A 52613-nucleotide genomic window follows, 5' to 3' on the forward strand; every position below is an offset into this window, starting at 1 on the left:
CGCAACCATCGGGCCGGTACCGAAGCCGAAGCTTTCCGCACCCAGAATCGCCGCTTTGATGATGTCGAGGCCGGTTTTCAGACCGCCGTCCACCTGCAAACGGATCTTGTGGCGCAGGCCGTTAGCCACCAGCGCCTGCTGGGTTTCCACCAGGCCAAGCTCCCACGGACAGCCCGCGTATTTCACGGAGGAGAGCGGGCTTGCGCCGGTGCCGCCGTCGTAGCCGGCAATGGTGATCAGATCCGCATAGGCTTTCGCCACGCCGGTGGCGATGGTGCCGACGCCCGGCTCGGAGACCAGCTTCACGGAGATCATCGCTTTCGGGTTGACCTGCTTCAGGTCGAAAATCAGCTGCGCTAAGTCCTCGATAGAGTAGATATCGTGGTGCGGCGGCGGGGAAATCAGCGTCACGCCCGGCACCGAGTAGCGCAGTTTGGCGATGTACGGCGTGACTTTATCACCCGGCAGCTGACCGCCTTCGCCCGGTTTTGCACCCTGAGCGACCTTAATCTGGATCACGTCGGCGTTAACCAGGTACGCAGGGGTCACGCCAAAGCGGCCGGACGCCACCTGCTTGATGCGCGACACTTTGTTGGTGCCGTAACGGGCCGGATCTTCACCGCCCTCGCCGGAGTTGGAGTTGCCGCCGATGCTGTTCATGGCTTCCGCCAGCGCTTCGTGGGCTTCCGGACTCAGCGCGCCGATGGACATCGCCGCGGTATCGAAGCGTTTAAACAGTTCGGACGCCGGTTCTACGTCGTCGATGCTGACAGCCTCGTCACCCGGATTCAGGGCAATGAGATCGCGCAGCGTCGCTGCCGGACGGTTGTTCACCAGCTCGGCATACTGCTGATAATCGCTGTACTCGCCGCTCTGTACCGCCTGTTGCAGCGTGCGCACCACGTCCGGGTTATACGCGTGGTACTCGCCTCCGTGGACATATTTCAGCAGGCCGCCCTGTTCCAGCGGCTTACGTGCCAGCCAGGCGCGCTTCGACAGGTTCACCAGATCCTGCTGGAAGTCAGCAAAACCGGCGCCGCCGATACGGCTGATGACGCCCTGGAAGCAAAGGTTCGCGACATCGTCGTGCAGGCCGACCGCTTCAAACAGCTTCGAGCAGCGGTAAGAGGCGATGGTCGAGATGCCCATTTTGGACATGATCTTGTAAAGGCCTTTATTGATGCCGTTACGGTAGTTCAGCATCACCGCACGGTAGTCTTTGTCGATGGCGCGGGTGTCTACCAGGCGGGCCAGCGTTTCGTAGGCCAGGTACGGGTAGATCGCCGTCGCACCAAAGCCTAAGAGCACGGCAAAGTGGTGTGGATCGCGGGCGCTCGCGGTTTCAACAATGATGTTGGCATCGCAGCGCAGGCTCTTGTCGACCAGACGCGTCTGAATAGCCCCTACCGCCATTGGCGCAGGCACCGGCAGACGGTTTTTCGCGATGTTGCGGTCAGACAGCACCAGCAGAACGGTGCCGTTACGCACCATCTGCTCGGCTTTGTCGCACAGCGCATTCACCGTCTCTTCGAGGCTCGTTTCGGTCACGTCGAAGGTGATATCGAGCGTGTCGGCGCGGTAGTGCTCCTCGGTCATGGTGGTGAGCTGTTTGAAATCGGAGTACAGCAGGATCGGCGATTTAAAGGTCAGACGGTGCGCCTGGCCTTCGGCTTCACAGAAGACGTTCATCTCGCGACCGATGCTGGTGGCCAGCGACATCACGTGCGCTTCGCGCAGCGGATCGATTGGCGGGTTGGTCACCTGCGCAAACTGCTGACGGAAATAGTCGTAAATAATGCGCGGCTGGCTGGAGAGCACGGCGAACGGGGTGTCGTCACCCATTGAGCCGACCGCTTCCTGGCCGTTTTCGCCGAGTACGCGAATAACCGAGTCCAGCTCTTCCGCGCTGTAGTTAAACTGTTTCTGGAAGCTCGCGAGGGTATCGTCGTCCATCTCGCGGCTGCCCACTTCGTCGTCAGACAGATCTTCAAACGGCACCAGGCGACGGACGTTTTTCGCCATCCACTCTTTATACGGATGGCGGCTTTTCAGATCGTTATCGGTTTCCGCAGAGTGCAGAATTCGGCCGCCGCGGGTATCAATAACCATCAGCTCGCCCGGACCGACGCGGCCTTTCTCGACCACTTCGTCAGGCTGGTAATCCCAGATCCCCACTTCAGAGGCGCAGGTGATGAGCTTGTCTTTGGTAATGACGTAGCGTGCCGGACGCAGACCGTTACGGTCCAGGTTACACGCAGCGAAGCGACCGTCGGACATCACGATGCCCGCCGGGCCGTCCCACGGCTCCATGTGCATGGAGTTGAAATCGAAGAACGCGCGCAGCTCCGGATCCATATCCGGGTTGTTCTGCCAGGCCGGCGGCACGAGCAGACGCATGGCGCGCACGATGTCCATCCCGCCCGCCAGCAGCAGTTCCAGCATGTTGTCCATGGAGCTGGAGTCAGAGCCGGTTTCGTTCACGAACGGCGCGGCATCGTGCAGGTCAGGGATCAGCGGGGTCTGGAACTTATAGGTACGGGCGCGCGCCCACTGGCGGTTGCCAGTTATGGTGTTGATCTCGCCGTTGTGCGCCAGGTAGCGGAACGGCTGTGCCAGCGGCCAGCGCGGCACGGTGTTGGTGGAGAAGCGCTGGTGGAACAGGCAAATGGCCGATTCCAGACGCAGGTCCGCCAGGTCCAGGTAGAAGCGCGGCAGGTCAGCCGGCATACACAGACCTTTATAGATGTTCACCAGGTTCGAGAGGCTACAGACGTAGAACTCTTTATCGTCCTGGAGACGTTTTTCGATGCGGCGGCGGGCGATAAACAGACGGCGTTCCATATCACGTGGACGCCAGCCCGCAGGCGCGTTAACGAAAATCTGTTCAATACGAGGCAGCGAGGAGAGGGCGATTTCACCGAGCACCCCTTCGTTGGTTGGCACATCGCGCCAGCCGACAATCGACAGGGTTTCGCGCTGAAGTTCTTCTTCAACGATGCGGCGTGAGGCGGCCGCTTTTTCAGGATCCTGATTCAGGAACAGCATGCCGACGGCGTAGTTTTTGGCTAAACGCCAGCCGCGCTCTTCCGCCACGATGCGGAAGAAACGATCCGGTTTTTGCAGCAGCAGGCCGCAACCGTCGCCGGTTTTACCATCGGCAAGGATGGCGCCACGGTGCTGCATACGGGCCAGTGCGTGAATAGCGGTACGCACTACCTTGTGGCTAGGTTCGCCTTCTATGTGGGCGATCAGGCCGAAACCACAGTTATCCTTCTCAAGGGATTTATCGTACAACATATCAGTGAACCTCCCCAGGCTCGTCGGGCTTCCCACTGAACTTTACCGTGGCGCACAGGCGCAGAAAGAGCATGGCGACGGGGTTTGCGTTTCATACGCGAACCTCGCATTCGCCCTCTTTTTCATCCTTTCGCGCAGGTAAACAAGTTTGAGGACTTGCTTCAGAGGGAATCTCAATTACTGCATAAATATGATGAGCAGGCCGCTCATCCAGAAAGCTTCCAGCGGATTTCCAACTTATCGGGAATTGGTACACAGGTCAAATGGCAATCTTATTTATACAAAAATGTGCTAAAGAGTGATTATATTTTTGTTTTTATTGGTTATTTAACTAATTTTACAACCGCTTAAAGCGTCAGTAAGGTGCAGGGGAGTGTGATCTGACTCACTATATGAAAGCGGTATTATTGATGCAGCATGCTGAAATGCGGATTTATGGCAGAATAATAATCTGGTGCAGTGTTCGAACCCGCATAAAATCACTGTTTTTCAGTCCTGGCGCTATAAATGAAAAAAACCATCAGAACATAAGGAAAAGTAATTACGTGGTGGATGAATGAAATCTCGGTAATCGTGATTATTTATTCAAATAGATAAAGGCCGTCCAGGGCGATTGATCCAGGTCATCGCCGACAGAGGCTAAAAATGGCAGGCTTGTCCCCTTTCTTCGGGACGGTCTATCAGATTATGCAGTTACAGAAATTAGTCAATATGTTTGGTGGGGATCTTTTGCAGCGTTACGGGCAAAAGGTGCATAAGCTGACGTTGCACGGCGGCTTTAGCTGTCCGAACCGCGACGGCACCATCGGGCGTGGTGGCTGCACGTTCTGCAACGTGGCGTCGTTTGCTGACGAAGCCCAGCAGCATAAATCTATCGCAGAACAGCTCGCGCATCAGGCCAGCCTCGTGAACCGTGCCAGGCAATATCTGGCCTATTTTCAGGCCTACACCAGCACGTGGGCGGAGGTGCAGGTATTACGCTCTATGTATCAGCAGGCGGTCGCTCAGGCGAATATTGTCGGGCTGTGCGTGGGTACGCGCCCGGACTGCGTACCGGAGGCGGTGCTGGATTTACTTAGCGAGTACAGAGAGAAGGGCTACGAGATCTGGCTGGAGCTGGGCTTGCAGACCGCGCACGATAAAACCCTGCACCGTATCAATCGCGGGCATGATTTCGCCTGCTACCAGCGCACCACGCGTCTCGCCCGCGAGCGTGGCCTGAAAGTCTGTTCGCATCTGATTGTCGGCTTGCCCGGAGAGGGGCAGCAGCATGGCCTGGAGACGCTGGAAAAAGTTGTTGAGACCGGCGTGGACGGGATCAAGCTGCATCCGCTGCACATCGTAAAGGGCAGCATAATGGCGAAAGCCTGGGAAGCGGGGCGGTTAAGCGGTATCGAACTCGACGACTATACGGTGACGGCGGGGGAGATGATACGCCACACGCCGCCGGACATTGTTTATCACCGTATCTCGGCAAGCGCCCGCCGCCCAACGCTTCTGGCACCGCTGTGGTGCGAGAACCGCTGGACGGGGATGGTAGAAATTGACCGTTATCTGCGTGAACACGGTGTGCAGGGGTCGGCGCTGGGCCGTCCGTGGGTTCCCCCGCTACCGGCGACGGCCGCCTAGCAGGCTTCCCAGCATGCCGCGCACTATCTGATTGGTAATCTGACGCGTCGCGCTTTTTGCCATGGTCTGCACTACGCCATCGCGCTTGCCGCCGCGTGGCCCGGTGCTGCCGAACAGAATATCTTTCAGCCCGCCGAGAATACCGTCATCCACGGCAACAGATTGCCCTTTGGCGGCAGGCGCTTCCTGCGATTCGGCAGTCGCCTGCACCCCTTTTTGCAGCATCTCGAACGCGGATTCGCGATCCACCTCGTCTTCATACTTCCCGTAGAGGGGAGAGTGGTTAATCAGGCTGTTGCGTTCATCGTCCGTCACCGGCCCCATGCGCGAGCAGGGCGCGATCACCATGGCGCGCTCGACAACTGTCGGGCTGCCTTTTGCGTCCAGGAACGAAATCAGCGCTTCGCCGGTGCCTAACGCCTGAATGGCCGCTTCGGTATCAAAGGCCGGATTGGCACGCATGGTTTGCGCGGCGGCTTTGACGGCTTTCTGATCTTTCGGCGTAAAGGCGCGCAGGGCGTGCTGTACGCGGTTGCCCAGCTGCCCCAGCACGTTGTCAGGAATATCCGACGGGTTTTGCGACACAAACCAGACCCCAACGCCTTTGGAGCGGATCAGGCGGATAACCTGTTCAATTTTATCCAGCAACACCTGCGGCGCGTCGTTGAACAGCAGGTGCGCTTCGTCAAAGAAGAAGACCAGTTTGGGTTTTTCCAGATCGCCTGCTTCTGGCAGCTGTTCGTACAGCTCAGAGAGCATCCACAGCAGGCTGGCGGCGTAGAGCTTCGGCATCTGGTAGAGCTTTTCTGAACTCAAAATGTTGATAATGCCTTTGCCGTTGCTGTCGGTGCGCATCCAGTCCTTGATATCCAGCATCGGCTCGCCGAAGAAGTGCTCGGCACCCTGCTGCTCCAGCGTCAGTAGCCCGCGCTGAATGGCACCGACTGAGGCGCTGCTGATATTGCCATACTGGTTCTGGAAGGATTTGGCGTTATCGCCGATGTACTGGGTGATGGCGCGCAGATCTTTGAAATCAAGCAGCAGCAGCCCCTGATCGTCGGCGATACGGAAGATAATGTTCAGCACCCCGGACTGTACGTCGTTAAGATTAAGCAGACGGGCCAGCAGCAAAGGACCGAGATCGGAGACGGTGGCGCGCACCGGGTGCCCTTTTTCGCCGAAGATATCCCATAACACGACAGGATTGCCGTGCGGCGTCCAGTCCGTGATGCCGATATTTTTCAGGCGCTCGAGCAGTTTTTCTGACGCCGTACCTTCCTGAGCCACCCCGGTTAAATCGCCCTTCACGTCAGCCATAAAGACCGGCACGCCAATGTCTGACAATGACTCCGCCAGCTTTTGCAGGGTGACGGTTTTCCCCGTCCCGGTCGCGCCTGTGATCAGGCCATGACGGTTCGTCATCGCGGGCAGTAAAAACAGCTCTTTTTCCAGCGTCCTGGCGATTAACAATGGTGTACTCATGATGCACGTCCTCTCGTAGTCCTGGGTGGAGTATAGGCAACCTGACGGCAAAATGTCTGCGTAAATTCCTCACTTTGCGGCGCATTATCCAGTGCGAACTATGCTTTTGCATACGGTAAACAAATTTTTGGGAAACTATGTCCAGATTCTTTTTTAACGACCGCAAACAGCTTGTCAACGACGCCATTGAAGGCATACTCCTCTCCGCGCCGCACGGTAATCTCGTCAAACTCGATATCGATCCGGCCATCCGGGTGGTGGCGCGCGGCGACTGGGATAAAAGCCGCGTGGCGGTGATCTCCGGTGGCGGCTCCGGCCACGAACCGGCGCATGCCGGCTTTGTCGGTAAAGGCATGCTCACCGCCGCGGTGTGTGGCGATCTGTTTGCCTCCCCAAGCGTGGATGCGGTTCTCAACGCCATTGTGGCGGTGACGGGCGATCGTGGCTGCCTGCTGATCGTAAAAAACTATACCGGTGACCGGCTTAACTTTGGCCTGGCCGCGGAGAAAGCCAAACGCTACGGCCTGAAGGTGGAAATGGTTATCGTGGCGGATGACATCGCCCTGCCGGATAACAAGCAGCCGCGCGGTATCGCAGGAACCGCGCTGGTGCACAAGATTGCGGGATATGCGGCAGAGCAGGGGAAATCGCTCACCGAGGTGCGGGATATTGCGCAACAGGCCTGCGATAACCTCTGGAGCCTGGGCGTTGCGATGCAAACCTGCAACCTGCCGGGGAGCGATGACGAAGAAGGACGGATCAAACAGGGCCACGTGGAGCTGGGGCTGGGTATTCACGGCGAGCCGGGAGCATCGGTGGTGGATACGCAAAACAGCAGGGCGATTATCGATACGCTGGTGACGCCGCTGAAAGCCCAGGCGGGTGAAGGACGCTTTGCGGTGCTGATCAACAACCTCGGCGGCGTGTCCGCGCTGGAGATGGCTCTGCTCACCAAAGAGCTGGCACATTCAGCGCTGAAAGCGGAGATCGCTTACCTGATTGGCCCCGCGCCGCTGGTGAGCGCGCTGGATATGAAAGGCTTTTCGCTGACGCTGTTAAAGCTCAACGATTACGTTGAGAAGGCGATTCACGCCGAGGTTGAGACGCTGGGCTGGCAGAAGCCCGTCGCGTTTGCGCCCCTGCGTACCGTCTCACATAGCGCCCTTCACGACCGCGTGGAATATTCCCCGTCGGACAATCCGCAGGTGGGCGGGTTCGTCTCCTCGGTGACGAATACATTGATTCAGCTTGAAAATCGCCTGAACGCGCTGGATGCCAAAGTGGGCGACGGCGATACCGGCTCAACCTTTGCGCAAGGGGCGCGGGATATTGCGCAGCGTCTGGAGGAGAACAACCTGCCCCTTAACGACGTGCCGACTTTACTCCTGCTGGTGGGCGAGCGGCTGGCAACGGTGATGGGGGGATCGAGCGGCGTATTGATGTCGATCTTCTTTACGGCGGCCGGACAAAAGCTGCATGACGGCCAATCCCTGCCGGATGCGCTGTTGAGCGGGCTGGCGCAGATGAAGCAGTACGGCGGGGCCGATCTCGGGGATCGCACGCTGATCGACGCCCTGCAACCGGCGCTGGAAGCGTTACAGAAAGGCACTATTCAGGCGGCGGCACGGGCTGCGCAGCAGGGCGCCGAAGCCACGGCGAAAATGGCGAAAGCGGGAGCGGGACGCTCGTCGTATGTTAACAAGGAAAACCTGGATGGGGTGATGGATCCCGGGGCGGTCGCGGTGGCGGAAGTGTTTAATATATTGGCGCAGTAGCAAAAGTAGGCCGGGTCAGGCGAAGCCGCCACCCGGCAAACTCATATCAGAAATCCGCTTTCAACACCACGCGGTAACGGGCTTTACCGTCGCGTACGTGCTGGATCGCTTCGTTGATTTTCGACATCGGATAAAGCTCGGTGGTCGGCGCCACTTTGGTGCGGCCGGCAAACTTCATCAGCTTGCGCAACTCATATGGCGTGCCGGTAGCCGAGCCGGATATGCTGCGATCGCCGCCGATCAGGGTAAACGCCGGAACCGGCAGCGGCTTCATCACCGCGCCCACGGTGTGGAAGTTACCGCCGTAGGCCAGGGCTTCAAAGTACGGCTGCCAGTTGAGATCAACGTTGACGGTGTTAATGATCAGGTCAAACTGCCCAGCCAGCGCGTTCAGCGCTTCAGGATCGCGGCTGTTCACCACCTTGTCTGCACCCATCGCCAGCACTTCCTGCTCTTTTGCCGGGTTGGAGCTGAACGCCGTCACTTCACAGCCCATCGCGTGCAGCAGTTTGATGGCAATATGCCCCAGACCGCCAATACCGATTACGCCCACGCGGCTGGTGGCGGTGACGTGGTGCATCAGCAGCGGTTTGAAGACGGTGATACCGCCGCACAGCAGCGGACCTGCGGATTCAATATCAATGCTGTCCGGCAGCGGGATAACCCATTGCCAGTCCGCGCGAAGCTTATCGGCAAAGCCGCCTTTGTTGAGGATGGTAGGAACAGCGCCTTCGGTGCAGTTAACCTGATTACCGCTGATACAGGCGTCGCAATGGCCGCAGCTGCGTGCCGTCCAGCCAATGCCCACGCGCTGGCCCACTTTCAGCCCTTTGTCCTGCGCGGCGCTGCCGAGCGCCGCAACGCGACCAATCACTTCGTGTCCGGCAACCAGCGGATAGCTGGAAAAGCCCCATTCGTTGTCGATCATCGAGAGATCCGAGTGGCAGATCCCGCAGTAATCAACCTGTACCTCGACGTCTTCCGCTTTTAGTTCGCCCGCATCGTACTCATACAGCTCTAGTTCTGCACCCGCCTGCGGTGCGGCGTAGCTTTTTATCTTCGACATCGCGTTTCCCCTGTTTTGGTGTGAACTGAGAGTGTAGAGCATTCAGTTTACAGTCGCTTAACAGAAGACGGCAGGAACGAAACTTATAGACTTTTCAGCATTCTGACTTCGCAGTCCACGTGGCCCGTGCAGCCCAGTGGCGCGTCGATATGCTCAAAGCCCAGATGTTCATACAGGCCAATGGCCTCTTTAAGGAACGCGGTGGTTTCGAGGTAGCAACGTTTAAAGCCCTGTGAGCGTGCATGTTCCAGGGCGATCAGCGCCAGCTTTTTCGCCAGGCCTTGGCCGCGTATCGCGGGCAGAAAATACATTTTCTGTAGTTCACAGATATCCGGCTCGCTGCAAAGCAGGGGGGCAATGCCGCCACCGCCCACGACCTGTCCGTCCTGCTCGACGACCCAGTACGCATGACCCGGCTGGCTGTACAGCTGAAAAAGTTCGTCCAGATTCGGGTCGGCCACGGTGTAGCCTTTGTCGGCGGTCAGACCGTATTCGGCAGAGACCGTGCGGATAACGGCGGCGATAGCCGGGTTGTCGCTGGTGGATATCCGGCGGAGTGTAGGGAGGGACTGCGTGGAACTCATTTTGTTACTCAATCGAAAAACAATTTATCATAGTGATATTTGATACCACCCTCTTTTCTCTCATGCAAGACCGATATTTACCATGCGAAAATTTTTCATCTTTAACCCGTTTTTTCGTTGCATTGCTCAAGTTTTATTTTTTAAATTTCTCTTAAATTACCTTCTGGTTTAAAGGGGAGTTATATTATTTATAAGATTGATGAATTATGAATATAGATGCGCTTTTATCAATGTCTCTGCCGTGTGAGATTTTTTTAACGTTCCATCGTTTCGAAAATTATTATACTGATGATATGCAGTGTGGCGATTTGAACGATTGGGACTTTCAGCAACTGGGTCTGGAGGACATTTCTGCTCGTGTCGACCCATTCAGGTGTTTGAAATTTGATATGATGGCTAGTTTTAACACCCATGCTTTCGGATTCGGACTTCAGCAAAAGCAGGGAAGGCCGATTAGCCGGCAGCACTGCGCAGATATTATGTTCGATGAGATGAAAGAGCTATCTACGCAATTTGCTAGCGGGTTGTATGCTCCTCTTATTGGTGAGCTAATCGACCATTTTCATTACGGCAACGGGCACCCATGGACTGGTGTCCGTTTGAACCACGCGTATGAAGAGATCATCAAGGGTGTTGGAACAAATGATGTGCTGAGGAAAATTTGGGAGGCGATAGATAATCATTTATATTTGAAGCGGCAAGCAAGTCTGGATTATCGTTTTTTTAAGGATTTGAAAGGAAAAATAAATCATTTGAGATTACCAAAATTCAATCGTTTTATTGATAGGTTTAATGGTTTGGGGATAAGCATACATGATGTTTATGCGCAACAAATCAAATTAGTACGTTTCCAGCGCTATGCCATGTCATGGGAGGGATTGCTTTCTTTTAAAGGGCAGGATCATTTTGGCCTCGGCAGAGAAGATATTGCTAACGAACTTTATAAAAATTTGCGCTTTTTCCGCATCTGGTTTTTCCTGCAACGACATCGTGATTATGCATTCAAGCCATTTATGACTAACTTTAGTGCGCATATTCCTGTTAAGGGTGGAGTATGAATTCGAAATCTAAAGTCGTTATCGGGAGTCTGGTGTTACTGATATTCAGCTACCTGCTGTGGACACAACGACCTGTCACTGTTATCCGGGCAGGGAGTCAGGTTGAATACGACCCTACGTTTGTGTTAGAGCAGTTCGCGAGCAAAGATAGAAGGTTCGAGTCATACGATATTGTAGTGAATCACTTTCCATTAACCGAGTGGGGGCGAATTCACTGGTACCTGGAACATAAAGAAGAGCTGAAGAAAATATACAATATTCCTTCGAGCGATTCTTATACTATTACTTTTTGGGATATTGGCAGCGGATTTGCTGATATTCAAACATCCAGCGATGGCGATCTGTATTGTTTTCCTCCGAAAAATGATACGGAGAAGCACTGTATCGAAAAAAATATTCTTCTTGATGTTGAATTCGACACGGCAACCTACGAAAGGTTTTCTTTCAGCGGGAGTGAGTATTACTGGATAACCATGCCTGACGGGAAGCTGGTACGAATAAAAAATGCCTTATAAAAGAAAACGCCGAAGAGAGCCTCCGGCGTTTTCATGATATTACAGAGCGGCGATAACGGCCTGCTGCTCGATCAGTTTGGTCTTCGCATCGGCGAAGGCAACCAGACGCTCACGCTCTTTGGCGATGACCGCTTCCGGCGCGCGGGCCACAAAGCCCTCGTTCGCCAGTTTGCCTTCGATTTTTGCAATTTCCACGTCGACTTTCGCCACTTCTTTCGCCAGACGAGCCAGCTCAGCGTCTTTGTCGATCAGGCCCGCCATCGGGATCAGCAGCTCCGCACCGTCGATGATTTTTGTCACGGAAACCGGACCTTTGTCATCGGCAGGCAGCACGGTGATGCTTTCCAGACGCGCCATGGTTTTCAGGAAGGTGTTGTTCTCGGTGACGCGACGAACGGCAGCGTCGCTGCAACCGCGCAGCAGCAGCTCCAGTGGTTTACCCGGCGCGATGTTCATTTCTGCACGGATGTTACGTACCGCAACGATCGCCTGCTTCAGCCACTCGGTATCCGCAGACGCGGCTTCATCCACTTTCGCGGCGTCGAAGGCCGGGAACGGCTGGAGCATGATGGTATCGGCGTTAATACCGGCAATGACCTTCACGCGCTGCCAGATGGTTTCGGTGATGAACGGAATAATCGGGTGCGCCAGGCGCAGCAGGCCTTCCAGAACGGTAATTAGCGTATTACGCGTGCCGCGCAGCTCCGCTTCGGAACCGCCGTTCATGACCGGCTTCGCCAGCTCCAGATACCAGTCGCAGAACTGGTTCCAGGTGAATTCGTACAGAATGCCCGCTGCGATATCGAAGCGGTAGCTGTCCAGCGCGTCGCGGAACGCTTTCACCGTCTGGTTAAATTCCGCCAGGATCCAGCGGTCTGCCAGAGACAGGGTCATTTCGCCGCCGTTAAAGCCGCAATCCTGATCTTCGGTGTTCATCAGCACGAAGCGGCTGGCGTTCCACAGCTTGTTACAGAAGTTACGGTAACCTTCCAGACGCTTCATGTCCCAGTTGATGTCGCGACCGGTAGAGGCCAGCGCCGCCAGGGTGAAACGCAGGGCGTCGGTACCGTGAGACTCAATCCCGTTCGGGAACTGCTTCTCGGTACGCTTGCGGATTTTCTCAGCCAGCTGCGGCTGCATCATATTACCGGTACGTTTTTCCAGCAGCTCTTCCAGAGAGATCCCGTCAACCATGTCCAGCGGGTCGATAACGTTACCCTTGGATTTGGACATCTTCTGGCCTTCATCGTCGCGGATCAGGCCGGTCATGTAGACGGTATGGAACGGAACCTGCGGCTTGCCGTCTTCGTCTTTGATGAAGTGCATGGTCATCATGATCATGCGGGCAATCCAGAAGAAGATGATGTCGAAGCCGGAGACCATCACGCTGGTTGGGTGGAACTGACGCAGCGCGTCGGTGTTTTCCGGCCAGCCGAGGGTGGAGAAGGTCCACAGCGCGGAGGAGAACCAGGTATCCAGCACGTCTTCGTCCTGGCGCAGCGCCACGTCAGCGCCCAGGTTGTTTTCCTGACGCACTTCCTCTTCGGTGCGGCCAACGTAGACGTTGCCTTCGTTGTCGTACCACGCCGGGATGCGGTGTCCCCACCACAGCTGACGGGAGATACACCAGTCCTGAATGTCGCGCATCCAGGAGAAGTACATGTTTTCGTACTGCTTCGGCACGAACTGAATGCTGCCGTTCTCAACCGCTTCCACAGCCGGTTTCGCCAGCACGTCGGCACGGACGTACCACTGGTCGGTCAGCATTGGCTCAATAACCACGCCGCCACGGTCGCCGTACGGCACGGTCAGATCGTGAGGCTTAATCTCTTCCAGCAGGCCGAGCGCATCAACGGCGGCTACGATGGCTTTACGCGCGGCAAAGCGTTCCAGCTTCTGGAACTCAGCCGGGATCTCGCTGGAGTAAACGTCGGATTCGTTGCCTTTGGTGTCGTACACTTCTGCGCTTTCGCGGATATCGCCGTCGAAGGTCAGAATGTTGATCATCGGCAGGGCGTGACGACGGCCCACTTCATAGTCGTTGAAGTCGTGCGCCGGGGTGATTTTCACGCAGCCGGTGCCTTTTTCCATGTCGGCGTGTTCGTCGCCCACAATCGGAATGCGGCGGTTCACCAGCGGCAGCACCACGAATTTGCCGATCAGATCTTTATAGCGCGGATCTTCCGGGTTCACGGCCACGCCGGTATCGCCCAGCAGGGTTTCCGGACGCGTCGTGGCGACCACCAGGTAATCTTTACCGTCTGCGGTTTTTGCGCCGTCGGCCAGCGGATAGCGGATGTGCCACATGGAGCCTTTAGACTCGCGGTTTTCCACTTCGAGGTCAGAAATCGCGGTGCGCAGTTTCGGGTCCCAGTTCACCAGGCGCTTGCCGCGGTAAATCAGGTCTTCTTTGTACAGACGGACAAAAACTTCTTTCACGGCGTTGGACAGGCCTTCGTCCATGGTGAAGCGCTCGCGCTCCCAGTCCACGGAGTTGCCGAGACGGCGCATCTGACGGGTAATGGTGCCGCCGGATTCCGCCTTCCACTGCCAGATTTTGTCGATGAACGCGTCGCGACCGTAGTCGTGGCGGGTTTTACCTTCTTCAGCGGCAATTTTACGCTCAACCACCATCTGGGTCGCGATACCCGCGTGGTCAGTCCCCGCCTGCCACAGGGTGTTTTTGCCCTGCATGCGCTGGTAGCGGATCATGGTATCCATGATGGTCTGCTGGAAAGCATGCCCCATATGCAAACTGCCGGTGACGTTCGGCGGCGGGATCATGATGCAGAAGGACTCTTTGCTTTCGTCGCCGTTAGGCTTGAAATAGCCCTGCTGTTCCCAGTGCTCGTAAAGCGGCTGTTCGATATCGCGTGGGTTATATGTCTTTTCCATTATTTCCAGGTTGCCGTATTCAGGTTAAAACCGGCCAGGCGGTACGCTTTGTAGCGTTCGCGCGCCAGTTGTTTCAAAGATTCTTCGTAAGGGACAAAGTCTACCACTTCTGTGAAAGCGGTGGCAAAATCTGCAAAGTCTGTCCGCAGGCTAATGAGAATGTCGCGCGCGCTGCTGTTGCGTTTTTGCGGCCAGGCTATTTCGACCGGTGCCCCGCCGCGTGGACCTTCGCCCGACAGGTTATGCGGAACAAAACGTTCCGGCGGGCGCGCCCACAGCGCTTCATCCAGGCGAATAGCCTGCTGCTCATCTTCACAGGCAATCAGTACGCGTTTACCTGCGCGCCAACGTTCTGCGGCAATTTCACACACCAGCTGTTCAACGGCGCTGAGGCCATCCTGATGGGTGTCGTTGTCCAGAAGGTAGAACGTTGCATTCTTCATATATGGGGCTTCTTGTCGTGGATTTAAATGCAAAGCCGGGTGGCGCTTCGCTTACCCGGCCTACGGTTGAGTGGCGTGTAGGCCGGGTAAGGCGAAGCCGCCACCCGGCACATTACATCACTCGTCGCCGTTAAAACCCGCACGATTAAGCAGGAACTGCGACAGCAGGGCAACCGGACGTCCGGTTGCGCCTTTGGCTTTACCGGAGCGCCATGCGGTCCCCGCGATGTCCAGGTGCGCCCAGTTATATTTACGGGTGAAGCGCGCCAGGAAGCAGCCTGCGGTAATTGCGCCGCCAGGACGACCACCAATGTTAGCCATGTCCGCGAAGTTTGACTCCAGCTGTTCCTGGAACTCGTCCCCCAGCGGCAGACGCCATGCGCGGTCGCCAGCCTGCTCGGATGCGCCAATCAGCTCATGCGCCAGCGGATTGTGGTTCGACATCAGGCCGGTGATGTGGTGGCCCAGGGCAATCACGCAGGCACCGGTCAGGGTGGCCACGTCAATGACCGCTTCTGGTTCGAAACGCTCAACGTAGGTCAGCACGTCGCACAGCACCAGACGGCCTTCCGCGTCGGTGTTCAGCACTTCCACGGTCTGGCCGGACATGGTGGTCAGGACATCGCCCGGGCGATACGCGCGACCGCCAGGCATGTTTTCGCAGCCTGCCAGCACGCCGATCACGTTGATGGGCAGCTGAAGCTCCGCAACCATGCGCATCACACCGTAAACCGCCGCCGCGCCGCACATGTCGTACTTCATCTCGTCCATGCCTTCTGAAGGCTTGATGGAGATACCGCCGGAGTCAAAGGTCAGCCCTTTACCGACGAGCACGATCGGACGCGCGTCTTCAGACGGATTGCCTTTGTATTCGATGACCGACATCAGGGATTCGTTCTGAGAGCCGTTACCGACCGCCAGATAAGAGTGCATCCCCAGCTCTTTCATCTGCTGTTCGCCGATGACGCGGGTGATAACGTTCTTGCTGTAGGAGTCAGCCAGCTGGCGCGCCTGAGAGGCCAGATACGCGGCGTTACAGATGTTTGGCGGCATATTGCCAAGATCTTTAGCGGCTTTAATGCCCGCAGCAATGGCCAGGCCGTGCTGAATAGCGCGCTCGCCGCTGGTCAGCTCGCGACGGGTTGGCACGTTAAAGACCATTTTACGCAGCGGTCGACGCGGCTCGCTTTTGGTGGTCTTCAGCTGATCGAAGCTGTAGAGGCTCTCTTTTGCGGTTTCGACGGCCTGGCGTACTTTCCAGTACGTGTTGCGGCCCTTAACGTGCAGCTCGGTCAGGAAGCAGACCGCTTCCATTGAACCAGTATCATTCAGTGTATTAATGGTTTTCTGAATAACCTGTTTGTACTGGCGCTCATCAAGCTCACGTTCTTTACCGCAGCCAATCAGCAGAATACGCTCGGACAGGACGTTCGGAACATGGTGCAGCAACAGGGTCTGCCCTGGTTTGCCTTCCAGTTCGCCACGGCGCAGCAGGGCGCTGATATAGCCGTCGCTGATTTTATCGAGTTGCTCGGCGATCGGGGAGAGTCGGCGTGGTTCAAAGACGCCCACAACGATGCAGGCACTCCGCTGTTTCTCCGGGCTACCGCTTTTTACACTGAACTCCATGCACTACGCTCCTGAATCTTAAAGACAACGGCGGCGGCTACGGATAGAATTGAAACCTTTCGTAACTCATGTCCGCCGTTGTGGTGACTTCGTGTTAATCTTACGTTACTACGGTTTCGACACGTCAATAAATGTCATGAAGCGCGAATCCGCCGGGTTTTTTAATCTTAGCGATGATTTCGACGACTCAAGAGAATAAATGACGTTTAAGCCATGAAACAAGCTAAATTCCTGCATAAGACGAGTTTTAACGGGCGTATTTAAAGTGATAATCATAAGATATCTGGTTCGGGAGACGCTGAAGAGCCAACTGGCGATCCTCTTTATCCTCCTTCTGATCTTTTTCTGTCAGAAGCTGGTCAGGATCCTCGGCGCGGCGGTTGATGGCGAAATCCCAACGAATCTGGTGCTTTCCCTGCTCGGGCTTGGCGTGCCGGAAATGGCGCAGCTTATTCTGCCGTTAAGCCTTTTCCTCGGTTTGCTGATGACGCTGGGTAGGCTCTATACCGAAAGTGAAATCACTGTGATGCATGCCTGCGGCCTCAGTAAGGCCGTACTGGTAAAAGCAGCTATGGTGCTGGCGCTGTTCACGGGCATTGTTGCCGCGGTCAACGTCATGTGGGCGGGGCCGACATCCTCTCGCCATCAGGATGAGGTGCTGGCGGAAGCAAAAGCTAACCCGGGGCTGGCGGCGCTGGCGCAGGGGCAGTTCCAGCAGGCGACCGACGGTAATTCCGTTCTGTTTATCGAAAGCGTTGATGGCAACCGCTTCAACGACGTGTTTCTTGCTCAGTTGCGCCCGAAAGGTAACGCTCGCCCTTCGGTGGTGGTGGCGAATTCCGGCCAGCTGGCGCAGCGTAAAGATGGCTCTCAGGTCGTCACGCTGAACAAAGGAACGCGTTTCGAAGGCACGGCAATGCTGCGCGACTTCCGCATTACGGACTTCCAGAACTACCAGGCCATTATTGGTCACCAGGCCGTCGCGCTCGATCCTACGGATACCGAGCAGATGGACATGCGCACCTTAATCAATACCGATACCGATCGTGCCCGTGCTGAGCTGCACTGGCGTATCACGTTGGTATTCACCGTATTTATGATGGCGCTGATGGTGGTGCCGCTGAGCGTGGTGAATCCGCGTCAGGGCCGCGTGCTGTCGATGCTGCCGGCGATGCTGCTGTATCTGGTGTTCTTCCTGCTGCAAACCTCGATCAAGTCTAACGGCGGGAAAGGCAAAATTGACCCGATGATCTGGACCTGGGTCGTGAATGGTTTGTATCTGCTGCTGGCAGTCGGACTCAACTTGTGGGACACGGTGCCTGTGCGTCGTCTACGTGCCCGGTTTACGCGTAAAGGAGCCATCTAATGCAGGCGTTTGGCGTACTTGACCGCTATATCGGTAAAACAATTTTTACCACCATCATGATGACCCTGTTCATGCTGGTGTCGCTCTCGGGCATTATCAAATTTGTCGACCAGCTGAAAAAAGCCGGGCAGGGGAGTTACGACGCGTTAGGCGCCGGAATGTATACCCTGCTCAGCGTGCCAAAAGATGTGCAGATCTTCTTCCCGATGGCGGCCCTGCTGGGTGCGCTGCTGGGCCTGGGGATGCTGGCTCAGCGTAGCGAACTGGTGGTGATGCAGGCATCGGGCTTTACCCGTATGCAGGTTGCGCTGTCGGTGATGAAAACCGCGATCCCGCTGGTGCTGCTGACAATGGCGATCGGCGAATGGGTTGCGCCGCAGGGCGAACAGATGGCGCGTAACTACCGTGCTCAGGCGATGTACGGCGGTTCACTGCTCTCCACGCAGCAGGGGTTATGGGCGAAAGACGGTCAGAACTTCGTCTATATCGAACGCGTGAAGGGTGATGACGAGCTGGGCGGCGTGAGTATTTATGCCTTTAACGACCAGCGTCGCTTGCAGTCCGTGCGTTATGCCGCCTCTGCCAAATTTGATGCCAACAATAAGCTGTGGCGGTTATCACAGGTTGATGAATCTGACCTGACGAACCCGAAACAGATCACCGGCTCGCAGACCGTCAGCGGTACCTGGAAAACCGACCTGACGCCAGACAAGCTCGGCGTCGTGGCGCTTGACCCCGATGCGCTCTCCATCAGCGGTCTGCATAACTACGTGAAGTATCTGAAGTCCAGCGGACAGGATGCGGGGCGTTACCAGCTCAACATGTGGAGCAAAATCTTCCAGCCGCTGTCGGTGGCGGTGATGATGCTGATGGCGCTGTCGTTCATCTTTGGCCCACTGCGTAGCGTGCCGATGGGGGTTCGCGTGGTAACCGGTATCAGCTTTGGTTTCGTGTTCTACGTCCTCGATCAGATTTTTGGTCCGCTGACGCTGGTGTACGGCATTCCGCCAATTATCGGCGCGCTGTTGCCGAGCGCCAGTTTCTTCCTGATCAGCCTCTGGATGCTGCTAAAACGTTCCTGATAAACCTTCATCCTCGCCCCCGGTTGCTCGGGGGCGAGGCTAATCTCCTGTTTCACTCCGCACTTTTTCTCACAACCTGCAACGCCTCGCCGTGAATTTGAGTATTATTGAGCGATAAAGTCGTGAAGGGATCCTCTATGAAGCAAATTCGAATGCTGGCCCAGTACTACGTCGATCTGATGATGAAGCTCGGGCTGGTACGTTTTTCCATGCTGCTGGCGCTGGCGCTGGTCGTTCTGGCCATCGTCGTGCAAATGGCCGTCACCATGGTTCTGCATGGCCAGGTCGAGAGCATCGACGTCATCCGCTCTATTTTCTTTGGCCTGCTGATTACCCCGTGGGCGGTCTATTTCCTCTCCGTGGTGGTCGAGCAACTGGAGGAGTCCCGACAGCGTTTATCAAAGCTGGTGGATAAGCTGGAAGAGATGCGCGAACGCGATCTCAAGCTCAACGTCCAGCTCAAGGACAATATTGCCCAGCTGAATCAGGAAATTTCAGACCGAGAGAAGGCGGAAGCCGAGCGCCAGACCACGCTGGAGCAGCTCAAAATTGAGATGAAAGAGCGTGAAGTCACGCAGATCCAGCTTGAACAGCAATCCTCTTTCCTGCGCTCGTTCCTCGATGCATCGCCGGATCTGGTGTTCTACCGTAACGAAGATAAAGAGTTTTCCGGCTGTAACCGGGCCATGGAGCTGTTGACCGGGAAAAGCGAAAAGCAGCTGATCCACCTGAAGCCGCAGGACGTCTATTCCGAAGAGGCGGCGGCAAAAGTGATGGAGACGGATGAAAAAGTCTTCCGCCATAACGTCTCGCTGACCTACGAGCAGTGGCTGGACTACCCCGACGGGCGCAAAGCCTGCTTTGAGATCCGCAAAGTGCCTTATTACGATCGGGTGGGTAAACGTCATGGTCTGATGGGCTTTGGCCGCGATATCACCGAGCGTAAGCGCTATCAGGATGCGCTGGAGCGCGCCAGCCGTGACAAGACCACCTTCATCTCCACCATCAGCCATGAGCTGCGTACGCCGCTTAATGGCATTGTGGGGCTGAGCCGCATTCTGCTGGATACCGACCTGACCAGCGAGCAGGAAAAATACCTCAAAACGATCCACGTTTCGGCGGTCACGCTGGGCAATATCTTCAACGATATTATCGATATGGATAAGATGGAGCGCCGTAAGGTTCAGCTCGACAACCAGCCGGTTGATTTTACCGGCTTCCTTGCGGACCTGGAGAACCTGTCAGGTTTGCAGGCCCAGCAAAAAGGGTTGAGCTTTGTGATGGAGCCGACGCTGCCGCTGCCGCATAAAGTGGTGACGGACGGCACGCGGCTGCGTCAGATCCTGTGGAACCTCATCAGCAACGCCGTGAAGTTTACCCAGAAGGGGCAGGTAGCGGTGCGCATTCGTTATGACGAAGGGGACATGCTGCACTTTGAAGTTGAGGACTCGGGTATCGGCATTCCTCAGGAGGAGCAGGACAAGATCTTCGCCATGTATTATCAGGTTAAAGACAGCCACGGCGGTAAACCGGCAACGGGCACGGGCATTGGCCTGGCGGTGTCGAAACGCCTGGCGAAAAGTATGGGCGGGGATATCACCGTTGCCAGCCAGCCGGGTAAAGGCTCAACCTTTACCCTTACCGTACACGCGCCTGCCGTCGCTGAAGAGGTGGAAGATACGTTCGAGAACGACGATATGCCACTACCGGCCCTGCACGTTCTGCTGGTGGAAGATATTGAGCTGAACGTCATTGTTGCCCGGTCGGTACTGGAAAAACTCGGCAACAGCGTGGATGTGGCAATGACCGGCAAAGCCGCGCTGGAGATGTTCACGCCGGGCGAGTACGACCTGGTGCTGCTTGATATTCAGCTCCCGGACATGACCGGGCTGGATATCTCCCGCGAGCTGACGCGCAAGTACGCCCCTGACGAGCTGCCGCCGCTGGTGGCGCTGACCGCAAACGTGCTGAAAGATAAAAAAGAGTACCTCGAGGCCGGTATGGACGATGTGCTCAGCAAGCCGCTGGCGGTACCCGCCCTGACGGCGATGATCAAGAAGTTCTGGGATACCTGTGATGAAGAGGAGAGCACCATGACGTCTGTTGATAGCGCCAAAGCCCAAGCGATACTCGATACCGCCATGCTGGAGCAGTATATCGATCTGGTGGGACCAAAACTGATCACCGACGGTCTGGCCGTGTTCGAAAAAATGATGCCGGGCTATCTGAACGTGCTCGAATCTAACCTGACGGCGCGTGACCAGAAGGGCATCGTCGAAGAGGGACATAAAATCAAGGGCGCGGCTGGCTCCGTCGGGTTACGCCATCTCCAGCAGCTGGGCCAACAGATTCAGTCGCCTGATTTACCTGCGTGGGAAGATAACGTGGGTGATTGGGTTGAAGAGATGAAACAGGAGTGGCAGAACGATGTGGCGGTGCTGAAAGCCTGGGTGGAATCCAGAAAAAAATGACCCCGGCTATACCGGGGTGCGCGAATACTGCGCCAACACCAGGGAAATCGTGGCTGCGCCTGATTTTTATGGGTTGTTTTCGCATGGACGCCGCCTGAAAATTGAGGCCGCACGCAGATAAGATAGCAAATCTTAAACAGTTTGTTACATGAATCAGTGAAATGTGTGAAGCATAGCGTTTTAATCAGAATTTTTAATGTGCTTCGGCGAGTTGCTTAGAAGGATCGTCAGAATGAAGAAAGTGGGTGTCGTGCTGAGCGGATGTGGCGTTTACGATGGTTCAGAGATACATGAAACCGTATTAACGCTGCTGGCATTATCGCGCCAGGGGGCAGACGTTATCTGCTTCGCGCCGGATAAAACTCAAGCAGACGTAATGAATCATCTTACCGGCGAGCCAATGGCGGAAAGCCGTAACGTGCTGATTGAAGCGGCACGTATTGTGCGTGGAGATATTCATCCGCTGGCACAGGCCGATGCCGCTGAACTTGATGCGCTCATCGTGCCGGGCGGCTTTGGCGCGGCGAAAAACCTGAGCACGTTTGCCACTGAGGGGGCGGCGTGTCAGGTCGATCCCGACTTAAAAGCGCTATCGCTGGCGATGCATGCGGCGGGTAAGCCGCAGGGCTTTATCTGCATTGCGCCAGCCATGCTGCCGAAGATTTTTGATTTCCCGCTGCGGCTCACGATCGGAACCGACATCGATACCGCTGAAATTATCGAGGATATGGGCGGCGAGCACGTGCCATGCCCGGTCGACGACATTGTGGTGGATGAGGACAACAAAATCATCACCACGCCGGCGTATATGCTGGCGCAGAACATCGCTGAGGCTGCCGCCGGCATTGAAAAGCTGGTGGACAGAGTGCTGGTTCTTACCGAATGAGTCGTAAATTATCCCCAGGCGGGTGGTTAAAACGGATCCTGCTGCGTATTGTGCTGGTCCTGGCCGTTTTCTGGGGCGGAGGCATTGCGCTGTTCAGCATCCTGCCCGTCCCGTTCTCCGCCGTGATGGCAGAGCGGCAGATTAGCGCCTGGCTCTCAGGTGATTTCGGCTACGTTGCCCACTCAGACTGGGTCGGCATGGATGAAATCTCCCCGTGGATGGGGCTGGCGGTCATTGCGGCAGAAGATCAGAAATTCCCCGAGCACTGGGGTTTTGACGTGGCGGCTATCGAGAAGGCGCTGGATCATAATGAGCGTCATGAAAACCGCGTGCGTGGCGCGTCGACGCTGTCTCAGCAGACGGTAAAAAACCTGTTCTTATGGGACGGTCGTAGCTGGGTGAGGAAAGGTCTGGAGGCCGGGCTGACGCTGGGCGTTGAGACGGTGTGGAGCAAAAAACGCATTTTGACCGTCTATCTGAATATCGCGGAGTTTGGTGACGGCGTGTTTGGCGTCGAAGCGGCATCGCAACGTTATTTCGGCAAGCCCGCCAGCAGGCTGAGTATGTCCGAAGCGGCGCTGCTTGCCGCCGTGCTGCCGAACCCTCTGCGTTTCAAGGCCAGCGCACCGTCAGGCTACGTGCGAAGCCGCCAGGCGTGGGTCATGCGCCAGATGCGTCAGCTGGGTGGGGAAGGGTTTATGGAGCGAAATCATCTTATGTAGGGCGGGTAAGCGTTGCGCCACCCGCCGACGTAGCGAACGTTAGTCTTCGTCAAACCCGGCATTAAACAGGGCAATCACCGCGGCCAGCGCTTCTTCTTCCTGCGGGCCGGTCGCTTCGACTTCAATCTGGCGTCCTTTGGCAGAATCCAGCATCAGCAGCGCAATCACGCTGTTGGCTTCTGCCTCGGTTCCCTCGTCGTTGCGCAGCAGCACCTCAGCATCAAAACCCTGCATCAGTTCAAACAGCTTCATCGCCGGGCGCGCATGCATGCCCAGCTTGTTGGTGATTTCGACGGTCTGTTTTACGGTCATGTTTTACGTTTTTCCAGCGTGCGATGACGGGACTGAACGTTCTTCCCGCGTGAGCGGAAGTAATCGGCCAGCTGTTCGGCAATATAGACCGAACGATGTTTACCGCCGGTACAGCCAATCGCCACCGTCAGGTAGCTGCGATTGTTTGTTTCCAGCATAGGTAACCATAGCTCAAGGTAGCTTCGCGTCTGGTAGATAAAATTATGTACTTCTGTGTGTCGGTCAAGGAACGCCGCCACGGGCTTATCCAGACCAGTCATCGGACGCAGTTTCGGATCCCAGTGTGGGTTCGGCAGGAAACGCACATCAAAAACGTAATCCGCATCGATAGGAATGCCGTGCTTAAAGCCGAAGGATTCAAACACCATCGTCAGTTCGCGCTCGCGCTTGCCGAGCAAGCGAGTACGCAGCATTTCCGCCAGCTCGTGGACGGACATTTCAGAGGTGTCGACAATCAGGTCGGCGCGGGAACGCAGCGGCTCAAGCAGATCGCTTTCTTTATCAATGGCGCTTTCCAGCGACAGATTTTTACTGGAGAGCGGATGCAAACGACGGGTATCGCTGTAGCGGCGGATCAGCGTGTTGCGGTCAGCGTCAAGGAACAAGAGCTGCGGTGAAAAACACTCCGGCAGATTGTTCATTGCCTGCTCGAAGATTTCCGGCGATTCCGGCATGTTGCGCACGTCAATACTGACGGCGGCAGAGATTTGCCGGTCCGCAAGCGTCCGCGCCAGATCGGGTAACAACACTACCGGCAGGTTATCTACACAGTAAAATCCCATGTCTTCCAGCGCGCGCAGGGCTACGGATTTCCCGGACCCCGAACGACCGCTGACGATCATCAGCACCATGTTCCGTTTCTCCTCAGGGCAGCCGTTCTGAAGGCCTTCTCCCGATTATGCCTCATCCTGATTGCCTTCTGCTTCAGTGATAATTTGATAAAGCTCTTCATCACTTTGGGCTGAGCGCAGTCGACGACAAATGGTTTTGTCCGCCAGACGTTTGGCCACCAGCGACAGCGTGTGCAGATGGGTTTTGGTCTGATCGGCAGGAACCAGCAGCGCGAAGAGCAGATCCACAGGCTGGTTATCAATGGCGTCAAAAGCGATAGGCGTTTCCAGTTGCACAAACACCCCCACGGCACGCAGCGTATCTTCTTCCAGCTTGCCATGCGGGATCGCAATGCCGTTGCCGATGCCGGTACTGCCCATTTTTTCACGGGTCAGAATGGCTTCAAACACGATCTGCGGCGGCAGACCCAGCTGTTTTGCGGCCAGTTCACTGATAATTTCCAGCGCACGTTTTTTGCTCTGGCAGTGAACGCCACTGCGGGTACAATCCTGGTTAAGGACATTGCTCAGTTGTAGAGCGGAATCGTTGTTTATCATAATTTCACCTAAGCGCTAACCGTACAAATGGCCTGTTGTGTCTCACAACAGGCCGTCCTGCACCCGTTAACTGCCCGGACAATTAGTGTTGTTTCAGTTTATCTTTATGTTTATTGAGCTGTCTCGCAAGCTTATCAATCAAGCCGTCGATAGCCGCGTACATGTCTTGCCCTTCCGCACTGGCATGGAGTTCCCCTCCGTTGACGTGCAGAGTCGCATCCGAGATATGCGTCACTTTCTCCACTTTCAACACAACATAGACCTGATTGATCCTTTCGAAATACTGCTCGAGTTTTGCGAACTTAGTGTTCACAAAATCGCGTAAGGCCTCAGTAATCTCGACGTTATGTCCGGTGATATTGAGCTGCATAGTGTCTTCCTTATCGGTTGTGTCAAACCAGCTGTTTACGCTGGTTAGACGGCGGAATGGATAAAGACTCTCGATACTTCGCAACAGTACGGCGTGCCACCATAATACCCTGATCGGACAGCATGGTGGTTAGCTTACTGTCACTGAGTGGCTTCGCGGGGTTCTCCGCGGCGATCAACTTCTTCACCAGTGCGCGAATGGCCGTTGACGAGGCTTCGCCGCCGCCTTCGGTGTTCACGTGGCTGGAGAAGAAATACTTAAGCTCAAAAATACCGCGCGGGCTGTGCAGGTACTTCTGCGTAGTCACGCGGGAAATGGTTGATTCATGCATCTCGACGGCCTGGGCGATGTCTGCCAGCACCATCGGTTTCATAAACTCTTCGCCCTGTTCAAAGAACGCCTGCTGCTGTTCGACAATACAGCGGCTGACGCGCAGCAGCGTGTCATTTCGGCTCTCCAGGCTCTTAATCAACCATCGTGCTTCCTGAAGGTTGCTGCGAATGTATTGATTATCGGCGTCGTTACGTGCGCTGGTGCACATGGAGGCATATTGCTGGTTGATTTGCAGGCGAGGAAGGCTGTCGGCGTTCAGTTCAACGACCCAGCGGCCGTTGTGCTTTCTCACCAGCACATCAGGAATGACATATTCCGGTTCGCTGGTCTGGATCGACTGTCCCGGACGCGGATCGAGTGACTGGATCAGATTCACCGCTTCCTTCAGCACCTCTTCTTTGAGGCGCGTGACGCGCATCAGGGTGCGGAAATCGTGATTCGCCAGCAGATCCAGATGATCGCTGATGATGAGCCGGGCTTCGTCAATCCACGGTGTCTCTTTGGCAAACTGCGAAAGCTGGATCAGCAGGCAGTCGCGCAGATCTTTCGCGGCGACGCCAATCGGGTCGAAACGCTGGACGCGCTTGAGGACGGCTTCGATCTCTTCCATCTCAATGTCGTCATCGCCGATGCTTTCCAGAATATCGTCCAGCGTCACGGTCAAATAGCCCGTGTCGTCAACGGCATCGACAATCGAGGTGGCAATCGCGCGATCGGTATCCGAGAAAGGCGTCAGCTCCACCTGCCACATCAGGTAGTCCTGAAGCGACTGGGTGGTTTCGCCCTGATAGACCGGCAGTTCGTCGTCCTGATAATCCGCGCGCGTGCCGGAAGGCGTTCCTGCGGTGTAGATTTCATCCCAGCTGGCATCCAGCGGCAGCTCGTCCGGCATCTCTTTTTGTTCGAGCGCATCGGCGGTGTCGAGCGTTTCCGTGTCCTGCGTTTGCTGGGTATCTACCTCGTCATGAAGATCGGTTTGCTCCAGCAGCGGATTGCTGTCCAGCGCCTGCTGGAGCTCCTGCTGGAGTTCTAACGTGGACAACTGCAACAGACGAATGGCCTGTTGTAGCTGCGGCGTCATGGCCAGTTGCTGGCTGAGCCGTAATTGCAAACCTTGCTTCATGTTCAGCGCGTTTTTCTCCGGTTCGGCGTGACTTAACCTCTACCCTATCAGAGTCTGAAGTCTTCCCCAAGGTACACGCGCTTAACATGCTCATCTTCGAGGATTTGCTGCGGCGTACCGTGGGCAATCAGATGGCCCTGGCTCACAATGTAGGCGCGTTCACACACGGCCAGCGTTTCGCGTACGTTGTGGTCCGTGATCAGTACGCCAAGCCCGCTGTCGCGCAGATGCTCAATGATACGTTTGATATCGATAACCGAAATCGGGTCAACGCCCGCAAACGGCTCATCCAGCAGGATAAATTTCGGATTTGCTGCCAGCGCGCGCGCAATCTCAACGCGGCGGCGTTCACCGCCGGACAGCGCCTGACCGAGGCTGTCGCGAAGGTGTTCAATATGAAACTCTTCCATCAGCTCGTTCGCGCGGTCGGTGCGCTGCTCGCTGGTCAGATCGTCACGGATCTGGAGCACGGCCATCAGGTTATCGAACACGCTTAAGCGGCGGAAGATAGACGCTTCCTGCGGCAGGTAGCCGATGCCACGACGCGCGCGGGCATGCAGCGGCAGCAGGCTGATGTCTTCATCATCAATGATGATGTTGCCAGCGTCACGCGGGACAATGCCCACCACCATGTAGAAGGTTGTGGTTTTACCCGCACCGTTAGGGCCAAGCAAGCCCACGATTTCGCCGGAGTTGACGGTCAGACTGACATCTTCGACGACGCGGCGGCCCTTGTACGCTTTCGCGAGGTTTTTTGCAGTTAATGTTGCCATAACGAATTAGTTACTCTTTTTCTGTGCCGGAGCCTGACCGTTGTTCTTGTCCTGCAACTGCGAAGGCACAAGCACGGTAGTGACGCGTTTACCTTTTTCGCTGGAGGCCTGCATTTTCTGCTCTTTCACCAGATAGGTGATCTTGTCGCCTTTGATGTTGCTGTCCAGCTGTTCCAGGTAAGCATTACCGGTCAGGATGACCAGATCCTTCGCCAGTTCGTAGTGCATATGCGAGGCATGGCCTTTTACCGGCTTGCCGTTGTCCTGCATCTGGTAGAACGTGGCCGGGTTGCCATAACCATCAATAATCTCTTTGCCCTGCTCGCCGCCCGGACGGGTAACGACCACTTTATCGGCATTGATTTTGATGGTGCCCTGGGTCACGACGACGTTGCCGGTAAAGGTAACGACGTTACCCTGCATATCCAGAGACTGCGTATCAGATTCGATATGAATCGGCTGCTCGGTGTCGCCAGTCACAGCAAGCGCGGGAAGACTGGCCGCCAGCAGCGCGCTGGCGATAACAACTTTAAGGCTGAGTTTGTTTGTTTTGAATTTCATAGGAGGTTCTAACCTTTTCAATCAGCTCGGCGTTTTTGCTGCGTAAGTTCCCGCGCATTCTTAAACCGCTGGAATTAAATGTTGTGCCATACAGGGTGACTAAATCCTGCGACGTGACATCCTGGGTGACCAGGTTGATCTGGGCGTTATCGGTCGTAATTTTGCGCAGTTGAGCGTCAGCGGTCAGGGCGTTGACCTCAACGTGACCATACAGATAAAGCATACGGTCATTTGTCAGTTTTGCCCGGTCAGACTTGATCGACCACGTCGGCACTTTGTCGGTATCAAAGGTGGTCAGCACCGGCTGGGTAAACCACGAAACACCGTCATCTGAAAAATATTCGACATGCTGAGCAATCAGGCGATAGTTCAGTGCGCCTTCCGGGCTATAAACCACGGTATCGCTGCGATCGCTTTTGTAGGTCGGGTCGCTCGTGTTGACCACTTCCGTTTGCGTATCATCGCGGTCAGCGAGGTTCACGCCAATCAGGATCAGGACGACAAGCGAAAGCAGAATGATAACCCAACGTCTGGTTTTACTCATATCGATTGCCCTTTCGCCTCATCAAGCTTGCCCTGCGCCAGCAGAAGCAGATCGCAGACTTCACGCACGGCACCGCGGCCACCGTGAATATGGGTAACGTAATCAGCACGCGGGATCAGCAGCGGGTGTGCGTCAGCCACGGCAATGCTCAGACCCACCTCCGCCATCACTGGCCAGTCGATCAAATCATCCCCGACGTACGCCACATTCTCTGGCGCAATGGCCAGTTTTTCCAGCAAATCCCGGAAGGCTACCATCTTATCAGACTGTCCCTGATAGAGATGCGTAATGCCCAGCGTTTCACACCGATCTTCTACCAGTTTAGCTTTCCGCCCGGTGATGATTGCTACGTCAATACCGGACGTGAGCGCACAGCGGATACCGTAACCGTCGCGAACGTTAAAGGCTTTCAGCTCTTCGCCGTTATTGCCCATATAAATCAGACCGTCGGAAAGCACGCCGTCTACATCGAGGATCAGCAGGCGGATAGTTTCCGCCTTTGCCATCATCTGGGCGCTCACCGGGCCATAACAGGTTGCAAGGGATGCACCCGCATTACTCATTGTCTTATCCTTCATTACACTACGCCTGCGCGCAGCAGATCATGCATATGTACCACACCCAGCAGTTGGTCGCCATCGGCAACCATCACTGAGGTGATATGACGGGACTGCATCAGGTTCAGCACATCGACCGCCAGCGTGCCCGGACGGACGCGGATCCCGCCTGGCGTCATCACATCCGCGATGCCCAGCGTTCGCACATCCACACCCATATCGAACACCCGGCGCAGGTCACCGTCGGTGAAAATGCCCTGAATCTTCATCAGGTCGTCACAGATGACCGTCATGCCCAGGTTTTTGCGGGTGATTTCCAGCAACGCGTCGCGCAGAGAAGCCTCTTTGCTGACGTGCGGAATTTCATCCCCGGTGTGCATAATATCGTTTACCCGCAGCAGCAGTTTGCGCCCGAGCGCGCCGCCGGGGTGAGACAGGGCGAAATCTTCAGGCGTAAAACCGCGGGCTTCCAGCAGCGCAACGGCAAGGGCATCGCCCATCACCAGCGCGGCGGTGGTGCTGGAGGTCGGGGCCAGCCCCAGAGGACAGGCTTCTTTCGGCACCTTTACGCACAGGTGAATATCTGCCGCACGCGCCATGCTGCTTTCCGGGCGGCTGGTCATGCAAATCAGCGGGACGTGCAGGCGCTTCAGCACCGGAATCAACGCCAGAATTTCATTCGATTCCCCGGAGTTAGACAGCGCAATAACCACGTCCTGCGGGGTAACCATACCGAGGTCACCGTGCGCGGCTTCACCCGGATGAACGAAGAAGGACGAGGTGCCGGTGCTGGCAAAGGTCGCCGCCATTTTGCGCCCGATATGGCCAGACTTGCCCATCCCCATCACCACGACTTTACCGGCACAGTAGAACATCTTCTCACAGGCCAGACTAAAATCCTGATTAATGTACTGATCTAACTGCGCCAGACCTTCACGTTCAATCTCCAGAACGTCTTTGCCTGCTTTCTGAAAGTCAAAACCCGGCTGCAATTCTATTTGCGACATAATGCGTTTCCGTTTACCCAGAGAGAAGTGGCGAGAGCCAGTACAGCATCGCCAGCCATACGATAAATCCACCCGTCAGCAGCGCGCCTGCGCCTTTGCCGATCTGCTCTTTTCGCCGCCAGCAGAGCAGGGCGAAAATGACGCTGACCAGCAGCATCACACCGTAATCGCGCGTGAAGACCATGGGGTTAAACGGCCCCGGCGAGATCAGCGCCGGCAGCCCCGTCACGATCGCGATATTGAAAATATTAGAGCCAATGATATTGCCGATGGCGATATCATCTTCCCCTTTACGCGCCCCGGCGATGGCGGTGGCCAGCTCCGGCAGGCTGGTGCCGATGGCGATGACCGTCAGACCGATTGTCAGTTCGCTCATCGCAAACGCGTTCGCCAGCACCGTCGCGTTATCGACGACCATCCGCGTGGCCATCGGCATGATGATCAGCGCGACGCCCAGCCACAGCAGGGCGACGGGTAAGGTGCCTTCCCTGGGCAGCTCGGCGAGATGCTCACGCGTGAGGCTATCGTTGCCCTGTTTTTCCGCCAGACGCGCGATTTTCACGCTGTAAAGCAACCAGATCCCGGCCAGGGCGAGCAGGAATATACCGTCATCAATGCTCAGCACCCCGTCGTAAAGCACGTAGCCAGCCAGCAGGCTAACGACTAACATTAGCGGCAATTCGCGGCGCAAAACATCAGAATGGACGCGAAATGGATGCAGCAATGCGGCTAAGCCTAAAATCAGTAATATATTGACGATGTTAGAGCCAATCGCGGTGCCGATAGCAAGGTCGACCTGACCATGCAGCGAGGCTGAAACAGAAACAATGATTTCAGGAAGCGATGTGCCTACACTGACCACCGTCATTCCGATAATGATGGGCGGCATGCCAATGAGTCGACAAAGAATGGATGCGGCAAAGACCAAACGGTCAGCACTGTAGACCACCAACAGTAAACCAATTATTAACAGTGCTGTTGCTAAAAGCATCAAAAGTCCTTTCTTCAGGTATACTCGCTGGTCCACTGCGCACGGATTCTGGCGCCAGATGAAGTCTGAGACGTGACGAATTCCTAATTTTGACTTTATGCGCCGGAAAAGTAAAACAAATGCCAGCTTTAGCTAACCCCAATAGTGAATATTCTGTAAAAATGCGGGGTTTAGGGCTGATTTACGCTTCATGCCAGCCGTGAAGTAAGGTAAGTAAGGAACCATAAATGAGCCAAACGATGGCGAATATAGTCGATGTCCGGGGCGTCAGTTTTTCTCGCGGCAGCCGGGTGATATTTGATGATATTTCGCTGACCGTGCCGCGCGGTAAAATCACCGCCATCATGGGGCCGTCAGGGATCGGTAAAACGACGTTGCTGCGTCTTATCGGCGGGCAAATCCCTCCTGACAGCGGCGAAATTCTCTTCGACGGTGAAAACGTTCCGGAGATGTCTCGCTCGCGCCTCTACACGGTTCGCAAACGAATGAGCATGCTCTTTCAGTCGGGTGCGCTGTTCACCGATATGAACGTATTTGACAACGTGGCCTATCCGCTGCGTGAGCACACCCATCTTCCTCCTGCGCTGTTGCACAGCACGGTGATGATGAAGCTCGAAGCCGTGGGGTTGCGGGGGGCGGCGAAACTCATGCCGTCCGAACTCTCCGGCGGGATGGCGCGCCGCGCCGCGCTGGCGCGTGCTATTGCCCTTGAACCGGATTTAATCATGTTCGACGAACCGTTCGTCGGGCAAGACCCTATCACTATGGGCGTACTGGTGAAGCTCATTTCAGAACTGAACAGCGCCCTTGGCGTCACCTGCGTGGTGGTTTCCCACGACGTGCCGGAAGTGCTGAGCATTGCTGATTACGCCTATATTGTGGCTGACAAAAAGATCGTCGCCCACGGCAGCGCTCAGGCGTTGCAGGAGAATGGCGATCCGCGCGTGCGGCAGTTCCTGGACGGTATCGCAGATGGGCCGGTGCCTTTCCGCTATCCGGCAGGCGACTATCATGACGATTTACTGGGAATAGGGAGTTAAGCCACTCATGCTGTTAAATGCGTTGGCGGGTCTTGGACATCGTGGCCTAAAAACCATCAGTACGTTCGGGCGTGCCGGATTAATGTTGTTCAACGCGCTGGTTGGCAAACCGGAGTTCCGCAAGCATGCGCCGTTACTGGTGCGGCAGCTTTATAACGTCGGTGTACTGTCGATGCTTATCATCATCGTGTCGGGGCTGTTTATCGGCATGGTGCTGGGGTTGCAGGGATATCTGGTGCTGACAACCTACAGCGCGGAGACCAGCCTTGGCATGCTGGTGGCGCTCTCGCTGCTGCGTGAGCTCGGGCCGGTGGTTGCCGCGCTGCTGTTCGCCGGGCGTGCCGGGTCAGCACTGACGGCGGAAATTGGCCTGATGCGCGCCACCGAGCAGCTTTCCAGCATGGAGATGATGGCGGTCGATCCGCTGCGCCGGGTTATCTCTCCGCGCTTCTGGGCCGGGGTTATCTCCTTACCGTTACTGACTATCCTCTTTGTGGCGGTCGGTATCTGGGGCGGCGCGCTGGTCGGCGTCAACTGGAAAGGCATTGATGCCGGGTTCTTCTGGTCCGCCATGCAGGACGCTATCGATCTGCGGATGGATTTGGTGAACTGTCTGATCAAGAGCGTGGTTTTCGCTGTGACGGTTACCTGGATTGCGTTGTTTAATGGTTACGATGCCATTCCGACGTCGGCGGGCATTAGCCGCGCAACGACGCGTACTGTCGTACATTCGTCGCTGGCCGTTTTAGGTCTGGATTTTGTGCTCACCGCACTGATGTTTGGGAATTGAGTTCATGCAAACGAGAAAAAATGAAATTTGGGTTGGCGTGTTTCTGCTTCTGGCGCTGCTGGCCGCGCTGTTCATCTGCCTGCGAGCGGCGGACATTACCTCTGTTCGCGCCGAGCCGACGTATCGCGTCTACGCGACCTTCGATAATATCGGCGGCCTGAAGGCGCGCTCGCCGGTGCGTATTGGTGGCGTCGTCATCGGACGTGTAGCGGACATTACGCTTGATGAAAAAACGTATCTGCCGCGCGTCGCGATGGATATCGAAGAGCGCTATAACCACATTCCTGACACCAGCTCGCTCTCTATCCGTACTTCTGGCCTGCTGGGGGAGCAATATCTGGCCCTCAACGTTGGTTTTGAAGATCCTGAGCTGGGAACGTCTATCCTTAAAGACGGTAGCGTAATCCAGGATACCAAGTCAGCGATGGTGCTGGAAGATATGATTGGTCAGTTCCTTTACAACAGTAAAGGGGATGATAAAAAGTCTGACGATGCCCCTGCGCAGAGTGAAGACCACACCAACGTCGAACCGACGCCAGGCGCGACGAATTAATTTCAGGAGAAGTCATTCATGTTTAAACGACTGTTAATGGTTGCCATGCTGGTCATTGCCCCTCTGACTGCGGTACACGCTGCGGATCAGAGTAACCCGTACAAACTGATGGATGAGGCTGCGAAGAAAACCTTCGACCGTCTTAAAAATGAACAGCCCAAAATCCGCTCTAACCCTGACTATCTGCGTGATGTCGTGGATCAGGAGCTGCTGCCGTATGTGCAGATCAAGTATGCGGGCGCGCTGGTACTGGGCCGTTATTACAAAGAGGCGACCCCGGCGCAGCGCGAGGCTTACTTCGCGGCGTTCCGTGAATACCTGAAACAGGCTTACGGCCAGGCGCTGGCGATGTATCACGGTCAGACCTATCAGATTGCCCCTGAACAGCCGCTGGGCGATGCCACCATCATTCCTATCCGCGTGACAATTATCGATCCAAATGGCCGTCCGCCGGTTCGCCTGGACTTCCAGTGGCGTAAGAACAGCCAGACCGGAAACTGGCAGGCGTATGACATGATCGCCGAAGGCGTAAGCATGATCACCACTAAACAGAACGAGTGGAGCGATCTGCTGCGCACCAAAGGGATTGATGGCCTGACGGCTCAGCTTCAGTCTATCTCTCGTCAGAAAATTACCCTGGACGAGAAGAAGTAATGTTGCAGCAGCTTAGCTGGGCGCGAGACGGCGAGACGCTGACGCTGACGGGAGAGCTGGATCAGGATCTGCTTAACCCGCTGTGGGACGCTCGCCATAACGCGATGCAGGGCGTGACGCGGATTGATCTACATGGCGTCACGCGGGTAGATACCGCCGGTATTGCGCTGCTGGCGCACCTGGTTGCCACGGGCAAAAAGCAGGGGAGCAGCGTTACCCTGACGGGGGTAAGCGACAACGTCGTCACCCTTGCACAGCTTTACAATTTGCCCGAAGACGTATTACCTCGCTAATTTTTTCAGTACGTTACTTCCGAAAGCCCCGACAGTTTGCGCGTCGGGGCTTTTTGCTTGTTTAAGACCGCGCCACTTTGCTCTAAGATGTTGGGCTTGTTTTCACTATCAGATGATGTAGACCCCATGGAAAATAATGAAATCCAGACTGTGCTGATGAATGCACTCTCCCTTCAGGAAGCCCACGTCTCTGGCGATGGCAGTCACTTCCAGGTTATTGCTGTGGGTGAGATGTTCGACGGAATGAGTCGCGTGAAAAAACAGCAGGCTGTGTATGCGCCGCTGATGGAATACATTGCGGACAACCGCATTCACGCCCTGTCGATTAAAGCGTTCACCCCACAGGAGTGGGCACGCGATCGCAAACTAAACGGTTTTTGAGCTGGGGGCGAAGCGCCCGCAGCACGGTTGAATTTATAAGAGAGCAAACAATGGATAAATTTCGTGTACAGGGACCCACGCGTCTCCAGGGCGAAGTCACAATTTCTGGCGCTAAAAACGCCGCGCTGCCCATTCTTTTCGCTGCGCTGCTCGCAGAAGAGCCGGTAGAGATCCAGAACGTACCGAAGCTGAAAGATATCGACACGACCATGAAGTTGCTCGGCCAGTTGGGCACCAAAGTGGAGCGTAACGGTTCCGTCTGGATCGATGCCAGCAACGTGAACAACTTCTCAGCACCGTATGAGCTGGTGAAAACCATGCGTGCTTCCATCTGGGCCCTTGGGCCGCTGGTGGCGCGTTTCGGTCAGGGTCAGGTTTCACTCCCGGGCGGATGCGCTATCGGCGCGCGTCCCGTCGACCTGCATATCTTTGGCCTGGAAAAGCTGGGCGCGGAGATCAAGCTGGAAGAAGGTTACGTGAAAGCGTCCGTCAATGGTCGTCTGAAAGGCGCGCACATTGTCATGGACAAAGTGAGCGTGGGCGCAACGGTGACCATCATGTCGGCTGCCACCCTGGCAGAAGGCACTACCATCATCGAAAACGCCGCGCGTGAACCGGAAATCGTGGACACCGCGAACTTCCTGGTCGCACTGGGTGCTAAGATCAGCGGGCAGGGCACGGACCGTATTACCATCGAAGGCGTTGAGCGTCTGGGTGGCGGCGTGTACCGCGTCCTGCCAGACCGTATCGAAACCGGGACCTTCCTGGTGGCGGCGGCCATTTCTGGCGGTAAGATTGTCTGCCGTAACGCACAGCCGGATACCCTGGATGCGGTGCTGGCGAAGCTGCGCGATGCGGGTGCGGACATTGAAATCGGTGAGGACTGGATAAGCCTGGATATGCACGGGCAGCGTCCTAAAGCCGTTAACGTGCGCACTGCGCCACACCCGGCCTTCCCGACGGATATGCAGGCGCAGTTCACGCTGCTGAACCTGGTGGCCGAAGGCACGGGCTTCATCACGGAAACCATCTTCGAAAACCGTTTCATGCATGTCCCGGAGCTGATCCGTATGGGTGCGCATGCTGAGATTGAAAGCAACACGGTCATCTGTCACGGCGTTGAAAAACTGTCCGGTGCGCAGGTGATGGCGACCGATCTGCGCGCGTCTGCGAGTCTGGTACTGGCAGGGTGTATTGCGGAAGGCACTACCGTTGTCGATCGTATCTACCACATTGATCGTGGTTACGAGCGCATTGAAGACAAACTGCGCGCGCTGGGTGCGAATATCGAGCGTGTGAAGGGCGAGTAATCGTTCCGGCACCCCCCTGCCAGAACAGGCCGGGGGATTGCTGTTCCTGTAAATCCCGGTGCATCAGTCCTGATGTGCTTTCTTCGTTTTGCTCTGACGCATCATGCGCGTTCTGTCGATAAATTCATGGGTAATGGGATCGTGGTAGCGTGACGGCCATATCACCCACGGATGCGTATCCAGCGCTCTCGCGATAATCAGCTCCCCCTTCGGCCATGGGCGGGTCAGTGCATTTGCCAGCGTCGACGAGCTCAACCCGTTGCGACGTGATTCGGCAGCCAGCGATGTCCCTTTTTTACGCAGTGCCGCAATAATGTCAGCAGAATGCCAGTCGATGAATTTTGTATCCATAATGCTGTCCTTGTGTTCGTTATCGTCCACGCCTTTTCGTGTGAAAAGACAGCATTACTATACTCACTTAGAACATCTGTTCTAAAAAGTTCATGTTACGAGAAGCAATATTCAGAATAAGGCATGGCTTTATACATGCGGCCTGTAACCTGATGAGCTTACACGGAAATGTAATTTACTGGCGCGTACTGGAATCTCCCTGCGGAGCGCAGGGAGACGAGGAGGGGATTAACGATCGCGCTGGACGGCGATGTGCGCGAGGCCGATTAGCGCATCACGCCATGGGCTGTCAGGAATGACCTGAATGGCGGCGATGGCTTTGTCTGCTTCTTCTTCTGCACGCTGACGCGTCCATTCCAGGGAGCCACAGACTGCCATTGTTTCCAGTACCGGTTCCAGAAGATGGCGACCATTTCCCTGCTCGATAGCTTCACGGATCATTTTCGCCTGATCCGGTGTGCCATTGTGCATCGCGTGGAGCAGCGGCAGCGTTGGCTTGCCTTCGTTCAGGTCATCACCGACGTTTTTACCGAGCGTTTCGCCATCCGCGCTGTAGTCCAGCAAATCATCAATCAGCTGGAATGCGGTACCGAGATAGCGGCCATAGTCCTGAAGCCCTTTTTCCTGCGCTTCGCTACAGCCTGCCAGAATCCCGGAGCACTGCGCGGCGGCTTCAAACAGACGTGCGGTCTTGCTGTAAATCACCCGCATGTAGTTTTCTTCGGTGATGTCCGGGTCGTTAACGTTCATCAACTGTAGGACTTCGCCTTCAGCGATAACGTTCACCGCTTCTGACATCACTTCCAGCACCTTCAGCGAGCCAAGGCTGGTCATCATCTGGAAAGCGCGGGTATAGATAAAATCCCCGACCAGAACGCTTGCTGCATTACCAAACGCGGCGTTGGCGGTGGCTTTACCCCGACGCATGTCTGATTCATCCACAACATCGTCGTGAAGCAGGGTGGCGGTGTGGATAAATTCGATCAGCGCCGCGATTGTGACGTGGGCGTTCCCCTGATAGCCAACCGCGCGTGCGGCCAGAATGGCAATCATTGGACGAATACGTTTACCGCCGCCGCTGACGATGTAATAGCCCAACTGATTGATCAGCTGAACGTCAGAGTTGAGTTGCTCCAGGATTGCTGCATTCACACCCGCCATATCTTGCGCGGTTAACTCATTGATTTTTTCTAAATTCATCGCAAAAGCCGGGCTTTTTATCCTGTTTATCCCACACGAGATGGGTACACAAAGGGTTTCGGTTTATAAATAGTATTGCTGATTGTACTGAAAAAACGGCTCAGATAAACGTTACCGTACGTGTTGTGTTTTTTTTCTTCATGTATTGATGGTAGCACTTGTCAAAGGCTCGCGTTTTGCGTAATATTCGCGCCCTATTGTGAATATTTATAGCGCACTCTGAATCATACGAGGATGTGCGCGGAAGCGGAGTTTATATGTACGCGGTTTTCCAAAGTGGTGGTAAACAACACCGAGTAAGCGAAGGTCAGACCGTTCGCCTGGAAAAGCTGGACATCGCAACTGGCGAATCTGTTGAGTTCGCAGAAGTTCTGATGATCGCAAACGGTGAAGAAGTCAAAATCGGCGTTCCTTTCGTTGATGGCGGCGTTATCAAAGCTGAAGTTGTTGCTCACGGTCGTGGCGAGAAAGTTAAAATCGTTAAGTTTCGTCGTCGTAAACACTATCGTAAGCAGCAGGGCCACCGTCAGTGGTTCACTGATGTGAAAATTACTGGCATCAGCGCCTAAGACCTGAGGAGAGATTTAAATGGCACATAAAAAGGCTGGCGGCTCCACACGTAACGGTCGCGATTCAGAAGCTAAACGCCTGGGCGTTAAGCGTTTCGGTGGCGAATCCGTTCTGGCGGGTAGCATCATCGTTCGTCAGCGTGGCACCAAGTTCCACGCGGGTACCAACGTAGGTTGCGGTCGTGACCACACTCTGTTTGCTAAAGCAGACGGTAAAGTGAAATTTGAAGTTAAAGGCCCGAACAACCGTAAATACATCAGCATCGTTGCTGAGTAAGGTTTTCTCGGTCCGGTAACGGATTAAAGCCCCGCAACGTGTTGCGGGGCTTTTTACATTGGAAACCCGGAAAATTTTCTGTAGGGAAAACGGGCATGAAGCAGCAGGCCGGCATTGGTATTCTTTTGGCGCTCACTACCGCAATGTGCTGGGGTGCACTGCCAATTGCAATGAAGCAGGTACTGGAAGTGATGGAACCGCCTACGGTGGTGTTTTATCGCTTCCTGATGGCAAGCATTGGCCTGGGCGCCATTCTGGCCGTCAAAGGTAAGCTGCCACCGCTGCGCATCTTCCGAAAACCGCGCTGGCTGGTATTACTGGCTATCGCGACGGGCGGTCTGTTCGGGAACTTCATTCTGTTCAGCTCCTCCCTGCAATATCTTAGCCCTACAGCCTCGCAGGTGATTGGGCAACTTTCACCGGTCGGCATGATGGTCGCCAGCGTCTTTATCCTTAAGGAGAAGATGCGCGGCACGCAGATCATCGGGGCAAGCATGCTGCTTTGCGGTCTGGTGATGTTCTTTAACACCAGCCTGATCGAGATTTTTACCCGCCTGACGGATTACACCTGGGGTGTCATTTTCGGGGTGGGTGCAGCAACGGTCTGGGTGAGTTATGGCGTCGCGCAAAAGGTGTTATTGCGCCGTCTTGCCTCACAGCAGATCCTCTTTTTGCTGTACACTTTGTGTACACTGGCATTATTGCCGTTAGCGAGGCCGGGTGTGATTACCCAGCTCAGCGACTGGCAACTGGCGTGCCTCATTTTTTGTGGGCTGAATACGCTGGTTGGTTATGGCGCGCTGGCGGAAGCCATGGCGCGCTGGCAGGCAGCACAGGTGAGCGCCCTAATCACGCTTACCCCGCTGTTTACGCTGTTATTTTCAGATTTGTTATCAATGGCCTGGCCCGATGTCTTCGTCAAGCCGATGCTCAACCTGTTGGGTTATCTCGGTGCGTTTGTCGTGGTTGCGGGCGCGATGTATTCCGCCATTGGTCATCGTCTCTGGGGACGTTGGCGCAAAAATGAAGCGGTTGTAATAGTCCCCCGCTCAGGCGAATGAGTTACGGAGAGTAAAATGAAGTTTGTTGATGAAGCGACGATTCTGGTCGTGGCAGGTGATGGCGGTAACGGTTGTGTAAGCTTCCGCCGTGAAAAGTATATTCCTCGTGGCGGTCCTGACGGCGGTGACGGCGGTGACGGCGGTGACGTGTGGCTGGAGGCGGATGAAAACCTCAACACGCTGATCGACTACCGTTTCGAAAAATCTTTCCGCGCCGAGCGTGGCCAGAACGGCCAGAGCCGCGACTGTACCGGTAAACGCGGTAAAGACGTGACGATCAAAGTGCCGGTGGGTACGCGTGTCATCGATCAGGGCACGGGCGAAACCATGGGTGATATGACCAAACACGGTCAGCGCCTGATGGTGGCGAAAGGCGGCTGGCACGGTCTGGGTAACAGCCGTTTCAAATCGTCCGTTAACCGTACTCCGCGTCAGAAAACGATGGGTACCCCGGGCGATAAGCGCGACCTGCAACTTGAACTGATGCTGTTGGCAGACGTAGGTATGCTGGGTATGCCAAACGCCGGTAAATCAACGTTTATCCGTGCAGTGTCTGCGGCGAAACCAAAAGTGGCGGACTATCCGTTCACTACGCTGGTGCCGAGCCTGGGCGTTGTCCGTATGGATAACGAAAAGAGCTTTGTGGTAGCTGACATCCCTGGTCTGATTGAAGGGGCGGCAGAAGGCGCCGGTCTGGGTATTCGCTTCCTGAAGCACCTTGAGCGTTGCCGCGTACTGTTGCACCTCATCGACATCGATCCGATCGACGGTTCCGATCCGGTTGAAAACGCCCGTATCATTATCGGCGAGCTGGAAAAATACAGTGAAAAACTGGCGGAAAAACCACGCTGGCTGGTGTTCAACAAGATCGACCTGATGGACAAAGCGGAAGCCGAAGCGAAGGCAAAAGCGATTGCCGAAGCGATGGGCTGGGAAGATAAGTACTATCTGATCTCTGCCGCCAGCCAGGTTGGCGTGAAAGAACTCTGCTGGGATGTAATGACCTTTATCATCGAGAATCCGATTGTTCAGGCAGAAGAAGCGAAACAGCCTGAAAAAGTCGAATTCATGTGGGATGACTACCACCGCCAGCAGCTCGAAGAGCTGGAAGCGGAAGAGGATGATGAAGACTGGGACGATGACTGGGATGAAGACGACGAAGAAGGCGTCGAGTTCATTTACAAGCACTAAGCCCTGCATAAAGCCCCTTACGGGGCTTTTTTTATCCTATCTTCGCGGGTAGCCAGCAGCTGGCGATTAAGCCGCCCTCAGCACCGTTCTCCAGCGTTAAATGACCATGATGGAGCTGCACGATACGCTGTACAATGCTCAGCCCAAGGCCGCTGCCACCGTAGCGCTGGTCGAGACGCCGGAAAGGTTCAGTAATCGACTGTCGGTGCGCCTCATCAATACCCGGCCCCTGATCGGTAACGCTGACCCGGGTACCGCCTTCCATCGCCGTTAATGCCACTTCAATGGTTGTGCCTGCCGGGCTGTAGCGGGCGGCATTCTCCAGAAGGTTCCTTAACATCAGACGTAACAGAACGGCATCTCCCTGCACCGTCAGCGTGCTTTCAGCAGGCCATATCACCGTATGCTCTTTAGCTTCATGCTCCAGTCTGAGCGGGGCAATGATAGTTTCTGTCCAGTTCACGGTATCGTAATGGCCGCTGGCCATCGCCTGGCCGGCACGCGCCAGCATCAGCAGCTGTTCTACCGTATGCATCAGCTGGTCGATACGGCTTATGAGTGGCGTGGCCTGCGGAGAACCGGACTGGGCCATCAGTTCCAGATGAAGCCTGATCCCCGCAAGCGGCGTTCGTAACTCGTGCGCCGCATCGGCGGTGAACAGGCGTTCCTGCTGGATAGTGTGGTCCAGCCGGGCGAGCAGTTGATTGAGCGACGCGGTTACTGCGCCTATCTCTTCCATATCCGAATACATCGGCAGGGGAGTCAGATTATCCGCCGAGCGGTTCGCAAGGCTGGCGCGAAGTTTGTTGAGTGGCCGGGTGATCCAGGTGACTGCCCAGAATGAGAAAAACAGGGTAAAACCGACCATCACCAGAGAAGGGACCAGCAGAGAGGCAATGGCTTCGCGGATCTCTTTTTCAACATGGTTGTTGCGCGCTTTTGCAGACAACGTTTCGTTCACCAGAAAACCGATTTGCTCGCGGCTCTCATGCCACAGCCACACCACGCTAATCAGTTGAAAAAAGAGCAGTATCACCGCCAGCAACACCATTAATCGCCGGCGCATACTGTTCATTTCTGGCTCTCCAGACGGTAACCCACGCCGCGTACGGTTTTGATACGATCTTTACCGAGCTTGCGCCGCAGATTATGAATGTGCACTTCAAGCGTGTTTGAACCCGGATCGTCCTGCCAGGAGTAGATGTCCTGTTGCAGCGTCTCACGATGCACGGTATGCCCGCTGCGCATGATCAGGCGCGTTAGCAGAGCGAACTCTTTTGGCGTCACTTCCACAGGCTGAGACTGGCGAAGCACCTGCTGGGTTTGCAGATTAAGGGTGATATCCCCGTCCGTCAGCAGGTTGTCGCTGTGGCCCTGATAGCGCCGAATCAGTGCCCGTACGCGCGCCTGTAGCTCGGCAAGGGCGAAGGGTTTTACCAGATAATCGTCAGCCCCGGAATCCAGCCCGTTAATTCTGTCTTCAATGGCATCGCGGGCGGTAAGAATCAATACGGGATTCTCGACTCCGCGACGACGCCACTGGCAGAGCAGCGTCGCGCCGTCTTTATCTGGCAGGCCCAAGTCCAGGATCACCAGGCTGTATTCTCCGCTCTGGATCAGGGCTTCTGCTTCAGCGGCCGTGGCGGCACGGTCAAGCGCATAGCCTTCATTAGCCATCGCGAGCGCAAGCCCTTCCTGTAATAACAAATCGTCTTCAACGATAAGGAGTTTCATCTCTGTTCTTCCGAGCCCGTGTCCTTTTACTGAAATGATTATGGCAGAAAGCAAGGTTCAGGCGTACTCCCTTATCCTCTGCGGTTTGTAATCCTTAATATATTCCTAATTAAATTTTATTAAATAGGGAGAACTTATAGCAAAAGTTATAATGCTGCTCTTGTACTCATCACGTCTCTGCCACTGACGTCTTATAATCAACGAGTAAGAGAATGGATTCACTCTATTTATTAATCTTTTCAGTGAGTTGCATGGTTTTTGCAACAGCGTTGTATCGGTTTAAATCTTATCAAAACGCTTATCTGTCCCTGTTCATATTCGTTATGACCGTCGGTTCGGTATTTCTGGATGGCTTTTGGGTTGTCTGCCAGTATTTTACCGGCGATGGTGTTAATGAATCTGTGCTTTACACGCTAACGACAACGATGGAAGGCGGTGAAATAAGTGATTACATCTGGCCATCTTTATTTGCATTAGTCTTATGTGCAGTGATTATTGTTATCATCCATCGTATTCTCTTTCGTGGTCAATCAGACGGTAAGCAAAGCTGGATATTTACGTTATTTTCTGTTTGCTGTAGCGCCCTCGCGCTGTTTATCTCACCGGCGTTCTCTCAGCTTAGCGGTAATACGCTCATGACGACGAAAATAGATGGTTCGGACTTTAATCAGTACTATTTTAATCAACCCGGCATTATTGAAAATCCAAAATATAATTTAGTCTATATCTATGGCGAAAGTCTGGAGCGGACCTATTTTGATCAACATGTTTTTCCCAATCTGCTTCCTGATTTGGATAAACATAGGTCCATGAGCTTGGACTTTTCTAATACTTTTCAAATGCCCGCCACCGATTTCACCATTGCGGGGATTGTAGCCTCGCAGTGCGGATTACCACTCTTTAAGCCCACTGCGTTTAATGGCCAGAATACGGTGACGAGCTTTTATCCTGAGAGCAAATGTCTGGGTGATATACTCAGCGAGTCAGGATATGAAACCTATTTCTACCAGGGGGCCAACCTTCACTTCGCGGATAAAGATGCCTTCTTTAAAGTGCATGGCATTAAGCATGCCTGGGGGTTAACCGAATCGGGGCTTAAGGATAATTTTGATGTGCAGAATAACTGGGGCCTGTATGACAGTGTTGTTATGGATAAAGCCTGGGAAAAGTTCAGTGAACTGTCCTCCTCGGGGCAGCGTTTTGCGCTTTTTGCACTCACGGTCGATACGCATCCTCCAAGAGGCTACATTTCTCCAGGATGTCGTCAGAACAGTTATTCCATCGAAGGCCATAAGGTTGATGCGCTAAGTGCCGTATTGTGTAGTCAGGAAAATATTGCACGCTTTGTACAGCGGATCCAGTCTTCGCCCTGGGCCAACAATACGATCGTTGTGCTTTCGTCGGATCACCTGGCAATGCCCAGCACGACGGTTTCCGTGGACTATCTTAATAAGCTTGAACGTCGGGATCTGTTTTTTGTGCTTGGACCAAAGATAAAAGCCGAAATTAAGTCGCAGCCAAGGAGCACGCTTGATAATGGCGCGACAGTCCTGGACCTGCTCGGTGGTGGAACGAAAATAGGCCTAGGACGAAGCTCCGCCAGTGAAAAATCGCTCACCGAAACTATACCGGAATTTAAGAATAAACTTTATGCCTGGGGGGGCAGCATTCGAGGCCTGTGGGGGATCCCGGATCGCATCGATCGTTTTACGCTGGATACGCGTAAGAATGAGATTTCATTTAGCGGTCACACCTATAGTTTGCCGATTTTGATTGATATAAAACCGAATGAGGTATTACCGGTTATTGACGATAGCAGCAGAACTCTATCGCTAAGACAATCCCTGGCATTTTTACCCGAAGGCGAACGTTTCCTGTGGGTCGATAAATGTTTTCGCCCCGCAACGCTGTGGCGTAACGATCTTTCGCTTTCTGAAAAATGGTGCGTCACGCAAGGCAAAGCCGGGGGAAAGGTGACAGTCGAGGAGGTAATGGATGAACAATACGAGGGCAACGTTAGCAGTGATGATGGTCCCACGAATTCAGCGACGTATCAGCGTGAGCAAGGGCTGCTGAAGATGAATCCCGATGAGATCCGTTATGTTTCAGATACCTTCAAGTTCAACCTCGACGGGCTACCTCTTTTCATCGAAAACGTGATGGGGCTAGGACGACAGGAGCCCTGGGGACGATGGTCAGATGCACTGACGTCGCCGTCGATATTGTTGCTGTATAAAGCCCCGTTTGTGCCCGAATTTGACGTTGAGATTGAAGCAAAAGCGTATGGCAAAAATATTGATGCACCGGTAGCGGTGAAAATCGGCGAGCAGACGCAGTATGTGCGCTTCGGTGAAAAGCCGACCCGCGTTACGCTTCGCTTTAAAGGGGATTCATACTCGCGTTTAATTATGATTACTCCGCCTGAGCCGACGCTCAGCCGTGAAGGCAGCGTATTGGGGCAAATGTACACCTCCCCGGCCAGAAAGATAGGTATCGGTCTCATTGAGGTGAAAGTCGTGCCTGTGATTTAGACCAACAAGAAATAGTGCGAGGCGGTGGCCTGCCTGGGAGCAGGCCACCGTGAACATCAGTTGTTTTGATAGATGTCCTTATAGAGCCTGCTTTCGAAACGCACCAGTGGAATACGACGATTGCGCTGGTCGGCCGGTTCGACGGCATACCCGGAGAGATACTGCACAAATGCCATGCGTTGCCCGCTGGCTGTCGTGATGAAACCGGCAAGGTTGTAAACACCCTGCAAGGAACCCGTTTTGGCTGACACTTTGCCGTCCACGCCCGCAGCGTGAAGCCCCGCGCGATACTGAAGTGAACCGTCGTGCCCGGCCAGCGGCAGCATCGTGATAAAGTTTAGCTCAGCGTCATGCTGAGCGATGTACTGCAATACCTGCATCATGGTTGCCGGCGAGATCAGGTTATGGCGCGATAAACCGGAACCATCGACGGCGATCGTATTGCCCAGATCGATACCCGCCTGCTGGCGCAGGATCTGACGTACGGCGTCAGAACCGGCCCGCCAGGTGCCCGGCACGCCAAAGCGCGCGTGCCCAATCATGCGGAACACCGTGTCGGCAATCATGTTATCCGACTTTTTCAGCATAATCTTAAGCAAATCATGCAGTGGCGCAGACTGTTTGCTGGCGATCACCGTGCCTGGCTCATTCACCTGCGTCTGGCGCAACAGCGTTCCGGTGTAGGTGATACCCGCCTGCTTCAGTTCGTCTTTGAAAATGGCCCCGGCATAGCCCGCGCCGTCCTGAATGGCGAAGGCCAGCGGCAGCGGGTCAGCCCGCTGGGTCAGGCAGCCGGTGAGCGTATAGCGGTTGAGATCGCCCGGTACCACGTCCAGCTCGCAATACTGCGCCTCCGGGGAGCCTTTCGCCAGCGTCCGTACCTGGCTGAACATCGTGACCGGGTAGTAAGAGGCAACGCGGATAAACGCTAAGTCATTGGGCTTAGGCGCGCTGTAAAGCGAAACGGAGAAGCAGTTACGGTCGACGATTGCGGCGGCTGGCGGGGCGCTAAAGCACTGCGTCATGTCATTCCACGGCCAGCCGGGCGCTTTATCGTGGCTGGCGAAAATGGAGGTGTCGATCAGGACGTTACCGTCGATTTTTGTCACGCCGGATTTTTTTAGCGCCGCTACCATGTTGCGGACATCCTGGCGCTTAAAGGTGGGATCGCCACCAAAACGGGCGATAAGATCGCCTTTTAGTTCGCCACCCGAGACGTTACCTTTGGTTTCAAGGGTGGTGGTAAAACGGAAGTCAGGCCCGAGCTGGAGCAGGGCGGCGAGGGCAGTGATCACCTTCTGGGTACTCGCAGGCAGCGCCATCTGTTGACTGTGATAGTCAATCTGGGGGGCCTGCGCGCCAACCTTCTGCACCATCAGGGCAAGGTTCGCGCCGGCGGGCAGCTGATTAATGTACTCATCAACATTCGCGGCCTGAACGGTGAACGTTATACTGGTGGTCAATCCGATGATAAAACTGGAAAATCGCATAATCTCGCGCTAACAACCCGAAAACAAACCGTCATACTACGGTGCATGGCACTGTAAAGTAAACGATGACCCATAGTGAACTTCGCGGTAAAATGCGTATCAAATTGAAAAATTGCTGCTGACCTGGGGCGTAGCTCCCGGGTCGGTTTTCTTTTTGCTTCTGGCCTGTTCAGGTGGGCTGGAGCAGGGAACACTGCTCCCAACAGGAATGTTTAAGAGGTATAACAAATGCAAGCTATTCCGATGACCTTACGTGGTGCCGAAAAACTGCGCGAAGAGCTGGATTTTTTGAAATCCGTACGTCGCCCTGAAATCATCGCCGCTATCGCGGATGCGCGTGAGCATGGCGACCTGAAAGAGAATGCTGAATACCACGCGGCGCGTGAGCAGCAGGGCTTCTGCGAGGGGCGCATCAAAGATATCGAAGCGAAACTGTCCAATGCGCAGGTTATCGATATCACTAAAATGCCCAACAACGGTCGCGTGATCTTCGGCTCTACCGTCACCGTCCTGAATCTGGACAACGACGAAGAGCAAACCTACCGCATCGTGGGTGATGACGAAGCGGACTTCAAACAGAACCTGATTTCGGTGAACTCCCCGATTGCTCGCGGCCTGATTGGCAAAGAGCAGGACGATGTTGTGACAATCCGCACCCCGGGCGGCGAAGTGGAATACGAAATTATTAAGGTTGAATACCTGTAATTCGCTTCTCTTCTAAGATGTTGATACATTGTAAAGAAAAGAAAAAGGCCGCATAGCGGCCTTTTAACAACTCAAGGAGCATGGCATTTTGCTCGCCTGCTGAAAGAAATCCCTCGTTTCACACAGAAAATGTGATTGATTCAGGATATCCTTAACGTGGCAGCGAGATTTTACGCTCTTTAGATGGGCGATAGAGCACCAGCGTTTTACCGATGACCTGTACATTACAGGCGCCGGTTTCGCGCACGATGGCTTCCACGATCAGGTTTTTAGTGTCTCTGTCTTCAGAGGCGATTTTCACCTTGATCAGCTCGTGGTGTTCCAGCGCTTGTTCAATCTCGGCAAGCACCCCTTCGGTCAAACCATTGTTGCCAAGCATCACTACAGGCTTGAGCGGATGTGCCAGACCTTTAAGGTGCTGTTTTTGTTTAGTACTCAGATTCATCGTATATTTTTGCTTACGTTGGGATTGAAAACGGTTCATTCTACCGCCATCTCCCTAATATCGCCAAATAGCTGCGTAGAAATTTACGTCACAGGCAAGCAACGATGAACCAGGACGGAAATGTTAAATGACAGGTAAAAAGCGTTCTGCCAGCTCCAGCCGCTGGCTTCAGGAACACTTTAGCGATAAATATGTTCAACAGGCGCAGAAAAAGGGGTTGCGTTCCCGCGCCTGGTTTAAACTTGATGAAATACAGCAAAGTGACAAACTTTTTAAACCGGGAATGACGGTAGTCGACCTCGGTGCGGCACCTGGCGGATGGTCCCAGTATGCGGTTACGCAGATCGGCGGAACGGGACGAATCATCGCATGCGATCTTTTACCAATGGATCCCATCGTTGGTGTCGACTTCCTTCAGGGCGACTTTCGTGATGAATTAGTGCTTAAAGCATTACTTGATCGTGTTGGTGACAGCAAGGTCCAGGTTGTCATGTCGGATATGGCACCAAATATGTGCGGAACACCGGCGGTGGATATCCCCCGCGCCATGTATCTGGTGGAGCTAGCGTTAGAAATGTGTCGTGATGTACTAGCGCCTGGTGGTAGTTTTGTTGTGAAGGTGTTTCAGGGCGAAGGTTTCGAGGAGTATCTTAAGGAAATTCGCTCCCTGTTTGCGAAGGTCAAAGTTCGTAAGCCGGACTCTTCCCGGGCCCGTTCCCGTGAAGTGTATATTGTAGCGACCGGGCGAAAATGATAACCGGGAGATTTCAGACGAAAGTTTGAATGAAACTGGATATAGAGTATCCTGACGCTGTTTTTAACACAGTTGTAATGTGAGGTTAATCCCTTGAGTGACATGGCGAAAAACCTAATACTCTGGCTGGTCATTGCCGTTGTGCTGATGTCAGTATTCCAGAGCTTTGGGCCCAGCGAGTCGAATGGCCGCAAGGTGGATTATTCTACCTTCCTGCAAGAGGTCAATCAGGACCAGGTTCGCGAAGCGCGTATCAACGGACGTGAGATCAACGTTACCAAGAAAGATAGTAACCGTTACACGACTTACATCCCGGTGAACGATCCTAAGCTGCTTGATAACCTTCTGACCAAAAACGTCAAAGTGGTAGGCGAGCCGCCAGAAGAACCAAGCCTGCTGGCTTCTATCTTCATTTCCTGGTTCCCGATGCTGCTTCTTATTGGCGTCTGGATCTTCTTTATGCGCCAGATGCAGGGCGGCGGTGGCAAAGGTGCCATGTCGTTCGGTAAGAGCAAGGCGCGTATGCTAACGGAAGACCAGATCAAGACCACCTTTGCTGACGTTGCAGGCTGTGACGAAGCGAAAGAAGAGGTCGGTGAACTGGTTGAATACCTGCGCGAGCCGAGCCGTTTCCAGAAACTGGGCGGTAAGATCCCGAAAGGCGTCCTGATGGTCGGCCCTCCGGGTACCGGTAAAACCCTTTTGGCGAAAGCCATTGCGGGTGAAGCGAAGGTGCCCTTCTTTACTATTTCAGGTTCTGACTTCGTTGAAATGTTCGTGGGTGTCGGTGCATCTCGTGTGCGTGACATGTTCGAGCAGGCCAAGAAAGCAGCACCGTGCATCATCTTCATCGATGAAATCGACGCCGTAGGCCGCCAGCGTGGCGCAGGCCTGGGTGGTGGTCACGATGAACGTGAGCAGACCCTGAACCAGATGCTGGTTGAGATGGACGGCTTCGAAGGTAACGAAGGTATTATCGTTATCGCGGCAACTAACCGTCCGGACGTCCTCGACCCTGCGCTGCTGCGTCCAGGTCGTTTCGACCGTCAGGTTGTGGTCGGTCTGCCGGATGTTCGTGGTCGTGAACAGATTCTGAAAGTGCACATGCGTCGCGTACCGCTGGCGCCAGATATCGACGCGGCCATCATTGCGCGCGGTACTCCAGGCTTCTCCGGTGCAGACCTGGCTAACCTGGTCAACGAAGCTGCACTGTTCGCCGCTCGCGGTAACAAGCGCGTGGTGTCCATGGTGGAGTTCGAGAAAGCGAAAGACAAAATCATGATGGGTGCGGAACGTCGCTCCATGGTGATGACGGAAGCGCAGAAAGAGTCCACGGCGTATCACGAAGCAGGTCACGCGATTATTGGCCGCCTGGTGCCGGAACACGATCCGGTACACAAGGTAACGATTATTCCGCGCGGTCGTGCACTGGGTGTGACCTTCTTCCTGCCTGAAGGCGACGCGATCAGCGCCAGCCGTCAGAAGCTGGAAAGCCAGATTTCAACCCTGTACGGGGGTCGTCTGGCGGAAGAGATTATCTACGGTGCGGAACATGTTTCCACCGGTGCGTCGAACGACATTAAAGTGGCGACAAACCTGGCGCGTAACATGGTGACGCAGTGGGGCTTCTCCGACAAACTCGGTCCGCTGCTGTATGCAGAGGAAGAGGGCGAAGTGTTCCTGGGCCGCTCTGTGGCGAAAGCGAAACATATGTCCGATGAAACGGCACGTATCATCGACCAGGAAGTGAAAGCGCTGATTGAGCGTAACTACGCTCGCGCCCGTCAGATCCTGAACGACAATATGGACATCCTGCATTCGATGAAAGATGCGCTCATGAAATATGAGACCATCGATGCTCCGCAGATTGACGACCTGATGGCTCGCCGCGAAGTGCGTCCGCCAGCAGGCTGGGAAGACCCAGGTGCGTCTAACAATTCTGACAACAATGGCACCCCGCGTGCGCCGCGTCCGGTCGATGAACCGCGTACGCCAAACCCGGGCAACACCATGTCAGAGCAGTTGGGCGACAAGTAAGTCACTGCTGTTGAAGCGTTTGTCTGTACCTCAAACCCTGGAGCTTGCTCCGGGGTTTTTTCTTATCTGTTTAACCATATTAATTCCAGGGAATTCACCATGAAACTCTTCGCCCAGGACTCGCATCTCGACCTTTCACATCCGCATGTGATGGGGATCCTGAACGTCACGCCTGATTCCTTCTCTGACGGCGGCACGCATAACTCGCTCATCGACGCGGTTAAGCACGCGAATTTAATGATCAACGCGGGTGCTACCATCATTGACGTTGGCGGGGAATCAACGCGGCCTGGCGCGGCGGACGTTTCGGTGGAAGAAGAGCTGGCGCGCGTGGTGCCGGTGGTGGAAGCTATCGCCCAGCGCTTTGAAGTGTGGATCTCCGTGGATACCTCTAAACCCGAAGTGATCCGTGAAGTGGCGAGAGTGGGCGCTCACATTATCAATGATATTCGTTCGCTGACCGAGCCGGGCGCGATTGAAGCCGCCGCGGAAACCGGGCTACCGGTGTGTCTGATGCATATGCAGGGCCAGCCGAAGACAATGCAGGAGGCACCAAAGTATGAAGATGTGTTTGCTGACGTCAGCCGCTTCTTTATTGAGCATATCGAACGTTGTGAACGTGCGGGTATCGCAAAAGAGAAATTGCTGCTCGACCCGGGCTTCGGTTTCGGTAAAAATCTCTCCCACAATTACGCGTTGCTTGCGCGCTTATCAGAATTTCATCAGTTCGGCCTGCCACTGCTGGTGGGAATGTCGAGAAAATCGATGATTGGTCAGTTACTGAATGTTGGGCCGAGCGAACGTCTGAGCGGCAGTCTGGCCTGCGCGGTGATTGCCGCGATGCAAGGTGCACACATCATTCGTGTCCATGACGTAAAAGAAACAGTAGAAGCCATGCGTGTGGTGGAAGCCACACTGGCAGCGAAGGAAAACAAACGCTATGAGTAATCGTAAATATTTTGGTACCGATGGCATCCGTGGGCGCGTAGGCGATGCGCCAATTACCCCTGACTTTGTCCTGAAGCTCGGCTGGGCGGCGGGTAAGGTACTGGCGCGTCATGGATCCCGTAAGATCATTATTGGGAAAGACACCCGTATTTCGGGTTATATGCTGGAGTCCGCGCTGGAAGCCGGGCTGGCGGCGGCGGGGCTTTCAGCTTCCTTTACGGGTCCAATGCCGACCCCTGCTGTTGCCTATCTGACCCGCACCTTCCGTGCGGAAGCGGGTATCGTCATTTCAGCTTCTCATAACCCGTTTTATGACAACGGTATCAAATTCTTCTCCATCGACGGCACCAAGCTGCCGGATGACGTAGAAGAGGCGATTGAAGCGGAAATGGAAAAAGAGATCACCTGCGTCGACTCCGCTGAGCTGGGTAAAGCAAACCGTATCGTCGATGCCGCAGGCCGCTACATTGAATTCTGCAAAGGCACTTTCCCGAATGAACTGAGTCTGGCACACCTTAAAATTGTGGTGGACTGTGCAAACGGTGCGACTTACCACATTGCGCCGAATGTTTTCCGCGAGCTGGGCGCGAAAGTGATCACCATCGGCTGCGAGCCGGACGGGCTAAACATCAACGAAGAAGTCGGGGCGACAGACGTGCGTGCCTTGCAGGCGCGCGTGCTGGCTGAAAAAGCCGATCTGGGTATCGCCCTGGACGGCGACGGCGACCGCGTGATCATGGTTGACCACGAAGGTAACAAGGTCGATGGCGATCAGATCCTCTACATCATTGCCCGTGAAGGCCTGCGTCAGGGCCAACTGCGTGGCGGTGCGGTGGGCACGCTGATGAGCAATATGGGTCTGGAGCTGGCGCTGAAACAGCTGGGTATTCCGTTTGTGCGCGCGAAAGTGGGCGACCGCTACGTGCTGGAAAAATTGCAGGAGAAAGGCTGGCGTATTGGCGCGGAAAACTCCGGCCACGTGATCCTGCTCGATAAAACCACCACCGGTGACGGCATTGTGGCGGCGCTTCAGGTGGTTGCCGCGATGGCGCGTAACCACATGAGTCTGCACGATCTTTGCAGCGGCATGAAAATGTTCCCGCAGATCCTGGTGAACGTGCGTTTCACTGCCGGTAAAGGCGATCCGCTGGAAAATGATAACGTGAAAGCGGTAATGGCAGAGGTTGAAGCTGCGCTTGGCAGCCGCGGTCGCGTCCTGCTGCGTAAGTCAGGTACTGAACCATTGATCCGCGTAATGGTGGAAGGTGAGGATGAAGCGCAGGTGACCGAATTTGCGCATCGAATCGCAGATGCGGTGAAAGCGGCGTAATCAGGCGACTGAGCACGTTTAAAAGAGGGCGACACGATTCGCCCTTTTTTACTTACATATAGTTATTTAATATATGATTAATTTAATAAATACATCACGCAGGTAAATAT

50 protein-coding genes (1 of these 50 only partly in view) are annotated in these 52613 nt (G+C 54.9%); 26 read left to right on the forward strand and 24 right to left on the reverse strand.

Annotated features, from left to right (window positions below; genetic code table 11):
- Positions 1 to 3297: the 5' portion of a glutamate synthase large subunit gene (gene gltB, locus IM267_RS05865; RefSeq protein ID WP_063867554.1), read on the reverse strand. It extends 1164 nt beyond the left edge of the window; 3297 of the gene's 4461 nt are visible here — the first part of the coding sequence; the start codon lies at positions 3295 to 3297; its stop codon lies beyond the left edge, outside the window.
- Positions 3298 to 3984: 687 nt separating this feature from the next.
- Here gltB and IM267_RS05870 point away from each other — a divergent pair.
- Complete coding sequence (locus IM267_RS05870; protein ID WP_131637556.1) at positions 3985 to 4926, forward strand: TIGR01212 family radical SAM protein; 942 nt, start codon at positions 3985 to 3987, stop codon at positions 4924 to 4926.
- Here the strand turns inward: IM267_RS05870 and IM267_RS05875 are convergent.
- On the reverse strand, positions 4906 to 6408 hold the full coding sequence (locus IM267_RS05875; RefSeq protein WP_131637526.1) for a helicase HerA-like C-terminal domain-containing protein: 1503 nt from the start codon (positions 6406 to 6408) through the stop codon (positions 4906 to 4908). The genes IM267_RS05870 and IM267_RS05875 overlap by 21 nt on opposite strands.
- A gap of 137 nt (positions 6409 to 6545) precedes the next feature.
- Here IM267_RS05875 and IM267_RS05880 point away from each other — a divergent pair, with 137 nt between their 5' ends.
- Entirely contained in the window at positions 6546 to 8183 is a 1638-nt protein-coding gene (locus IM267_RS05880) for a dihydroxyacetone kinase subunit DhaK (RefSeq protein ID WP_193032998.1), read from the forward strand.
- Positions 8184 to 8229: 46 nt separating this feature from the next.
- Here IM267_RS05880 and IM267_RS05885 read toward each other — a convergent pair whose 3' ends face one another.
- Together IM267_RS05885 and IM267_RS05890 are read right to left on the reverse strand one after the other, a co-directional pair.
- Positions 8230 to 9249 carry an NAD(P)-dependent alcohol dehydrogenase gene (locus IM267_RS05885; RefSeq protein ID WP_063867558.1) on the reverse strand — a complete coding sequence of 340 codons (1020 nt, stop codon included), beginning with the start codon at positions 9247 to 9249 and terminating at the stop codon, positions 8230 to 8232.
- Between the two features lie 83 nt (positions 9250 to 9332).
- On the reverse strand, positions 9333 to 9833 hold the full coding sequence (locus tag IM267_RS05890; RefSeq protein WP_112791861.1) for a GNAT family N-acetyltransferase: 501 nt from the start codon (positions 9831 to 9833) through the stop codon (positions 9333 to 9335).
- A gap of 206 nt (positions 9834 to 10039) precedes the next feature.
- Between IM267_RS05890 and IM267_RS05895 the strand changes: the two genes are divergently transcribed.
- Both IM267_RS05895 and IM267_RS05900 read left to right on the forward strand, forming a co-directional pair.
- Positions 10040 to 10891, forward strand: coding sequence for a DUF3289 family protein (locus IM267_RS05895; protein WP_193032999.1), 852 nt, complete (start codon positions 10040 to 10042; stop codon positions 10889 to 10891).
- Positions 10888 to 11406 (forward strand): DUF943 family protein, encoded by a 519-nt coding sequence (locus tag IM267_RS05900; protein WP_112791859.1) that lies wholly within the window; start codon positions 10888 to 10890, stop codon positions 11404 to 11406. The genes IM267_RS05895 and IM267_RS05900 overlap by 4 nt, the downstream gene beginning before the upstream one ends.
- 39 nt (positions 11407 to 11445) lie before the next feature.
- On the opposite strand, the gene IM267_RS05905 is transcribed toward IM267_RS05900, so the two are convergent.
- The 3 genes from IM267_RS05905 to pepA form a co-directional block, all read right to left on the reverse strand.
- The gene (locus tag IM267_RS05905; protein WP_063867560.1) at positions 11446 to 14301 is read right to left on the reverse strand and encodes a valine--tRNA ligase; all 2856 of its coding nucleotides are present in this window, start codon (positions 14299 to 14301) and stop codon (positions 11446 to 11448) included.
- On the reverse strand, positions 14301 to 14744 hold the full coding sequence (holC, locus tag IM267_RS05910) for a DNA polymerase III subunit chi (RefSeq protein ID WP_193033000.1): 444 nt from the start codon (positions 14742 to 14744) through the stop codon (positions 14301 to 14303). The genes IM267_RS05905 and holC overlap by 1 nt, the downstream gene beginning before the upstream one ends.
- Before the next feature lie 117 nt (positions 14745 to 14861).
- Complete coding sequence (gene pepA / locus IM267_RS05915; RefSeq protein WP_063451022.1) at positions 14862 to 16373, reverse strand: leucyl aminopeptidase; 1512 nt, start codon at positions 16371 to 16373, stop codon at positions 14862 to 14864.
- A gap of 265 nt (positions 16374 to 16638) precedes the next feature.
- Between pepA and lptF the strand changes: the two genes are divergently transcribed.
- The 5 genes from lptF (at position 16639) to mtgA (ending at position 22900) form a co-directional block, all read left to right on the forward strand.
- Positions 16639 to 17739 (forward strand): LPS export ABC transporter permease LptF, encoded by a 1101-nt coding sequence (gene lptF, locus IM267_RS05920; protein ID WP_193033001.1) that lies wholly within the window; start codon positions 16639 to 16641, stop codon positions 17737 to 17739.
- Positions 17739 to 18821, forward strand: a complete 1083-nt coding sequence (lptG, locus tag IM267_RS05925; protein ID WP_063451024.1) for an LPS export ABC transporter permease LptG — start codon at positions 17739 to 17741, stop codon at positions 18819 to 18821. Before lptF ends, lptG begins: the two co-directional genes overlap by 1 nt.
- 137 nt (positions 18822 to 18958) lie before the next feature.
- The gene (gene arcB, locus IM267_RS05930; RefSeq protein ID WP_193033002.1) at positions 18959 to 21292 is read left to right on the forward strand and encodes an aerobic respiration two-component sensor histidine kinase ArcB; all 2334 of its coding nucleotides are present in this window, start codon (positions 18959 to 18961) and stop codon (positions 21290 to 21292) included.
- A gap of 232 nt (positions 21293 to 21524) precedes the next feature.
- Positions 21525 to 22178, forward strand: a complete 654-nt coding sequence (elbB, locus tag IM267_RS05935) for an isoprenoid biosynthesis glyoxalase ElbB (protein WP_193033003.1) — start codon at positions 21525 to 21527, stop codon at positions 22176 to 22178.
- Complete coding sequence (gene mtgA / locus IM267_RS05940) at positions 22175 to 22900, forward strand: monofunctional biosynthetic peptidoglycan transglycosylase (RefSeq protein WP_193033004.1); 726 nt, start codon at positions 22175 to 22177, stop codon at positions 22898 to 22900. Before elbB ends, mtgA begins: the two co-directional genes overlap by 4 nt.
- Before the next feature lie 39 nt (positions 22901 to 22939).
- Here mtgA and npr read toward each other — a convergent pair whose 3' ends face one another.
- From npr to IM267_RS05995, 11 genes are all read right to left on the reverse strand, one after another.
- Positions 22940 to 23212: a PTS phosphocarrier protein NPr gene (gene npr / locus IM267_RS05945; RefSeq protein WP_003861872.1), complete on the reverse strand. Its 273-nt coding sequence runs from the start codon at positions 23210 to 23212 to the stop codon at positions 22940 to 22942.
- On the reverse strand, positions 23209 to 24063 hold the full coding sequence (gene rapZ, locus IM267_RS05950; RefSeq protein ID WP_063451028.1) for an RNase adapter RapZ: 855 nt from the start codon (positions 24061 to 24063) through the stop codon (positions 23209 to 23211). The genes npr and rapZ overlap by 4 nt, the downstream gene beginning before the upstream one ends.
- 45 nt (positions 24064 to 24108) lie before the next feature.
- Positions 24109 to 24600, reverse strand: a complete 492-nt coding sequence (ptsN, locus tag IM267_RS05955; protein WP_003861869.1) for a PTS IIA-like nitrogen regulatory protein PtsN — start codon at positions 24598 to 24600, stop codon at positions 24109 to 24111.
- An 82-nt stretch (positions 24601 to 24682) separates the two neighbouring features.
- Positions 24683 to 24970 carry a ribosome hibernation promoting factor gene (gene hpf, locus IM267_RS05960; RefSeq protein WP_003861866.1) on the reverse strand — a complete coding sequence of 96 codons (288 nt, stop codon included), beginning with the start codon at positions 24968 to 24970 and terminating at the stop codon, positions 24683 to 24685.
- A gap of 22 nt (positions 24971 to 24992) precedes the next feature.
- The gene (rpoN, locus tag IM267_RS05965; protein ID WP_064910003.1) at positions 24993 to 26426 is read right to left on the reverse strand and encodes an RNA polymerase factor sigma-54; all 1434 of its coding nucleotides are present in this window, start codon (positions 26424 to 26426) and stop codon (positions 24993 to 24995) included.
- A gap of 47 nt (positions 26427 to 26473) precedes the next feature.
- A complete protein-coding gene (gene lptB / locus IM267_RS05970; RefSeq protein ID WP_003861862.1) occupies positions 26474 to 27199 on the reverse strand; it encodes an LPS export ABC transporter ATP-binding protein in 726 nt (241 codons plus the stop codon).
- A 6-nt stretch (positions 27200 to 27205) separates the two neighbouring features.
- On the reverse strand, positions 27206 to 27760 hold the full coding sequence (lptA, locus tag IM267_RS05975; protein WP_063451030.1) for a lipopolysaccharide ABC transporter substrate-binding protein LptA: 555 nt from the start codon (positions 27758 to 27760) through the stop codon (positions 27206 to 27208).
- A complete protein-coding gene (gene lptC / locus IM267_RS05980) occupies positions 27729 to 28304 on the reverse strand; it encodes an LPS export ABC transporter periplasmic protein LptC (RefSeq protein ID WP_063451031.1) in 576 nt (191 codons plus the stop codon). The genes lptA and lptC overlap by 32 nt, the downstream gene beginning before the upstream one ends.
- Entirely contained in the window at positions 28301 to 28867 is a 567-nt protein-coding gene (gene kdsC / locus IM267_RS05985; RefSeq protein WP_063867563.1) for a 3-deoxy-manno-octulosonate-8-phosphatase KdsC, read from the reverse strand. Before kdsC ends, lptC begins: the two co-directional genes overlap by 4 nt.
- 14 nt (positions 28868 to 28881) lie before the next feature.
- A complete protein-coding gene (kdsD, locus tag IM267_RS05990) occupies positions 28882 to 29868 on the reverse strand; it encodes an arabinose-5-phosphate isomerase KdsD (protein ID WP_003861853.1) in 987 nt (328 codons plus the stop codon).
- A gap of 13 nt (positions 29869 to 29881) precedes the next feature.
- Positions 29882 to 30859 (reverse strand): calcium/sodium antiporter, encoded by a 978-nt coding sequence (locus IM267_RS05995; RefSeq protein WP_063867564.1) that lies wholly within the window; start codon positions 30857 to 30859, stop codon positions 29882 to 29884.
- Between the two features lie 227 nt (positions 30860 to 31086).
- Between IM267_RS05995 and mlaF the strand changes: the two genes are divergently transcribed.
- The 7 genes from mlaF (at position 31087) to murA (ending at position 35880) form a co-directional block, all read left to right on the forward strand.
- Positions 31087 to 31899 carry a phospholipid ABC transporter ATP-binding protein MlaF gene (gene mlaF, locus IM267_RS06000; RefSeq protein WP_063867565.1) on the forward strand — a complete coding sequence of 271 codons (813 nt, stop codon included), beginning with the start codon at positions 31087 to 31089 and terminating at the stop codon, positions 31897 to 31899.
- Between the two features lie 7 nt (positions 31900 to 31906).
- Positions 31907 to 32689: a lipid asymmetry maintenance ABC transporter permease subunit MlaE gene (gene mlaE, locus IM267_RS06005; protein ID WP_003861848.1), complete on the forward strand. Its 783-nt coding sequence runs from the start codon at positions 31907 to 31909 to the stop codon at positions 32687 to 32689.
- A gap of 4 nt (positions 32690 to 32693) precedes the next feature.
- Entirely contained in the window at positions 32694 to 33242 is a 549-nt protein-coding gene (gene mlaD, locus IM267_RS06010) for an outer membrane lipid asymmetry maintenance protein MlaD (RefSeq protein ID WP_063451035.1), read from the forward strand.
- Positions 33243 to 33260: 18 nt separating this feature from the next.
- Complete coding sequence (gene mlaC / locus IM267_RS06015; protein WP_063451036.1) at positions 33261 to 33896, forward strand: phospholipid-binding protein MlaC; 636 nt, start codon at positions 33261 to 33263, stop codon at positions 33894 to 33896.
- On the forward strand, positions 33896 to 34189 hold the full coding sequence (gene mlaB, locus IM267_RS06020; protein WP_193033005.1) for a lipid asymmetry maintenance protein MlaB: 294 nt from the start codon (positions 33896 to 33898) through the stop codon (positions 34187 to 34189). Before mlaC ends, mlaB begins: the two co-directional genes overlap by 1 nt.
- A 126-nt stretch (positions 34190 to 34315) precedes the next feature.
- Positions 34316 to 34570, forward strand: coding sequence for a BolA family iron metabolism protein IbaG (gene ibaG / locus IM267_RS06025; protein ID WP_003861840.1), 255 nt, complete (start codon positions 34316 to 34318; stop codon positions 34568 to 34570).
- A 50-nt stretch (positions 34571 to 34620) separates the two neighbouring features.
- On the forward strand, positions 34621 to 35880 hold the full coding sequence (gene murA / locus IM267_RS06030; RefSeq protein ID WP_006812128.1) for a UDP-N-acetylglucosamine 1-carboxyvinyltransferase: 1260 nt from the start codon (positions 34621 to 34623) through the stop codon (positions 35878 to 35880).
- Between the two features lie 63 nt (positions 35881 to 35943).
- On the opposite strand, the gene sfsB is transcribed toward murA, so the two are convergent.
- Positions 35944 to 36231: a DNA-binding transcriptional regulator SfsB gene (sfsB, locus tag IM267_RS06035; RefSeq protein WP_063451240.1), complete on the reverse strand. Its 288-nt coding sequence runs from the start codon at positions 36229 to 36231 to the stop codon at positions 35944 to 35946.
- A 228-nt stretch (positions 36232 to 36459) separates the two neighbouring features.
- On the reverse strand, positions 36460 to 37431 hold the full coding sequence (gene ispB, locus IM267_RS06040; RefSeq protein WP_063451038.1) for an octaprenyl diphosphate synthase: 972 nt from the start codon (positions 37429 to 37431) through the stop codon (positions 36460 to 36462).
- 257 nt (positions 37432 to 37688) lie between these two features.
- Here ispB and rplU point away from each other — a divergent pair, with 257 nt between their 5' ends.
- From rplU to cgtA, 4 genes are all read left to right on the forward strand, one after another.
- A complete protein-coding gene (gene rplU / locus IM267_RS06045; RefSeq protein ID WP_003025032.1) occupies positions 37689 to 38000 on the forward strand; it encodes a 50S ribosomal protein L21 in 312 nt (103 codons plus the stop codon).
- A 19-nt stretch (positions 38001 to 38019) separates the two neighbouring features.
- A complete protein-coding gene (gene rpmA / locus IM267_RS06050) occupies positions 38020 to 38277 on the forward strand; it encodes a 50S ribosomal protein L27 (protein ID WP_003861831.1) in 258 nt (85 codons plus the stop codon).
- A gap of 95 nt (positions 38278 to 38372) precedes the next feature.
- Positions 38373 to 39338 (forward strand): DMT family transporter, encoded by a 966-nt coding sequence (locus IM267_RS06055; RefSeq protein WP_193033006.1) that lies wholly within the window; start codon positions 38373 to 38375, stop codon positions 39336 to 39338.
- A 15-nt stretch (positions 39339 to 39353) separates the two neighbouring features.
- Positions 39354 to 40529: an Obg family GTPase CgtA gene (gene cgtA / locus IM267_RS06060; protein ID WP_107533974.1), complete on the forward strand. Its 1176-nt coding sequence runs from the start codon at positions 39354 to 39356 to the stop codon at positions 40527 to 40529.
- Positions 40530 to 40560: 31 nt separating this feature from the next.
- Here the strand turns inward: cgtA and pmrB are convergent, their stop codons facing one another.
- Together pmrB and pmrA are read right to left on the reverse strand one after the other, a co-directional pair.
- Entirely contained in the window at positions 40561 to 41604 is a 1044-nt protein-coding gene (pmrB, locus tag IM267_RS06065) for a two-component system sensor histidine kinase PmrB (RefSeq protein WP_193033007.1), read from the reverse strand.
- Positions 41601 to 42263, reverse strand: a complete 663-nt coding sequence (gene pmrA / locus IM267_RS06070; protein WP_193033008.1) for a two-component system response regulator PmrA — start codon at positions 42261 to 42263, stop codon at positions 41601 to 41603. Before pmrA ends, pmrB begins: the two co-directional genes overlap by 4 nt.
- Positions 42264 to 42475: 212 nt before the next feature.
- Here pmrA and opgB point away from each other — a divergent pair, with 212 nt between their 5' ends.
- A complete protein-coding gene (opgB, locus tag IM267_RS06075; protein ID WP_193033009.1) occupies positions 42476 to 44794 on the forward strand; it encodes a phosphatidylglycerol--membrane-oligosaccharide glycerophosphotransferase in 2319 nt (772 codons plus the stop codon).
- Positions 44795 to 44850: 56 nt separating this feature from the next.
- On the opposite strand, the gene dacB is transcribed toward opgB, so the two are convergent.
- Positions 44851 to 46284, reverse strand: a complete 1434-nt coding sequence (gene dacB, locus IM267_RS06080) for a serine-type D-Ala-D-Ala carboxypeptidase (protein WP_193033010.1) — start codon at positions 46282 to 46284, stop codon at positions 44851 to 44853.
- Between the two features lie 228 nt (positions 46285 to 46512).
- Here dacB and greA point away from each other — a divergent pair, with 228 nt between their 5' ends.
- Positions 46513 to 46989 (forward strand): transcription elongation factor GreA, encoded by a 477-nt coding sequence (greA, locus tag IM267_RS06085; RefSeq protein ID WP_014171793.1) that lies wholly within the window; start codon positions 46513 to 46515, stop codon positions 46987 to 46989.
- Between the two features lie 151 nt (positions 46990 to 47140).
- Here greA and yhbY read toward each other — a convergent pair whose 3' ends face one another.
- Complete coding sequence (yhbY, locus tag IM267_RS06090; RefSeq protein ID WP_003861814.1) at positions 47141 to 47434, reverse strand: ribosome assembly RNA-binding protein YhbY; 294 nt, start codon at positions 47432 to 47434, stop codon at positions 47141 to 47143.
- Between the two features lie 127 nt (positions 47435 to 47561).
- On the opposite strand from yhbY, the gene rlmE reads away from it, so the two are divergent.
- The 4 genes from rlmE to glmM all read left to right on the forward strand — a co-directional run bounded on the left by rlmE (position 47562) and on the right by glmM (position 52503).
- Positions 47562 to 48188 (forward strand): 23S rRNA (uridine(2552)-2'-O)-methyltransferase RlmE, encoded by a 627-nt coding sequence (gene rlmE, locus IM267_RS06095; RefSeq protein ID WP_003861812.1) that lies wholly within the window; start codon positions 47562 to 47564, stop codon positions 48186 to 48188.
- 102 nt (positions 48189 to 48290) lie between these two features.
- A complete protein-coding gene (ftsH, locus tag IM267_RS06100; RefSeq protein WP_003861810.1) occupies positions 48291 to 50225 on the forward strand; it encodes an ATP-dependent zinc metalloprotease FtsH in 1935 nt (644 codons plus the stop codon).
- 99 nt (positions 50226 to 50324) lie between these two features.
- Positions 50325 to 51173 carry a dihydropteroate synthase gene (gene folP / locus IM267_RS06105; protein WP_063451045.1) on the forward strand — a complete coding sequence of 283 codons (849 nt, stop codon included), beginning with the start codon at positions 50325 to 50327 and terminating at the stop codon, positions 51171 to 51173.
- Entirely contained in the window at positions 51166 to 52503 is a 1338-nt protein-coding gene (gene glmM / locus IM267_RS06110; RefSeq protein WP_193033011.1) for a phosphoglucosamine mutase, read from the forward strand. Before folP ends, glmM begins: the two co-directional genes overlap by 8 nt.
- Positions 52504 to 52613: the final 110 nt, after the last annotated feature.

It is taken from the genome of Enterobacter cloacae complex sp. P15RS (genome assembly GCF_014895905.1).
In the GTDB taxonomy this organism is placed as follows: domain Bacteria; phylum Pseudomonadota; class Gammaproteobacteria; order Enterobacterales; family Enterobacteriaceae; genus Enterobacter; species Enterobacter quasihormaechei.

Excerpts from the sequence above, each read along its gene's own strand:
- rpmA (WP_003861831.1), top strand. The coding sequence starts at position 38,020 with ATGGCACATAAAAAGGCTGGCGGCTCCACACGTAACGGTCGCGATTCA.
- mlaC (WP_063451036.1), top strand. The coding sequence starts at position 33,261 with ATGTTTAAACGACTGTTAATGGTTGCCATGCTGGTCATTGCCCCTCTG.
- mlaE (WP_003861848.1), top strand. The coding sequence starts at position 31,907 with ATGCTGTTAAATGCGTTGGCGGGTCTTGGACATCGTGGCCTAAAAACC.
- mlaD (WP_063451035.1), top strand. The coding sequence starts at position 32,694 with ATGCAAACGAGAAAAAATGAAATTTGGGTTGGCGTGTTTCTGCTTCTG.
- kdsD (WP_003861853.1), bottom strand. The coding sequence starts at position 29,868 with ATGTCGCAAATAGAATTGCAGCCGGGTTTTGACTTTCAGAAAGCAGGC.
- IM267_RS05900 (WP_112791859.1), top strand. The coding sequence starts at position 10,888 with ATGAATTCGAAATCTAAAGTCGTTATCGGGAGTCTGGTGTTACTGATA.
- opgB (WP_193033009.1), top strand. The coding sequence starts at position 42,476 with ATGGATTCACTCTATTTATTAATCTTTTCAGTGAGTTGCATGGTTTTT.
- greA (WP_014171793.1), top strand. The coding sequence starts at position 46,513 with ATGCAAGCTATTCCGATGACCTTACGTGGTGCCGAAAAACTGCGCGAA.
- rpoN (WP_064910003.1), bottom strand. The coding sequence starts at position 26,426 with ATGAAGCAAGGTTTGCAATTACGGCTCAGCCAGCAACTGGCCATGACG.
- npr (WP_003861872.1), bottom strand. The coding sequence starts at position 23,212 with ATGACCGTAAAACAGACCGTCGAAATCACCAACAAGCTGGGCATGCAT.
- holC (WP_193033000.1), bottom strand. The coding sequence starts at position 14,744 with ATGAAGAATGCAACGTTCTACCTTCTGGACAACGACACCCATCAGGAT.
- rapZ (WP_063451028.1), bottom strand. The coding sequence starts at position 24,063 with ATGGTGCTGATGATCGTCAGCGGTCGTTCGGGGTCCGGGAAATCCGTA.
- mlaF (WP_063867565.1), top strand. The coding sequence starts at position 31,087 with ATGAGCCAAACGATGGCGAATATAGTCGATGTCCGGGGCGTCAGTTTT.
- mlaB (WP_193033005.1), top strand. The coding sequence starts at position 33,896 with ATGTTGCAGCAGCTTAGCTGGGCGCGAGACGGCGAGACGCTGACGCTG.
- IM267_RS05890 (WP_112791861.1), bottom strand. The coding sequence starts at position 9,833 with ATGAGTTCCACGCAGTCCCTCCCTACACTCCGCCGGATATCCACCAGC.
- IM267_RS05875 (WP_131637526.1), bottom strand. The coding sequence starts at position 6,408 with ATGAGTACACCATTGTTAATCGCCAGGACGCTGGAAAAAGAGCTGTTT.
- cgtA (WP_107533974.1), top strand. The coding sequence starts at position 39,354 with ATGAAGTTTGTTGATGAAGCGACGATTCTGGTCGTGGCAGGTGATGGC.
- arcB (WP_193033002.1), top strand. The coding sequence starts at position 18,959 with ATGAAGCAAATTCGAATGCTGGCCCAGTACTACGTCGATCTGATGATG.
- dacB (WP_193033010.1), bottom strand. The coding sequence starts at position 46,284 with ATGCGATTTTCCAGTTTTATCATCGGATTGACCACCAGTATAACGTTC.
- lptG (WP_063451024.1), top strand. The coding sequence starts at position 17,739 with ATGCAGGCGTTTGGCGTACTTGACCGCTATATCGGTAAAACAATTTTT.
- ibaG (WP_003861840.1), top strand. The coding sequence starts at position 34,316 with ATGGAAAATAATGAAATCCAGACTGTGCTGATGAATGCACTCTCCCTT.
- murA (WP_006812128.1), top strand. The coding sequence starts at position 34,621 with ATGGATAAATTTCGTGTACAGGGACCCACGCGTCTCCAGGGCGAAGTC.
- kdsC (WP_063867563.1), bottom strand. The coding sequence starts at position 28,867 with ATGAGTAATGCGGGTGCATCCCTTGCAACCTGTTATGGCCCGGTGAGC.
- glmM (WP_193033011.1), top strand. The coding sequence starts at position 51,166 with ATGAGTAATCGTAAATATTTTGGTACCGATGGCATCCGTGGGCGCGTA.
- IM267_RS05995 (WP_063867564.1), bottom strand. The coding sequence starts at position 30,859 with ATGCTTTTAGCAACAGCACTGTTAATAATTGGTTTACTGTTGGTGGTC.
- elbB (WP_193033003.1), top strand. The coding sequence starts at position 21,525 with ATGAAGAAAGTGGGTGTCGTGCTGAGCGGATGTGGCGTTTACGATGGT.
- IM267_RS05870 (WP_131637556.1), top strand. The coding sequence starts at position 3,985 with ATGCAGTTACAGAAATTAGTCAATATGTTTGGTGGGGATCTTTTGCAG.
- IM267_RS06055 (WP_193033006.1), top strand. The coding sequence starts at position 38,373 with ATGAAGCAGCAGGCCGGCATTGGTATTCTTTTGGCGCTCACTACCGCA.
- folP (WP_063451045.1), top strand. The coding sequence starts at position 50,325 with ATGAAACTCTTCGCCCAGGACTCGCATCTCGACCTTTCACATCCGCAT.
- sfsB (WP_063451240.1), bottom strand. The coding sequence starts at position 36,231 with ATGGATACAAAATTCATCGACTGGCATTCTGCTGACATTATTGCGGCA.
- mtgA (WP_193033004.1), top strand. The coding sequence starts at position 22,175 with ATGAGTCGTAAATTATCCCCAGGCGGGTGGTTAAAACGGATCCTGCTG.
- lptC (WP_063451031.1), bottom strand. The coding sequence starts at position 28,304 with ATGAGTAAAACCAGACGTTGGGTTATCATTCTGCTTTCGCTTGTCGTC.
- rplU (WP_003025032.1), top strand. The coding sequence starts at position 37,689 with ATGTACGCGGTTTTCCAAAGTGGTGGTAAACAACACCGAGTAAGCGAA.
- IM267_RS05880 (WP_193032998.1), top strand. The coding sequence starts at position 6,546 with ATGTCCAGATTCTTTTTTAACGACCGCAAACAGCTTGTCAACGACGCC.
- ptsN (WP_003861869.1), bottom strand. The coding sequence starts at position 24,600 with ATGATAAACAACGATTCCGCTCTACAACTGAGCAATGTCCTTAACCAG.
- yhbY (WP_003861814.1), bottom strand. The coding sequence starts at position 47,434 with ATGAATCTGAGTACTAAACAAAAACAGCACCTTAAAGGTCTGGCACAT.
- hpf (WP_003861866.1), bottom strand. The coding sequence starts at position 24,970 with ATGCAGCTCAATATCACCGGACATAACGTCGAGATTACTGAGGCCTTA.
- IM267_RS05895 (WP_193032999.1), top strand. The coding sequence starts at position 10,040 with ATGAATATAGATGCGCTTTTATCAATGTCTCTGCCGTGTGAGATTTTT.
- rlmE (WP_003861812.1), top strand. The coding sequence starts at position 47,562 with ATGACAGGTAAAAAGCGTTCTGCCAGCTCCAGCCGCTGGCTTCAGGAA.
- pepA (WP_063451022.1), bottom strand. The coding sequence starts at position 16,373 with ATGGAGTTCAGTGTAAAAAGCGGTAGCCCGGAGAAACAGCGGAGTGCC.
- IM267_RS05885 (WP_063867558.1), bottom strand. The coding sequence starts at position 9,249 with ATGTCGAAGATAAAAAGCTACGCCGCACCGCAGGCGGGTGCAGAACTA.
- ftsH (WP_003861810.1), top strand. The coding sequence starts at position 48,291 with ATGGCGAAAAACCTAATACTCTGGCTGGTCATTGCCGTTGTGCTGATG.
- lptB (WP_003861862.1), bottom strand. The coding sequence starts at position 27,199 with ATGGCAACATTAACTGCAAAAAACCTCGCGAAAGCGTACAAGGGCCGC.
- pmrB (WP_193033007.1), bottom strand. The coding sequence starts at position 41,604 with ATGAACAGTATGCGCCGGCGATTAATGGTGTTGCTGGCGGTGATACTG.
- pmrA (WP_193033008.1), bottom strand. The coding sequence starts at position 42,263 with ATGAAACTCCTTATCGTTGAAGACGATTTGTTATTACAGGAAGGGCTT.
- IM267_RS05905 (WP_063867560.1), bottom strand. The coding sequence starts at position 14,301 with ATGGAAAAGACATATAACCCACGCGATATCGAACAGCCGCTTTACGAG.
- lptA (WP_063451030.1), bottom strand. The coding sequence starts at position 27,760 with ATGAAATTCAAAACAAACAAACTCAGCCTTAAAGTTGTTATCGCCAGC.
- ispB (WP_063451038.1), bottom strand. The coding sequence starts at position 37,431 with ATGAATTTAGAAAAAATCAATGAGTTAACCGCGCAAGATATGGCGGGT.